A 41,710-nucleotide genomic window follows, 5' to 3' on the forward strand; every position below is an offset into this window, starting at 1 on the left:
GACAACTATATTAGTATATCACCCAACCACACCTCCTGTCAATACCTTTTCTAATATTTTTTAAAAAAATTATTGTTTTTAAGTTAGTGGATGATATTACATATCTTTGAGGCTGCTAAATTGGCCTACATCCTATCTTGTTTTAAAGGCGCAAAAAAATGCCCTTTCGGACATTTTTTCTATTCTTGTTCTTGTTTATACTTTTCGAGTTCAGCTTTATTAGCCCAGACGTAGTGTCCCGGACGAATCTCTGCCATTTCTGGTTTATCAACAGAATAATCGTGCTGTTCAGGATCATAGACCTTCAACACTTTCTTGCGTTCTAAGATTGGGTCTGGAATTGGAACAGCTGAGAGCAGAGATTGTGTGTAAGGATGGACAGGATGGTTGAACAACTCCTCCGTCTCTGCCACTTCTACAATGACACCTTTGTAAATCACAGCGATACGATCAGAAATAAAACGAACTACCGAAAGGTCATGGGCAATAAAGAGATATGTCAAGCCCAGCTCTTTTTGGAATTTTTTCAAAAGATTCAGAACCTGAGCCCGGACAGATACATCCAAGGCGGAGATAGGCTCATCAGCAATTACGAAATCTGGTTTCATGACCAAAGCGCGAGCAATCCCAATCCGCTGACGCTGTCCACCAGAGAATTCATGAGGATAGCGAGTTAAATGCTCAGCCAACAAGCCGACTTCATTGATGATATCTTTGACTTTTCTTTGACGATCTTCTTCACTATCAAACAAGTGATAATTGTAGAGACCTTCAGAAAGGATGTAGTCAACCGTTGCACGCTCATTCAGACTGGCTGCTGGATCTTGGAAAATCATCTGAATCTTGCGAATCAAGTCTGCTTCTTCTGCTTTTGATTTTTTCCCATTAATCTTTTTGCCTTCGTAGAAAATATCACCTGCACTGGTGTCATTGAGGCCGATGATAGCTCTACCAATTGTAGTCTTACCAGAACCTGATTCTCCTACAAGAGAGAAAGTTTCCCCCTTATTGATGAAGAAATTTGCATTTTTTACTGCTACAAATTTCTTACTTCCTTCACCGAAGGAAATTTCTAAATCTTTAATTTCAACTAATTTTTCAGTCATTTCCTTCCTCCTAAGCTTCTAATTGATTGAAGCCCATTTTTGAACGAATTTTTTCATGTAGGTTTTCGATAATCTCTGGTTTATCAACCTTAGGCGCATCTTCGTGCAGCAACCATGTCTTAGCCCAATGAGTATCTGATACATTGAAAGCCGGTGCTTCTTCTTCAAAGTCAATTGACATGGCATAGTCTGAACGCAAAGCAAAGGCATCCCCTTTGATTGGTGAATAAAGAGACGGTGGTGTTCCAGGAATCGAGTAGAGGGCACCATTTGCATCTGCTAGTTGAGGCAAGCTGGACAGCAAGCTCCATGTATAAGGATGTTTTGGCTCGTAGAAGATTTCTTCAACTGTACCGTATTCGATAATCTCACCAGCATACATGACTGCAACCTTATCTGCAATACTAGCTACAACTCCAAGGTCGTGCGTAATAAAGATGGTTGTGAAATGATATTCTTGCTGCAAGGATTTGAGCAAGTCAATGATCTGCGCTTGAATGGTTACATCGAGGGCAGTTGTCGGCTCATCACAGATAAGAATATCAGGACGGCAAGCCAAGGCAATAGCAATAACAATCCGCTGACGCATGCCACCTGAGTATTGGAAAGGATATTCTTCGAAACGTTTTTCCGCATCTGGAATCCCGACCTTGCTCATGTAATCAATGGCCATTTTTTTAGCTTCTTTGGCTGATTTTCCTTGGTGCTTGATAATAACTTCTGTAATCTGGCTTCCAATGGTGTTAATCGGATCCAAGCTCGTCATAGGATCTTGGAAGATAGTCGCAATTTTTGCACCACGAATTGGTTCCCAATCCTTGTTTGTGCGAAGAGTCGTCAAATCTTTGCCGCGGTAGTCAATAGTTCCCTGAGCTACACGGCCATTTTCTTCTAACATACCAGTGAAGGTCTTGGTCAACACAGATTTACCCGAACCAGATTCACCAACAATAGCCAGTACTTCGCCCTCAATCAAGTCCAATGAGACACCGCGAATGGCGGTTAAGACACGATCGCGAACATCGAATTCCACGACAATATCGCGAGCAGTCAATATTACATTTTCATTCTTTGTCATATTTACTCCTATCTATGTGTACGTGGATCGCTCGCGTCGGCTAAGTTTTGACCAACTACGAAGAAGGTAAGGGATACCAAAATTAGAGTTGTAAGTGGAATCCAAAAGAGGTAGGCATTGGTCGTCACGTTTTGAGAATAATCTGAAATCAAGCGTCCCAAACTTGGCACTGTTACAGGAAGACCTAATCCAAAGAAGGACAGAAAGGCTTCGTAAGAGATAAAGCTTGGCAGCATCTGTGAAGTGGTGGTCACGATAACAGATACCAACTGTGGCATAATGTTCTTCGTTACAATCTTGAGAGTAGGTGTACCAAGGGTACGAGAGGCAAGGTTGTACTCCAAATCCCGATAGCGCATAATTTGCACACGGATAGTGTAAGCAATACCGACCCAACCAGTAATCGTCATGGCAAAAATAAGATTCCAGAAACCAGCACCGATAGAGTAGGTCAAGACAATGACAATCAAGAGGGCTGGAATGTTTGAAATGATATTGTAGATTTCCATCATGACACGGTCGACTGTTTTGGAAATTCCCCAGATACCGCCGATGATAACTCCGATAGCCAGATTAATAACCGTCGCAATAATCGAAATAAGAATAGAATTACGGGCACCAAACCAAACACCATCAAAGAGAGACTTACCATTACTATCCGTTCCAAACCAGTACTGACCACTCGGCTTAATGTAACGCATGCTAAAGTCATTTACCTTACTCACGTCATTAAAGTCGAAGTTTGAAAACATAGGATAAATGAAGCTCATAAGAATAATGGCAATCAGAATCCCCAGCATGGTAATGGTTGATTTCTTTTTCAGAAATTGACGCATGACTGATTTCCAGTAAGAGTAGGCTGGAGCATCAATCGTTTCAGAGGCAAAATCGTCACGTTTGACAAATTGGAATTTGCTTTTATCAATTGTAGCCATTATTTACCTCCTTTTGATGTTAACTTAATACGTGGGTCCAGTACAGTCATCAGAATGTCACCCAGCAAGAGGGCAAAGATAGACAGACATGTGAAGATGAATACGAGCCCAACAACCATAGAGTTATTAGATGCCTTAACGGAATCAATCAACATCTTACCCATACCAGGGAAAGCAAAGACTGTTTCTGTCAAGGTTGCACCAGCAATAACTCCGACGATTGAAGCTGGAATACTAGATACCAGTGGCACCATAGCGTTTTTAAAGATGTGCTTGTTAGAAATTTCTTTTTCTGAGAGACCCTTAGCACGCGCAAAGCGGACAAAATCCTGAGACTGAAGGTCAATCATATAGCGGCGAATCCAAACAGCTGTCCAAGGAGCACTCAAAAGCCCTAGAATAACAGCTGGCAGGACATAAGAACGCCAATCTCCCGCCCCCAAGATTGGGAAGGAATCTGGAAGACCAACGGCAGACCCTGCCAAACGGACAATGTAGACCAAGGCGATGGTTGGCAGTGACATCATAAAGGTCAAGCCCGCTGTAGAAATGCTATCAAACCATGTATTCTTGAGTCGAGCCATGTAGGAACCGAGTGGAATAGCAATCAGATAAGACAGAGCCACACCAATCAAACCGATAATGGCTGAGCTGGTAATCATGGAAGGATTTTGATAGTTGCTTTGAGTCGCTGTATAGGCATCTCCCTTACCAAACTTAGCAATGTCCTGTGAATCGGCTTTGCTTGGAGTCTTGTAAGTACGAGAATAGATGTTTACAGACGATGTCTTTTTGCCTGTTGGGAATTGAACTTCAGAAGACTTAGTTTGTCCTTGTCCTTGCGTAATAACCTGCAGAACAGGGATATTAGCATAGGTCGGATAAGAATTACCTAAATTAAAGGTAATAAAGTTCTGGTGGACAAATGGGAACTGACCATTAAAGTACAGCAGATACTTGTGCTTGGTACCAGAACCCACAAGAGACCAGCCAACAGAGGGATCATTTTCAAACCGGATATAACGCTCTAGGTTCGGATTTTCCTCATCTTGGATAACATTTGGATGATCAATTTGAATCAAATTAGCATAGAACTCAAAGACACGCTCATAAACAGGCACTTCACGTACAGCATAGAATTCTCCGCTCAGTGGGAATTTCTGCAATTTCCAGCCATTGCCAAGTTTATCAATATACTTCTGATAAATCTTCTTGTTTGCTTCTGTAGCTTCTGTTGTAACAGAGGAATCTTCCTTGCTGGCCTTCTCCTGCAGTTCCTTAGTATCATAATAGTCAATGTAACCCATCCGCTCAAAGATGGTGTTTTCATAGTTAGCTTTTTTATCTTTATTAGTCGCTATTTTATTATAGTTGGGATCCTGCTTGAAAATCAACCTTCTTGGCACCATAGTATAGATAATGGCATAAGTCAGGGTCGTCACCAAGAAAATCGACACAATTGAGCGTAAGATACGCATAAAAATATATTTTTTCATTTATCGTTTCCTTTAAATTCCAAAAGAACTTTCTCCTCTATTAGAGAAAGTTCTCTTAGCAAGCTTATTTCACGTGGTCTGCTAATTCTTCTTGAGCTTTTTTATTAGATTCCGCACGTTCTTTATTCCATTTTTCCTGAGCGCTATTATAATCTTTTGTCGTTACAGGCTCATCCTGCAATTTCATGTATTTATAACTTGCTGCTTCACGCGCCTTAGCACCAGACCAAGCAAACGGTGCTGAGAAAGGCACTACCTTAGTCAAGGTTGGACGGCCGGTTCTAGAAGTTACCGGAATCAACAAAGCACTATCAGTCAGCCAAGCCTGAGCAGCCGCATATTTTTCATATCGCTTGTTCAAATCTTGCTTTTCTGCACCCGCTTCGTCAACCAGCTTGGTATATTCATCCAAACCAACTTGTTTCGCTGCGGCATTATCTGTGCCATCAAATCCTAAGAAGGTCTTGGTGTTTTCACCACCAGGTTTGATGACATCTAGATAAGTAGATGGATCTTGATAGTCCGGAGACCAGCCGACATTATCTGAAATATCCCAGTCTTCTTCAGCAGCAGAAGGAGCAAACAAGGTAATGTTAGTCACTTCATCCTTAGACAATTGGTGAACATCAATTACAACATTATCTTTTCCTAAGGTCTTTTCAATAGACTGCTTGAGGGATTGAACACGTTGTACTTTAGAAGTAGCTGTTTGATCAACTGGAATGTCCAGATGAATTGGGAATTCTACTCCATCAGCTTTCAAAGCTTCTTTTGCTTTAGCAAATTCAGCCTTTGCTTTGTTCTCGTTATAGAGACCATCTTGACCATCTGAGAAGTCCACATCTTTCCATTCGTCACCATAAGTTACTACTTTTTCCTTAACTAGGTCACCGAAGGACTTGTCACTAGCCTGCACAAATGTAGGTGGGATGTAAAGGTTACGAAGAAGTTTGTCTGCTCCGTCCTTACCATTAATCTGAGAAGCATAGGACTCACGATTGAAGGCAAAGGTCAAAGCCTGGCGGAAGTCCTTGTTAAGCAAAGCTTTCTTAGTTGAAGTCTTTTGAGCTTCTGATGTCTTAGCAGTATGGTTGTACGACTGACGATCAATGTTTGTACCTACTAAGAAAGTTGAGGCATCTTGAGGTGTATAAACGATATTATCTTTAAAGTCTTTTTCAACCTTTTCATAAGTCGCACTAGTCGGGAAGAGTCTGGCTGTTGTCAGAGCACCTTGACTGAACTGATCAGCTAGTTTCCCTTGATCTTGTCCATCATAGAAAGAGAGTTTCACTGCATCTACGTGAACATTTTCTTTGTCCCAATAATTAGGATTCTTCTCAAATTGAATTTCAGATTTTGAAGTCAATGATTTGAGCAAGAAAGGTCCGTTATAAAGCAAGCTTGTTGGATCAGTTGCTTGAGCGAACTTATCACCTTGGTTTTTCAAAAAGTCTTTGTTTACTGGGTAGAGAATTCCCATTGTAGTTTTAGAATTCCAGAAGCTTTCTGGCTCATTAAGAGTATACTCAACGGTATGATCATCGACTGCTTTGATCCCTACTTCTGAGAAATCAATCTTCCCAGAAATATAGTCCTTAAGCCCTTTGACAGAATCCTGAACCAAGTAGATTGTTTCAGATTTATTGTCTGCCGCATACTTAAGACCTGTAACAAAGTCTTCTGCTGTAACATCTGCGTACTCTTCACCTTCGGAAGTATACCACTTAGCGTCTTTGCGAAGCTTATAAGTATAGGTTTTCCCATCTGGTGATACAGTCCATTCCTCTGCCATTGAAGGAACTAAGTTTCCATATTGGTCGTTTTCTAAAAGACCGTCAATGACATTGGCAGTCAAGTCTGTTGTAGCAGCCTTGCTTGAAGTGAGATAGTTCAAGTTTTCAGGATCTGTCTCGTAGATATAATTAAAGGTGTTAGAAGAGTCTGAGCTGCCTGACTTTGTGTTTGGCTTAGAGCCTGAGCAAGCTGCAAGAAAGCCAGCCGCAAGAAGAGTAACTCCTGCTAACGCAAGGACTTTGCTTTGTTTCATATGGGTTTCTCCATCTTTTAGATTTTTAGATTTAATTAAGATTATAGCATAGATAGTACTAAAAGTAAAATAAATTTTCAGAATATTAAGTTAGCTCACTAACACCCTAAGATGTTTATGTAATCAGGCTTCCTGCATGTTTGCTATATAGGATTAGACAAGCTCAAACTCGCTTATTCTATCTCTCAAATCATCAAAAACCCCACTGTTGCTACAATGGGATTTTCTTGATTTATTTGATATGTTCTGCGAGTTCTGCTTGAGCTTTTTTATTGGATTCTTCCTTTTCTTTTGCCCATTTTTCACGCGCTTTTTCATAATCTTTAGTCGTTATTGGTTTATCTTGGATTTCAACATATTTAAAACTGTATTCGCCCTTGTTTCCAGTCCAAGCAAATGGTCCTGAGAATGGAACAACCTTACGGACACTTGGTGTTGCACCAGATGACCAAGCTGGCATCAACAGAGCACTGTCTGTCAGCCAAGCCTGAGCTGCAGCATATTTTTCGTAACGTTTGTTAATATCCTCGTTTTCTGAAGCAGCGTCTTCCAAGAGCTTATCATACTCTTCAAAGCCAGCCTCTTTAGCTGCTGCATTATCTGTTCCAGGGTCAAAACCAAAGTAGCTGTCAACATTCTCACCAGTCTTAGAGCCAGTGATTTCCAGATAAGAAGATGGATCGTTATAATCTGGACTCCAGCCAAGATTATTATTCAAGTCCCAGTCTTCTTGGGATGCAGAGGTCGCAAAGTAGGTGATATTATTCAACTCATCATCTGTCATCTGCTGAATATCAATTACTACATTGTCAGAGCCAAGATTGGCTTCAATAGACTGCTTCAATGACTGAACACTCTTAACGCCATTGGTATCTGCTGAGCTAACTGGAATATCCAGATGGATTGGGAATTCCACTCCTTCTGCCTGCAGCGCTTCCTTAGCTTTGGCAAATTCTGCCTTGGCTTTTTCTGGATTATAAAGACCATCCTGAGCGTCGTCTAATTTGACTCCCTTCCACTCATCACCGTAGCTAGCCAGATTTTCTTCTACAATGCTGCCGAACTCTTTACCATTAGCTTGAACAAAGGTTGGCGGAACAAAGGTATTACGAAGCTGCTTGTCTGCTGCTTCTTCGCCATTGGTTTGGGCAGAATAGGCAGTACGGTCAAAGGCAAAAAGCAGAGCCTGACGGAAATCTTTATTGAGCAGTGCTTTCTTAGTGGAAGATTTCTGTGCATCCGTTGTCTTGGAGGTATGCTCGTAAGACTGACGGTCAATATTAGTTGTAACAAAGAAGGTTCCTGAACCTTGAGGAGTGTAGACGATATTGTCGCCGTACTGTTTCTTCACACTGGCAAAGTTGGAGCTATTTGGGAAAAGACGGGCAATGGTGTAGTTGCCGTCAGAAAAGCCGCGTACCAGAGACTCTGTATCTTGGCCATCATAGTAAGAGAACTTGACAGTATCGATTTTCACCTTTTCCTTATCCCAATAGTTCGGATTCTTCTCTAAGCTAATTTGAGATTTCGAAGTGATGGATTTCAAGATAAACGGACCGTTATAGAGGACACTAGTTGGATCTGTCCCCTGAGCAAACTTGTCACCTTTTGATTTCAGAAATTCTTCATTAATTGGGAAAAGAATCCCCATGGTTGTCTTAGAATTCCAGAAACTTTCTGGCTGATTCAAAGTGTATTGAACAGTAGAATCATCCACCGCCTTAACACCAACTTGGGAGAAATCAGTTATTTTACCATTGACATAGTCGTCCAAGCCTTTAATGGATTTTTGAACGATATAAAGACCATCAGACTTGCTGTCAGCGGCATGCTTCAGACTGGTCACAAAGTCCTTAGCAGTCACATCTGCATACTCTTCACCATCAGAAGTATACCATTTCACTCCCTCACGAAGCTTATAAGTATAGGTCAGACCATCTTTTGAAACGGTCCAATCTTCCGCTAGAGAAGGCACTAAGTTACCATACTTATCGCTTTCTAGCAAACCATCCACTACATTAGCCATAATCTCATTGGTTGCCCGCTTATTGGACACAGTGTAATCCAGTGTATCTGGATCTGAGGTATAAACATAGCTATAGTTTTTCCCAGATGAATTGGAACCACCAAACGAACAGGCAGCCAAAATTCCTGCAGAGAGAATGACAAGCCCAGCAGCTGCAGCTAACTTAGATGTTTTCATAAACTTCCTCCAGTTTTCATTAAGATTACTTTCATTATAGCACTTCTGCGACAGGATGTAAACGCTTCAACATAATGAAACCAAACATAAAAAAGAGAGAACAAAAATGTTCTCTCCATTAAATCACTTGTTTCAACACTGTCAGCAAAGAGCCGAGCTCTTGCTGTTCTGGATTTTATTTAATGTGTTTTTCTAAGTCTTCTTGGGCTTTTTTATTGGATGCTTCCTTTTCTTTTTCCCATTTCTTAAGAGCCGCTTCATAGTCTTTAGCTGTAACAATATCATTTTGGAGCTCCATGTTCTTAAAGACATAGGCATCTCCTTTAATTCCGACATAAGAGTAAGACTTGGTAAATGGCACAACCTTCTGAACGACTGGTGAACCACCACCAGAAACACTAGGAATAACAATGGAGCTATCCGTCAACCAAGCCTGAGCTGCTGCGTACTTGGTGTAACGAGCATCTGTATCTTGTTTTTCTTGATCAGCTTCATCCAGCAAAGCCTTGTATTCATTCAAGCCAACCTTATTTGCCACATCAGCATTTTTCCCTTTTTCTATACCAATATTATCTGCAGCATCACCTGTTTCAGGGTTAAAGATATTCAGATAAGTTGATGGATCTTGGTAGTCTGCTGACCAGCCAGACATGTTGAGATCGTAGTCTTTCTGAGCTGCTGTTTCTGCAAAGTAGGCAGAATTATCAAAGTCATCTGTTGACATTTGCTGAACATCAATAACGACATTTTCTTGGCCAAGCGCTGATTCGACAGACTGTTTGAAGGAGTTCGTCCGTTGTACCAAAACCTTGTCAGACTGATCGACAGGGACGTCAATATGGATTGGGAATTCTACACCTTCAGCTTGCAAGGTTTCTTTTGCCTTGGCAAATTCCGCCTTGGCTTTATCAGCATTGTAGATACTATCCTGAGCATCCGCCAGCTTAATGCCATTCCACTCATCTCCATAAGATGAAAGTTGGCTCTCTACTACATCAGAGAAGTCCTTACCGTCCACCTGCACAAAGCTAGGAGGAACAAGCAAGCTACGGATGAGTTTAGTCGCTCCATCTTTACCATTCATCTGAGCTCCAAAAGATGTCCGGTCAAAGGCAAAGTTAATCGCCTGACGGAAGTCTTTATTTTGAATAGCAGCTGTAGTTGATGCCTTTTGAGCATCTGATGTCTTAGACGAATGATTATAAGTCTTACGATTCAGATTGAAAGCAAAATAGAAACTAGTTGAATTCTGTGGTGTGTAAATAATATTGTCTTTGTACTGCTTTTCTACAGAAGCATAGTTAGAGCTCGTAGGGTAAAGCCGTGCTTGAGAATAAGCCCCGTCTGAGAAGTTGCGGATCAAGGATTCCTGATCCGAACCATCAAAATAAGTCAGTTTTATATTTTCAACCTTGACATTGTCCTTATCCCAATAGTTCTGGTTTTTAGCATATTCAATGACAGACTTAGAAGTGAATGCTTTCAGAACATAAGGTCCGTTATAAAGAATGGAAGAAGGTTTTACGGTACCAAAATCTTTGCCTTGTGACTTCAAGAAATCCTCATTGATGGGGAACAGAATCCCCATGGTCGTCTTAGAGTTCCAGTAGCTTTCTGGCTGGTTGAGCGTGTATTCGACCGTGTGGTCATCAACTGCTTTTACTCCAACTGTTGAGAAGTCTTTAGACTCTCCTTTGACATAGGCATCCAAGCCTTTGATAGAGCTTTGGACGATAGGAAGAGCTTCAGAATTTTCATCTGCCGCGTGCTTCAAACCTGCTACAAAGTCTTGTGCTTTAACCTCTGCATATTCTTCACCATCTGATGTGTACCACTTAGCATCTTTACGAAGCTTATAGGTATAGGTCAAACCATCCTTTGAAACAGTCCAGTCTTCCGCAATAGATGGAACCAAATTGCCGTATTTATCATTTTCTAAAAGGCCGTCCACCAAGTTTGTAATAACATCGGACGTAGTAGCTCGATTTGAATTGACATAGTCCAAAGTATCAGGATCACTCAAATAGACATAAGAATAGGTATTACTGGCACTAGAGCTTCCACAAGCAGCTAAGATTAGTGTTGACACGACTGTCAGTCCAGTAATGGCCAACCATTTAGATTTTTTCATGAGCATTCTCCTTCTCAATTTATATTGTATTATTATACAATATTTTTTTATAAAAACAAATGTTTTATGTAGAAAAATAATAATTTTCTATTTTTCAGCTTGTATATCTGTATTATTTCAAATATTTTTCTATTTTGTGAGTTTTTCCGAAAGATGCTTTTATAAAAAATCTCTTTAAGGGGATTACCCTACTTTTCTCTACATTTATTTTGTAACCTTTTATTATCCTTGATTTATAAAAGAAAAGAGAATTTTATGATACAATGGTTATATCTTGTTTTAGGGGAAAGAAATGAAACGATTATTCCTATGTTTACTAGTTTTGGTCGGAATGACCGCCAACAAGGTGGCAGCAGATGATTACAACATTGCCGCTAAGAGTGCTATGGCTGTGGACGCTACTTCTGGAAAGATTCTCTACGAAAAAGATGCTAATACTCCAATCGAAGTTGGCTCCATCACTAATCTTTTGACCGTCTATCTGGTCTATGAAGCCATTGATAGAGGAGACCTAACTGCCGATACCTATGTTGATATTTCAGACTACGCCTACAATCTGACAGCTAATCCAAATATCAGTAATGTCCCTTTGGAAGCCAGACGTTACAAAGTCAAGGACTTGATTGCCGCGTCTTTGATGTCCAGCTCCAACAGTGCCACGATTGCTTTGGCTGAGAAGGTTGGGGGCAGCGAAGAAAATTTCGTCCAAATGATGAAGGCCAAGCTTAAAGAATGGGGAATCACAGATGCTACTATTGTAAACTCCACAGGGCTGAATACTCTTCTTCTAGAATACGCAACTGAAGAAACAGAGTATAGCGCCTCAGCTAGCACAGCTAAAAAAAGCAAGGACACTGAAAACAAATTCAGCGCCTACGACTTGGCTGTTATCAGCCGGCATCTGATTATGGACTTCCCTCAAGTGACAGACATCACGTCCAAGTCCACAGCCAAATTTGCAGGGACAAGTCTTGAAAATTATAACTTCATGCTGGAAAACCAGTCCAACTTCCGCTCAGGTGTAGACGGACTCAAAGCCGGCTCTTCTGAGAAGGGAGGCTCTTCCTTTGTTGCAACGACTACTGAGAATGGCATTCGCATGATTACTGTTGTGCTGGACGTTGAGCAAACTGACGGAGACCCTTACGCACGCTTTGTAGCCACAGCGTCTTTGATGAACTATGTTTCGCAAAACTTCACCCAGACGACCATTGTGGCCGAGGGTGAAGCCTACAATAAAAGCCATTCAACCGTTATTGACGGCAAACAAAAGACCGTGCCAGCCGTTGCTAGCAAGGATTTTACCATCATTGAGCGCATCGCCAATCAGGCTGAGCACAAGGTGGAATTTTCTACCAACGAAAAAGGATTCCAAGCTCCACTGAAAAAAAATACCGAACTTGGCACCCTGACCTATACCGACCCTGAGCCAATCGGCCAAGGCTATCTGGAAAACAAAGCCCCCTCTGTCACAATGGTAGCAGGCCAAGAGGTGGAAAAAAGTATTTTCTTCAAGGTCTGGTGGAATGACTTCGTCCGCTATGTCAACGAGAAACTATAAAGAACAACCGCGAATCAAATGATTCGCGGTTGTTTTGTATGGTTTGTAAATGTTGGACTACAACTAGCAAAATTCTTTGAATATTAACTCGCAGTGCGGTTATTCAAGCAGTGATTTAAAGTTTTACCCAACTGATCCTTCCATTTCATAGCTGATAAGGCGGTTAAGCTCAACAGCGTATTCCATAGGCAGTTCTTTGGTGAATGGTTCGACAAAGCCCATGACAATCATTTCGGTAGCTTCGGATTCGGACAAGCCACGGCTCATGAGATAGTAGAGCTGCTCTTCTGAAATCTTAGAAACCTTGGCTTCATGCTCCAGAGCCACTTGGGAGTTATGAATTTCATTAAAGGGAATGGTATCTGATGCCGAAATATCGTCCATGATAATCGTATCACACTCAATATGGCTGACAGATTTCTGTGAATTCTTTCCAAAGGTCACTTGACCGCGGTAGTCCACTTTACCTCCGCCCTTAGCAATAGACTTAGACACGATAGATGAGCTGGTATGCGGAGCATTATGAATCATCTTAGCACCTGTATCTTGGTGCTGATTGGTATTGGCAAAGGCAATAGAAAGCATAGTTCCACGCGCTCCAGGTCCGTCCAGATAGACAGACGGATACTTCATAGTTGTTTTTGCACCAAGGTTCCCATCAATCCACTCAACCGTCGCATCTTTCATAGCCCTCGCCCGCTTGGTCACGAGGTTGTAGACATTATCGGACCAGTTTTGAATAGTGGTGTAGCGCATATAGGCCCCATCAAGGGCAAAAATTTCAACAATCGCAGCATGCAAGCTATTGCTGGAATAAGTCGGAGCTGTACATCCCTCAACATAATGGACGCTAGCGCCCTCATCGACGATAATCAAAGTCCGCTCAAACTGACCCGAATTTTCATTGTTAATCCGGAAATAAGTCTGCAAAGGAACATCTACCTTGACACCTTTTGGAACATAGATGAAGGTACCACCAGACCAGACGGCGGAGTTGAGAGCTGCTAGCTTGTTATCTGTCGGAGGGACCAGCTTAGCAAAATACTGCTTGAAAAGCTCTGGGTATTCCTTAAGAGCTGAGTCGGTATCTGTGAAGACGATTCCTAGCTTTTGGAACTCTTCCTTCATATTGTGGTAGACCACTTCTGATTCATACTGGGCAGCCGCACCAGCCAGGTAGGCTCTCTCTGCTTCTGGAATCCCAATCCGCTCAAAGGTTTCCTTGATCTTCTCAGGCACTTCATCCCAACTTCTAGCTGGCTTATCAGAAGCCTTTTGATAATAAATCAAGTCATCAAAATTAATCTCTGACAAATCCGGCCCCCAAGTCTGCATCGGCATCTTCTTGAAAGCCTCGTAGGATTTGAGGCGAAAATCCAGCATCCACTCTGGTTCATCCTTGGCTGCAGAAAGCTCACGAATGACCGCTTCATTCAGCCCTTTCCCTGTCGAGAGAACAGGTTCAACATCGTCATGGAAACCAAACTTGTATTCACCGAGATCAATCGGTTTTGGTTCTACTCTTTCTTCTGACATAATTTCCTTTCACATTCTTACTTTTTATCTTCTTCAATTGCTCGCTTGAGGGCATTCCAACCCAAGGTCGCACACTTAATCCGCTGCGGGAATTTGGCAACACCTGCTAAAAAGGCTCCATCTCCCAATTCTTTCTGGCGACTGTCTTCCTGGCCCTGAACCATCTGCGAGAAAACTTCTGCTAATTCCAGCGCCTGCTCTTTTGTCTTGCCCAGAACCGCATCCGTCATCATGCTGGCCGAAGCCGTTGAGATGGTACAGCCAGAATTCACAAAGGCAATATTCTCAATCTGATTTTCCGCATTAAACTTGACAGACAGGCTGATAACATCGCCACAGGTCGGGTTATTGAGGACTACCTGCTCCGCATCTTCCAGTTTCCCATGATGATGGGGGTGAGCCGAATGGTCGGTCACAACCGCCTTGTAAAGACTGTCTAACTTAGAAAGCGCCATTGAAAAACTCCTTTGTCTTTTCTAAAGCATCTACCAGCTTGTCGCAATCCGCATAGGTATTGTAGATGTAAAAGCTGGCTCGAACAGTCGCTGACACCTGCAGATAGGTGAGCAGAGGCTGAGCACAATGGTGACCCGCCCGAACAGCCACTCCTTCGTAGTCCAGAGCTGTCGCGACATCATGTGGATGGAGACCGTCCAGATTAAAGGCAATCACACCTGAGCGCTGGGCCAAATCCTGAGAGCCATAAATGGTCAAGCCTTCTACTGCCTGTAGCTTAGGAAATACGTAGGCAATCAAGTCCTGCTCATGCTGAGCAATAGCATCCATACCCAAGTCTTCCAAATAATCAATGGCTGCCGCAAGACCGATTGCTCCTGCCATATTCGGCGTTCCGGCCTCAAACTTCCAAGGCAGCTCCTTCCAGGTCGCTTCCTGTTCATAGACGAAATCAATCATCTCTCCGCCAAACTCGACTGGCGACATCTGCTCTAGCAGCTCTTCCTTGCCATAGAGAACTCCGATACCAGTCGGGCCTGCCATCTTATGCCCAGAAAAGACGAAGAAGTCCACATCCAAATCCTGCACATCAATTTCCATGTGCGGAATGGATTGAGCACCATCTACCACCAAAAGCGCTCCTTGCTGATGAACCAGCTGGGCAATCTCCTTGATGGGATTGATGACACCGAGGACATTGGAAGCATGAGCCAGAGAGACAAACTTGGTTCGCTCACTGAGCTTGGCACGGAAATCATCCATATCCAGAGCACCATCTTTGAGATAGACATAAACCAACTTGGCTCCGGTCTTCCTACAAGCTTCCTGCCAGGGAATGACATTGGAATGGTGCTCCATGATAGAAATCATCACTTCATCACCAGGCTGCAACCTTTCAGCCGCAAACTGAGCCACCCAATTAAGACTCGTCGTGGTTCCTCGTGTAAAGAGAACTTCTCTGCTAGAAGCCGCATTGATAAAAGAACGGACTCTTTCTCTGGCTGCTTCATAGGCTGCAGTTGCCCGCTCCGCTAGCGTATGCACACCGCGATGGACGTTGGCATTGTCTCTAAGATAGTATTCCTCAATGGCATCTAGCACTTGCTTGGGTTTCTGGGTTGTCGCCGCATTGTCCAAATAAACCAAAGGCTCATCATTGACAATTTGGTCCAAAATGGGAAAATCTTGCTTGATTGCTTCTGCATTAAATCCAGACATGAAGACTCCTATCTACTTACACGGGACAAGGCCCAGCTTTTTATCTTTTTGCGAGAATAATATCGATATTTTCAATCATTTCATCGCGAACTTCCTTAACAGGGATTTCTACTATCACTGACCCTAAGAAGCCGCGCACGACCAAGCGTTCAGCCGTCGCCTTATCAAGACCCCGACTCATGAGGTAATACATATCCTCCGGATCAACCTGACCGATAGAAGCCGCGTGACCAGCTGTCACATCGTTCTCATCAATCAAAAGGATGGGATTAGCATCTGAGCGCGCTTGATCAGACAGCATGAGAACCCGGCTTTCCTGCTGGGCATCTGCTCCCTTAGCCCCTTTGATAATATGACCGATACCATTGAAGGTCAGGGTCCCTTTTTCCAGGATAACCCCGTGCTGCAGGATATTTCCAATAGAGTTGCAGCCATAGTTAGTTACGCGGGTATCGATTCCCTGAACTTGCTTACCGCTGGAAAGAGCCACCACTTTCATATCCGCATGGCTGCCCTTACCATAAAGGTCGCTATCAAAGTCAGCCACGACATTGCCTTCGTTCATAACGCCGATAGCCCAGTCAATCATAGCATCGTTGTCCAGCTTACCGCGACGACTGATATAAGCCGTTACATTTTCGCCCAAGCGGTCAATAGCTGAAAACTTAATCTGAGCGCCAGCCTGAGCAATAACTTCGACAGTGATATTGGCAGTTACTGGAACAGACCCTTCACCGTAAGTTTCCAAGCGTTCCAAGTAGTTAACTTTAGAATGCTTGCCCGCAATAATCAAAATATGCTTATTAAATGGAACATCGCTTTCGCTGTCTTGATAAAAAATTCCTTCAATCGGCTGGTCAATCTCAACATTGTCTGGCACATAAAGAACCGCACCGCTGTTGAAATAGGCAGTGTGATAAGCCGCCAATTTGTCCTCGTCATACTTGACAGCAGACATAAAATGCTTCTCTACCAACTCTGGAATTTCTTCCAAAGCTGTGTGAAAATCTGTGAAAACCACGCCTTGGGCTGCCAAATCAGCCGGCAATTGCTCCAGGACAGTCTGAGTTCCCAACTGAACAAGCTTGAGATTGTCATCTAGGGCTGTAAAATCTGGAACACTTGTCAATGGGTCACTCTCTGAAATACGGCCGTCACCCAGATTCCAGCGATGAAACTTAACCCGCTCAATACGCGGCAATTCTAACTGGTCAATCTTATCAAAGGCCTGCTGGCGCAGTTGAAAGAGCCAATCCGGCTCCGCATGTAGCTGTGAAAATTCTTGAATCAATTCTTTAGTCATGTCATTCTCCTATCTTTTATCAAAGTCAAAAGAATGTTTGACTAGGCTTCTTCGGTATAGGTGAAGCCCAACTCTTCAGCCAATTTAGCATATCCTTCTTTCTCCAAGCGGACTGCCAATTCTGGACCGCCAGAAAGAACGACTTTACCATCCATCATGACATGAACCACATCTGGAGTGATATAGTTGAGCAGGCGTTGGTAGTGGGTGATAATCATAGCACCAAAGCCTTCACCGCGCATAGCATTAACCCCTTTGGACACAACCTTAAGAGCATCGATATCTAGACCTGAGTCAATCTCATCCAAGAGTGCAAAAGTTGGCTCAAGCATGAGCAACTGCAGAATTTCATTGCGCTTCTTTTCACCACCGGAGAAACCTTCATTAAGATAACGCTCAGCCATTTCTTCTTTCATGTTGAGCAGTTCCATCTTTTCATCCAGCTTCATGATAAAGTCGCGGACAGAGATTTTTTCCTCGTCTTCCTTACCAGCATTCATAGCTGCACGGAGAAACTCTGCATTAGTAATACCAGGAATTTCACTAGGGTACTGCATAGCCAAGAAGAGTCCCATGCGAGCACGCTCATCAACTTCCAATTCTAAGATATTGACTCCATCAAAAAGCACTTCTCCTTGAGTCACTTCGTAGTTAGGATTGCCCATGATGGCTGCAGACAAGGTGGACTTCCCTGTTCCATTCGGGCCCATAATAGCTGCAACCTCTCCCGTTTTCAGAGTGAGATTCACCCCTTTGAGAATTTTTTTCCCTTCGATTTCAACATGAAGATCTTTGATTTCTAAGACAGACATTTCTTTTTCCTTTCTTTGCTTAGCTGATTTACATACTTTAGTATACCAAAAAAAAGCCCAAAAGGCTTTTATTTTGTTTAGAGCTATTCTTATTTATTCCGCTTTTGACGCCATTTCCGCCGAACTTCCTCTCGGTAGGAGGAGTTGCCAATAAAGCGGAGAATATTGAGTAAAGGAGTACGATTAGGCCCCAAAACTCCGACCAGCTCAGCAAAGAGCTCAACACCCAGAAGTAAGCCAATCATCAAGAGAACACCACCAATTCGACTGGAAACATTCAACAAGAGAGAAATCATGGCAAAGACCAGCGAAATCCCATAGATAACCAGCACTGTCCCTCGGTGAGTCAGTCCCAAGGACAAGAGTCTATGATGGAGATGGTGCTTGTCAGGCGTGTAGAATTTCTGACCAGACAGAGTACGGCGGATAATCGCCAGAAAAGTATCCGTAATCGGCACTCCTAGGATAATCATAGGAGTAACCACCGCAACAGCCGTCGCATTTTTCAGCCCTTGCAAGGACAAGACGGCAATCATAAAGCCAATGAAGAGAGCCCCCGTATCACCAAGATAGATGATAGCTGGATGGTAATTGTAAGGGAAAAAACCCGCAATTGACAAGACCAAGACGAAAATAGTCAAGGTCAGAAAGAGATTGTGCTGGGGCAAAAAGAAGTAAGAAACAATCCCCATCGTAACCAAGGAGATGATGGACACCCCACTCACCAGACCATCCAAACCGTCAATCAAATTAACTGCATTGGTGATAGAAATAATCCACACCACTGTCAAAATATAGGACAGCCAAGGCTCAAAATGCAGGAAAGGTCCGCCAAAAGGAATCTTAAAATCATCCAATCGGAAATCTGTCAACCACCAGATTAGGCTGGCTGCTAGAACAATTCCGCCCATTTTCAGCAGGGGCGATAGTTCTTTGATATCATCGACCAGCCCTGTAAAGGCAATAATCAAACCACCTAGAACGACCGGCCAAACATAATCAAAATAGGTCTGTCCAAAAAAATCTACAGCAACAATCTGCGGCATCAAGAGCAGAGTAGAGATAGAAAAGGCCGCTACAATCGCCAGCCCGCCACTGCTAGGCATTGGCTTTTTATTGATGCGACGAGCATTGGGATAATCTACCGCACCAATCTTAAAGGCTAGGAGCCGAACAAAAGGCGTCAGAATCACCCCGATAAAAAAAGTTCCCAGCAATACCAAGATAAACTTTAAAGGAAAAGTAATCATAGGCATTCAACCTTCTGCAAGCCGGAGACGGCATCTGTCACCAAAAGCAGATGACCGTGCTCCTGCAGCACCGCCCGAGTGATATCTGAGTCATCTGCAAACTCACGCATCTTGGCCAAGAGCCAAGCTGGATAGCGCTCTGGGAAGCCCTCAACGTCTACTAAAATTGTCAAATAATAAGCTGAATCATACTTATAAAGCTCTGATAAGTCAATCTTATAGTCCACCGTCTGGGCAAAGGCCGCAGCAGCCTTAATATCTTCAAAACGCAGGATGTAGTAAATGTAACGCTCTGCATTTTCTGCTGACTGCTCATCAGCCTCCTCTTGAGAAAGCTGCTCCCTTTCCTCTGCTTCGGCTGTTTCCAAAGATTGGACTGCTTCTATGTCTTCCTTACTCTTTTCAAAAATGCTCTTTTCTAGTGTCTTGAGGAATTCATCTGGAGACATATGAGACAGCTCGTCCATGTCTGGCAGATCTGCCAAATCCTCAAAACTCAGATTCTTATCCAATTTAGATTTGGTAACAAAAACATCCACCTTATCTGGCTTAGGCGTCACTCGAAAACTCAGCATACCGCTATCCAAAAAATTATCCGGCATTTCCAACTCATCTAAGATGGTATAGAAAAACTCTTCCGTCTTTTCTTGAGGAACCAAGAAATCGGCCATTTCCATGCCGCGCTCTTCCAAATCTTCCAGCTGAATCGTGATTTTTATGGTCGAATCACTAATCTGTTTCATTTCCATATCTCTACCTCATACACTTCTAGTTCTACTATTATACTAAAAAATCCCCCGTATTTCAAAAAATAGCTAGTATCGGTCTGAAAATGGAAGTTGTTGGAAAGAAAAGATTCCTTACAAGAAAAAAACTCTCAGAAAATTCCGAGAGCTTATTATTTCACTAGATGAGATAGTCAGAGAAACATTAAAATTACCTCTTTTATCCCATCAAGGCTTTGATTGCAGCATAAACCAGAAGCACACCGCCCAGGCCAATCCGATATTTCCCAAAAGCGGTAAAGTCATGCTTTTTGACATAGTCTGTCAGGAAACGAATCACGACTAGGCTGACTCCAAAGGCCACCCCCATGGCAACTAAGAGCAAGAAAATTTGCCCAAATCCCAGACTGTTACCATTCTTGATAAACTTAAGAATTTTCCAGCCACTAGCGCCAAACATAATGGGAATCCCGAGATAGAAAGTGAACTCTGTCACGACAGAACGACTGACACCATTCAAGAGACCGCCGACAATGGTAGCACCAGAACGGCTAGTCCCAGGAAAGAGAGCTAGAACCTGAAAGAGACCAATCTGCAAGGCAGTCTTGTAAGGAAGATGAGCCAAATCTGTCACAGCAGGTTCCTCATGTTCGCGCCTTTCCAGATAGATAAAAGCCGCCCCATAAACAATCAGCATCACTGATACAGAGACCAGATTGTAGAAATGCGCTTCAAACCAATCATCCAAGAATAAGCCGATAACAGCAGCCGGCAAGGCTGCCACGACCACCTTGGCCCAAAGCTGCCAGGTCTTTTGAACCTGACGTGCTGACTTGCCTGGTTTAAAAGGGTTGAGCTTGTCAAAATAGATGACGACAACCGCCAAAATTGCTCCCAGCTGGATAACGACATTAAACATTTCCATAAAGGCTGGACTTTGATTTTTATACTGGATAAAATCTTGAATTAAAATCAGGTGCCCTGTACTAGAAATCGGCAGCCATTCTGTGATTCCTTCGATGATTCCGTAAATAATAGAGATGAAAATTTCAATGATAAACATAGAATACTCCTGAAACAAGGGTCTACTCAAGGAAAGTCACAGTTAAATTCCCAAAGAGTACTAGGTCTTATTATATCACAATTTCAAGGCTAGGAAAAGCCAGTACGATAACTTTGCTGGCTAGCAGAGAGCTTGTCTATTAGAAAGCTCCACCGCCTCCTCCTCCGCCGCCGCCGGAGAACCCACCACCTGAACTTCCACCAGATGAGACAGAGAAATTGCTGGCTGTAGTGGCTACATGCCCGTAGTTTGAGAAGCTGTGCATACTGCTATAGAAGGCATAGTGCAGGTTAGCCTGAACATAGCTGTCCATAGATGGATTTTCCAAGCGAATCTGACGCAGAGCCATGACACGGCTGACACGATCTGCATAGCCAAAGAGGGTCGCATAGACCAAGAGACGGTTCCAAAGGATAATGCCTTCGATTTCTGTCTTGTCCAGATGGGCAATATCTCGCAGCATATTTGAAAAACTTCTCCACAGATAGTAATCATGCGCGCCTTCATCATTCAGGACGCCATCTCGCCAATAAAGCTGTGCCTTGCTAGCAAAAATGCAAATCATAACAAGTCCCACAAGTGCTAAGGGAATATATATCCAGATAAGACTTTCAAAAGCGGCCATATAGACAAACAAAACTCCAAGAGAGAACAGCAAAACAGCACTAGCTAGAATGATGGCAGTAATCAGCAATCCCTTTTCCTGAACTTTAAGAGGCCGGTAGTGACCAAAGAGACCCAAACGCTTAGCTTCAGAGCGCACTTCTTTAGATAAGGAGCGCAAACTGTTAGTAAATAAGGACTTGATATTACTACCAATGTTACGGATATAGGACTCATCTGCAGAAGACTTGTGCTTATAAATATCTTCTGAAATTTGATAGGCTGAAAAGAGATCTTTCACACTTGCTTGGGATTGCTTGTTAAAAGCCATGCCCAGAAAACGTCTCTCAAAGTCCGCCAGCCCATCATAGGTCGCTATTTGCAGAACAGGATTTTCAGCATCTCCCTGCAGGAGGAGATTGCCCCTATCCAGCAAGTCTAATAAAGTCGCCTGAACCATGTTTTCAAAGTTCAGCACTGCCTTGCCGCCCCTAGTCGGATCGACATCCTCCATGTCTACCGCGTAAATATTTTCCGCCAAGACAAGAGGAGCCAAGTCCTGAGGAGCCTCATATAGACGGGCATTCTTGGGATAAGACTGCTTAGGCTTAATCTTCTGGGTAAAGACAAAATAAAGAATAGCCGCTGCAAGGATGGCACATATAAGCAGCAAGGGTATATAAATTTCTCCTAGCTGCCGGTAAAAGACCGTCTTGCGGGCAATCTTTTCTTCTTGAGCTTTAAAGGTTGGCAAGTAGTCGCTCTCATCTTCATTCTGGGACACAAGAGAGACCGCTTGTCGATCCCAATAGCCGTGGAGCTCGACATTATCGCCCGAGCCAATTCCATTGAGTTTGACCAGATAGTCAGTGCCATCCTTATCCACTAAAGGCTGGGTACCAAAGTAGCCACTATGAGCAAAGAGCTCACTCTTATCTGGATTGCTCAAGCCAGAAACTGTCAAGACGACCTCATCTATCCCCTGATCCCAGTCGCTGATAGGAGTCCAGTTGAGCTCAGCAATATCCCTGTGAAGAAAAAGGAGATTTCTCAACTGCCAGGTCACAGTGACTATGACTCGGTCACCATCGTAGCCTGAATTATAGATTTTGACCTCATAGCCATCTCCCAAGTCTCTGACTTGGGGGTTAATGTCCATATCTGGATCACCATTGGTCAGAACCGAGACCGTTGGATTCCCATCAATGGCAAAGCCATTGGGCATCTTTCCAGCTGAGCCCAGCGAAACAATCTGACCGTTATAGTCGTCATTAAACGTGTAGGTCACTTTCTCTGTGTAGGTGGCTGTATTGTCCTCACGCAAGGCCAGATCGCCTTGATAGGATTCAATATCATAGTCAACAGCCGAGACAACCCGACCAAAACAAAGGCAGGAAAACAAAACCAACAGAAGATAAAAATATCGTTTCATACTCAACCTCTCTTTACAGATATTTTGTTCTATTATATCATTTTTATCAAGTAAGGGCTTACTAGGATTGAAAAGAACGGTAATTTTCGATAGAATAGGAAGAACTATTATTAGATAAGCAGGAGAAACCCATGAAGAAATTATTACTCACTTTATTTACAGCCCTCCTGGTCGCCTTAGGAACGGTCCAAGTTATCCAAGCCGATGACTACCTGAGGATCGGTATGGAAGCAGCCTACGCTCCCTTCAACTGGACTCAGGATGATGATTCCAACGGTGCTGTAAAAATCGAAGAAACCAACCAATATGCCAATGGATACGATGTGCAGATTGCCAAAAAAATTGCTCAAGAGATGGGCAAGGAACCTCTGGTTGTCAAAACTTCCTGGAACGGCTTAATTCCTGCTCTGACTTCTGGCAAAATTGACATGATTATTGCGGGTATGAGCCCAACTGCCGAGCGGAAAAAGGAAATCGCCTTTTCCAACAGTTACTACACCAGCGAACCAGTTCTCCTAGTTCGTAAAGATGGAAAATATGCATCCGCTAAGACTCTAGAAGACTTCAAAGACGCTAAAGTCACTTCCCAGCAAGGAGTTTATCTCTACAATCTCATTGACCAGCTGCCTGGCGCCAAAAAAGAAACAGCTATGGGCGATTTTGCTCAGATGCGTCAAGCCTTAGAATCCGGGGTTATTGATGGCTATATCTCTGAGCGGCCAGAAGCCTTGACTGCCGAGACTGCCAACTCCAACTTCAAAATGATTCAGTTTGAGAAAGGCTTTGAAGTCGGCGAAGAAGATGCTTCCATTGCTATTGGTATGCGCAAGGATGACAATCGTATCGAGCAAGCTAATGCTGCTATTGCTAAGATTTCTACTAATGATCAAGTCAAGCTGATGGATGAGATGATTCAGAAACAGCCTGTTGATACGGATAGTGAAGCAGCTAAGGAATCATTCTTCAGTCAAGTAGCTAAGATTCTAGCTGAAAACTGGCCGCAATTCCTACGCGGAGCTGGTTTAACCTTGCTCATTTCTATAACAGGGACCATCGCAGGTCTCATCATCGGACTGCTAATTGGCGTTTATCGGACGGCACCAGCTTCTAAGAATAAACTCTTAGCATCACTGCAAAAAATCTTCGGCTGGTTCTTAAATGTCTATATTGAGATTTTCCGCGGAACTCCCATGATTGTTCAGTCCATGGTTATCTACTACGGAACTGCCCAGGCTTTTGGAATTTCTATCGACCGGACTATCGCTGCCATTTTCATCGTCTCCATCAACACCGGAGCTTATATGAGCGAGATTGTCCGCGGTGGTATCTTTGCCGTTGATAAGGGGCAATTCGAGGCCGCAACAGCACTGGGTATGACTCACAGCCAGACCATGCGCAAGATTGTACTGCCTCAGGTTGTCCGCAATATTCTGCCCGCAACTGGTAATGAATTTGTCATCAACATCAAGGATACATCCGTGTTGAATGTTATCTCGGTGGTTGAGCTTTATTTCTCTGGAAATACCATCGCTACCCAAACCTACCAATACTTCCAAACCTTTACCATCATCGCTGTAATCTACTTTGTCCTGACATTCAGCGTGACACGCATCCTGCGCTATGTTGAAAAACGCTTTGACACAGATAACTACACGACAGGTGCCAATCAAATGCAGACAGGAGAAGTGAAATCATGACAGAAACTATTCTAGAAATTAAAAACCTCAAAAAGTCCTACGGTGAAAACCAAGTCCTCAAGGACATCTCCCTCACTGTTCATAAAGGAGAAGTGATTTCCATCATCGGCAGCTCTGGTAGCGGAAAGTCAACCTTCCTGCGCTCCATCAACCTTCTGGAAACACCAACTGGCGGACAGATTTTCTATCGCGGCAAGAATGTCCTGGACGAGAATTACGACTTGACCCATTACCGTGAAAAGCTGGGCATGGTCTTTCAGTCTTTCAATCTCTTTGAAAATCTTAATGTTCTGGAAAATACCATCGTCGCTCAGACAACCGTTTTGAAAAAAGAGCGGTCAGAAGCCGAAAAAATTGCCAAAGAAAACCTCAACAAGGTTGGAATGGGCGAGCAATACTGGCAGGCTAAGCCTAAGCAACTCTCAGGCGGTCAGAAGCAGCGAGTCGCTATTGCCCGCGCCCTCTCCATGAATCCTGATGCTATCCTCTTTGACGAGCCGACTTCAGCCCTCGACCCTGAAATGGTTGGTGAAGTTCTGAAAATCATGAAAGAACTGGCTCAGGAAGGGCTGACTATGATAGTCGTAACCCACGAGATGGAATTTGCCCGTGATGTCTCCAGCCGTGTCATCTTTATGGATAAAGGCGTCATTGCTGAATCTGGCAGTCCGCAGGATATCTTCACAAATCCAAAAGAAGAAAGAACCAAAGAATTCTTGCAACGCTTCCTCAGCTAAATTACTTCTATTTTCAAAAATAAAAAAGAATCTGGAACTAAATCCAGATTCCTTTTTTATTTAATGAGCAATATCAGTTGCACGATTTTGAAGTTTAGTCTTCAAATTTTTCATGGTTTTTGTCGTAGAAATCAATCAAGCCAAGAGCTGTTTCAAAAGAGATATTTTTCACTTTTGCACGTCCTTGAGCAAGAGCAATGATAGACATTTCACGTGCATTTGTTTCTTTACTAATACGGTAACCGGTGATCTTCTTATCACGTACCCAACTAACAACAGATTCTACTTTCTCGAAATTAGATTTAGCCATTTCTTACTCCTCTCTATTCTAGCTACATCAACTACTATAATTGTTTTTATACAGTTTGTCAACTTAAACAAACCAAATTCGAACAAATTAAATAATTCTGAATTTTCTTTACTTAGCTTTGAGGGCTGAAAGTATCTGAGTCCGAATACTTTCGACTCCTTCTGGATTTGCTGGAAGGAAGATGGTATTATTACCCGAACTATCTGCAAAATTATTCAGCGTATCTAGGTACTGGTTGGTCAAAAGAATAGACATAATCTGCTCTTCTGTCAACTCAATATTGGCTCCCTTCAATTCCTTGATAGAGTCTGCCAAACCATCCACAATAGCTTTCCGCTGCTCGGCAATACCAACACCATGCAGGCGGTCTTTCTCAGCTTCTGCAGAAGCAGCTGTCACAATCTTAATCTTATCCGCTTCAGCCAATTCCTGAGCAGCCACGCGCTTACGCTGCGCCGCATTGATTTCGTTCATAGACTGTTTAACTTCAGCATCCGGCTCAACCTTGGTAATCAGAGTTTTGACAATAATGTAACCATAGGTCGACATTTCTTCTGCCACCTGCTTTTGGACCTCTAGGGCAATTTCGTCCTTCTTTTCAAAGAGCTCATCCAAGGTCAGTTTTGGAACGGAGGAACGAAGGGCATCTTCAATATAGGACTTAATCTGTGCTTCTGGCCGCATAAGTTTGTAATAAGCGTCAATCACGTTGTTTTCATTTACACGATACTGGGTCGCAACATTCATAGTTACGAAAACATTATCCTGTGTCTTGGTCTCAACGATAATCTCGCTCTGCAGCAAACGCAGCTGAACGCGAGCCGCTATCTTGTCAATCCCTAAAGGAAGGCGGAAATTGATACCGCTGCTGCTGGTTTTGTGATAGCGTCCAAAACGCTCAATGATTGCCACAGATTGCTGACGAACCACATAGACTGCACTAAGCAGCAAGAATATAAAGATTACAATCAATATAATAAAGAAAAATGGAATAAAAAACATGTTCAAGCCTCCTTGATTCACTATAGTATATTCTAACATATTTAATTTGCAGTTTCAAACGAAAGCATACAAATTAGGCTAAAATATATTTATAATTAGACAAGCATATTGTAGAGTGTTTCATTCCCGTTCAGATTGATAAAGGACGGATCGAACTGCTCAATACGGTTAATCAAAGAAGCATAATCATGCTTATCTGCCAGTGAAATACCAATCAAAACTGGTCCCGTTCCCTTGCTTGCCCGCTTGATATATTCAAAACGAGTAATATCGTCATTGGGTCCTAAAATATCATTTACGAATTCACGCAAGGCACCTGGACGCTGCGGGAAGTTAACCACAAAATAGTGCTTAATACCATCATAAATAAGCGCCCGTTCTTCCATCTCTGGCATACGGTTGATGTCATTATTACCACCTGAGATAATGCAACAGATAGTTTTCCCCTTGATGTACTCGCTCAGAACTTCCAAAGCAGCAACACTTGCAGCACCAGCTGGCTCTGCGACAATCCCTTGCTTGGAGTATAGGTCAATGATGGTCTCTGAAATAAGCCCTTCATCTACACCGATAAGATTTTGAACATTCTTTTGTGTAACCTCATAGGTTGACGCACCGACCTTCTGAACTGCGATGCCGTCAGCAAATTTGTCGATTTCTTTAAGCTTGACCGGACCTCCAGCTTCAAAAGCTGCTTTCATACTGCGGGCACCGTTGGCTTCCACACCAATAACTTCGATAGCTGGTTGACTTTCTTTGATATAGGTTGAGACTCCTGATATCAGTCCACCGCCGCCAACTGGTACTAAAACTGCATCAAAATCGATTGCTTCTCTCTTGGCCTCGTCTAAAATTTCATAAGCCACTGTTCCTTGACCAGCTTGGACATCATCATTGTCAAAAGGATCGATAAAGGTGCGATTTTCAGCCTTAGTATAGTCAAGCGCTGCCTTAGCCGAAGCATCGAAGGTGTCTCCAACCAGCTTGATATCCACAAATTCACCGCCAAAGAAGCGAACCTGACCAATCTTCTGCTGAGGGGTCGTTATGGGCATAAAAATAGTTGCTGGAATTTTCATTTCCTTACAAGTATAGGCCACTCCTTGGGCGTGATTTCCCGCAGAAGCACAGACAACCCCACGCTGGCGCTCCTCTTCATTAAGTTGAGAAATGGCATAATAAGCCCCGCGGAGTTTAAAAGAGCGTACCCGCTGCATATTTTCCTTCTTCAGGTAAATCTTGGCCTGGTACTTCTCCGACAAATAATGGTCGTAGTCAAGCGGAGTATTGACAACCACATCTTTTAACACTTTATGAGCATGCGTGATATCTTTTGCTCTGAGCATGTTTCTTCCTTCCCTATTCTTCCAGTTTATTCTCTATCAAGCAAAACAAGGGGCTGGGAATTCGCATTCCAACCCCTAATGTCTTATATGCTCTTTATCTTAATTGTAAATCTTGAAAGCATCGTCGTCGTTTTTACCAACGAATGGCATTGCTTTACGCAATTCTGCACCGACCTTTTCAATCTCCAGATTAGCAGCTTGCTCACGGTAAGCAGTGAGTTTTGGACGACCAGCCTTGTAGTCATTTACAAAGTCATTTGCAAATTTACCGTTTTGGATATCAGCCAAGACCGCCTTCATGTTTTCTTTGACTTGCTCAGTAATCACGCGCGGACCAGATACATAGTCACCATATTCGGCTGTATTTGAGATAGATTGACGCATCTTCTTGAAGCCACCTTCATAGATTAAGTCCACAATCAGTTTCATTTCGTGCAGCACTTCAAAGTAAGCCAATTCTGGTGCATAGCCAGCTTCAGTCAGAACTTCAAATCCTGCTTCAATCAGGGCAGTCAAACCACCGCAGAGAACAGCTTGTTCACCAAAGAGATCTTCTTCTGTTTCTTCTTTATAAGTTGTTTCAAGCAAACCAACACGAGCTGAACCAACACCTTTACACCAGTCCATTGCGATGTCTTTTGCATTTCCAGTAGCGTCTTGGTAAACTGCATAGAGAGCTGGTACACCAAAACCTTCTTCGAAAGTACGGCGAACCAAGTGACCAGGACCTTTCGGCGCACACATGAAGACATCTACATCAGCAGGAACTTTGATAAATTCAAAATGGATGTTGAAACCATGAGCAAACCCAACAGCATTGCCAGCTTCCAAGTTTGGAGCGATTTCTGCTTCATAGAGATCTTGTTGGATTTCATCTGGAGCCAAAATCATGATAACATCAGCCAATTTAGCCGCTTCTGCTACTGTATAAGTATCAAAGCCATCTTCTTTAGCCTTGTCAAATGACTTACCAGGACGAACACCGATAATCACATCGTGGCCTGTATCACGCAAGTTTTGCGCATGGGCATGACCTTGTGAACCATAGCCGATTACGGCAATTTTCTTACCATCAAGTGCTGCTACTTTCACATCTTTTTCGTATTCCATTGTTACTGCCATAAGTTTTACTCTCTTTTCTATTTTTATTGCCTGTTAGGCGGTTTTAACAAATTAAAGGTTTGATTTAATCTCGGGTAAAGCCTGTCGCTCCAGTCCGAGCAATATTTTTGATACCATACGGGCGGATGACCCGAAGCAGAGCCTCACTCTTCTCCGCGTCACCAGTCATCTGAACGGTAATGGAGCTAGGTGCTACATCTACAACTGTTGCCCGGAATGGCTGGATAATAGATAGAATCTCTGCCCGCTTATCAGCTGGAGCCGAGACCTTAACCAGAATCACTTCACGCTCCAAGTGAGGGCGGTCTGTGATATCTCGAACCCGAATCACATCAATCTGACGATTGAGCTGCTTGATAATCTGCTCAACCTCTGCCAATGAAGCCACATCAATGATGATGGTAATGCGGGAGACCTCCGGATTTTCCGTCGTTCCAACTGAGATACTCTCAATATTAACCTGACGTCTGGAAAGGACTCCCGTGAAGCGGTTTAGAACACCCGAACGGTTTTGGAGTTTAGCTGTCAACATTCTACGCATGGAACTTCACCCCCAACATCTCATGATTGCTCTTGCCGGCCGGCACCATTGGAAGAACGTGCTCCTTGCGAGAGATATCCACCTCGATAAACATTGGTATATCTTCCTTCAGCACTTCCAAATCCTGGACAATAGTCTCCGGATCGTCAAATTTATAGGATTTAACACCATAGGCCTGAGCCATGAGCTGGAAATCTGGCAAAGTTTCAAAGACTGACTCAGAGGTACGACCATCATAGAAAGCTTCCTGCCACTGGCGCACCATGCCTAACGAATGATTGTTAAGCATGATGACCTTAATCGGAATCTTATAGATATTGAGAATAGCCATCTCTTGGTTCGTCATCTGATAGCCACCGTCTCCGACAAAGAGCACTACTTCCTTATCCGGATTGGCAATCTTAGCCCCAATCGCTGCTGGAACACCGAAGCCCATGGTTCCTAGACCACCAGACGTTACCAGTTGACGCTCGTTTTTATAAGGATAATATTGGGCGGCCCACATCTGGTGCTGACCGACGTCTGTTACGACGATGGCATCACCCTTGGTTAGCTCACCAACGCGCTCAATGACAGCCTGAGGCTGTACGACACGTTCTTTCTTATCATATGAGCGGACCCGTTCCTTATCCTGCGTTACTTTTTCAATCCACTTGCTGGTATTGTTATGCACCTGCTCTTCATTCAACAGCATCTGCAGGGCTTTCTTAGCATCCCCTACGATAGGAATGTCTACACTGATAATTTTTCCAATTTCCGCTGGATCAATATCAATATGTGCTACTTTAGCATTCTTGGCAAAAGTTTTCGGATTACCAGTCAGACGGTCATCAAAGCGGCAGCCGATACTAATCATAAAGTCGGCCTCAGTCATGGCAATATTAGCCGCAAAAGAACCGTGCATCCCACCCATACCTAAGAACAAAGGATGGTCTGTCGCAATGGTCCCCTGCCCCAACAAGGTAGTGACTACTGGAATCTGATACCGCTCCGCAAAAGCAACCAATTCCTCTGCTGCCTCGGCATAACTAATACCGCCTCCTGAAAGCAGAACCGGCTTTTTAGCCTTAGAAATATGCTTGATAATTTTCTTAATTTGCAATTCATTAGGCTCAATAGTCGGCTGATAGCTCGGCAAATGCAACTTGCTGTCATAGATAAAGTCCGTTTCCAAAGCCGAGACATCCTTAGGCAAATCAATAACGACCGGTCCAGGACGACCTGTCGTCGCAATGTGAATAGCTTCTGTAATAATACGCGGAATTTCTGCCGTCTCCCGAACCTGATAATTGTACTTGGTAATAGGAGTCGTAATCCCAACAATATCCGCTTCCTGAAAGGCATCTTTACCGATTCCAGCCTTGGCCACCTGACCAGTAAAGACTAAAAGGGGGACGCTATCACTCATGGCATCGGCAATGCCGGTAATGGCATTAGTCGCTCCCGGACCGCTAGTCACAACTGCAACTCCGATTTTCCCAGTAGACTTAGCATAGCCTTCTGCTTCGTGAACACAGCCTTGCTCATGGCGGCCTAGGATGTGACGGATGCCTTCAAAACTATAAATAGCATCATAAAGCGGCAGTACAGCGCCGCCGGGATAGCCAAAAATCGTATCAACACCAAGATTTTTCAAGGTTTCCAACACAAGCTCTGAGCCTGTCTTAGGAGTTTCTAATTTGATTTTCTCCATTCTTCCCCTTTCATTTATTTACAATTTTCTAAAAATTCAAAAAGCTTTCTACTATGATAACATTTTTGAAAAAAATTGCAAGCCGCTAGTTAATTTTTTTCTTGTTTTTTTATCTAAATCCGAATGTTTTTCAAACAAAAGATAAAAAGCCAGAACTATATCTATAGTACTGACTTTTCATTAGAATTATTAGCTCTCAAATGTTCCGTTTATGGGAAAGCTACCGCTCCTCATCTTTTCTACAAAACTGAGTATGCCAGCTATAACCAGCCTTTCTCTTGCCCGATTCGGACGGCTTCTGTTCGATTTTCAGCATCTAGCTTGGTCAAAATAGCAGACATATAGTTACGAACCGTTCCATTTGACAGGTAGAGTTTTTCAGCAATTTCTTTATTGGACAGACCAGTCGCCGCAGCTTGCAGGACTAGCCTCTCCTGCTGAGAGAGAGGGTTCCTACTGGTCATTAGCACCTCCATCAATTCCGGCGAATATTCCTTTTGCCCATCTAGAACGGTATGGATGGTCTTCATCAAATCCGCAATGCTACGCTCTTTGAGCACGTAAGCATCTACATCCGCCTTAACAGCTCGCTCAAAGTAGCCCGGTCGCTTGAAGGTTGTGACGATGATGACCTTGATGTTGGGTCGATTGGCCTTGACCCATTCGAGAACGTCTAGGCCGGTTTGGTGGGGCATTTCCACGTCCAAAATAGCTACATCAACAGTTTCTGAGCTAAGACAGTCAATAGCCTTCTGCCCATCTGAGGCCTGATAGACTTCTTCGACATCTGGCTGCAGCTGCAAGAGCTGAGCTAAGGCATCTCTCAGCATACTTTGATCTTCTGCTAACAAAAGTTTCATGCTTCCTTCCCTCCGTATGGCAACTCAATCCGAATCCATGTTGGATCTTGGCTGCTAAGAATCTCAAGCCTTCCTGACAAGGCGGACAGTCGCTCTCGAATACTATGCAACTCCCGACCGGTCAGCTTCTGAAAACCACAGCCATCATCCTGAATGTCTAAAACAAGTTTTTCCTCATTCTTTACCAAAGAAAAATTGCTCTTTTTAGCCTTGGCATGCTTGATGATATTGGTCGCTGCCTCCAGCAAAATCATACTGATTGTTGACTGCTGACTTGGTGGGACACTAGCAACATTGAGTTGGTTATTTATCTCGACCTGAACGCCACTCATCTCCAGCATGGCTCGAATGGTCACTAGTTCCTCGTCCAGCGTCCGATTCTTTAGATCATTAATAATCCGCCGAACATCAGCCATTGATTTCTTACTAATTTCTTGCACTTCCTGCAGTTCTTTTGCTGCCTTGTCATAGGCTTCCATCTGCAAAAACTGCTGAGCCAGCTCCGCTTTAACACTGAGCATGGCAAAGGTGTGTCCTAGACTATCATGTAAGTCTCGGCCAATCCGATTGCGCTCATTTTCTGCTAGAAAGAGATTCAGCTGGGCATTTTGTTTGGTCTTTTCTTCCTTGATTCGCTCCGTCGTCTGAATCCGATGGAGACCAAAGGTCAAGCCATCCGAAAAGAGAAAAGTGACAATAAAGAAGAGTAGTTCTGCTGGACCAACATTACCCATCAAATAATTAGTCAGCACAATAGCAGGCTGCAAATCAATAAAGGTCCAAAAACGCCAGGATTTAAACGAGACATCATCCAGCTCATAAATCAGCAGATTAGATAGATAAAAAATATACCAGGTAAATCCTGTATTTAACCAGACAGAACTATAGTATATGTAAGCAACCAAAAAACACCAAGAAAAAAATTGAATAAGGCGATGGTTACTTAGCAAAACAGCATAGTAAGCCACAACAAAAATAGCTGTCCAGAGCAAGAGGAAAAGCGGGTATTCCCCGCTGATTACTCCCGCCACTGGAAAGATGATAAAGACCAGCGCAATATGAAACATATAGTGAACTTGTTTAAGTTTTTCCCACATGCTTTTATTTTACCTCAATTCGCTTTTTGAGCTGCAGCACAAGTATGCTAACCAAAACCGTATAAATCAGAACAATCAAAGCTGCCTTGCCATTGAACTGATGGTGTTCTAGATAAGAAGACACAACCTGCATCAGTTGATAACTTGGCGTCAGCTTACCGATTGGTTGGAGCCATTTTGGAAACATAGTCAGAGGGAACCACAGACCGCCCAGAACAGCCAGTGCCATATAGACGATATTGCCCACTACAGACATGAGCTGAGCACTTGGCAAGAGACTGACCAATACCCCCATGGCAATAAAGACCACACTTCCTACCAGAAGGATCAAGGCAATAAGAAACCAGTCCACCATTGGCAGATTAACCCCGCGAACAAAATGCCCAATCGAGAAGACTACGATGATAGAAAGCATAAAAGTCAACAGCGTACTGCAAAGCTTTGATATATAATATTTTACCATAGAAATCGGCGAGTGCTGAATCATTTTTTGCCAGTTATTATTTTTATCAGACTGCAAAGTGCTTGGAATGCTAAAGAAAGCACTAGACATGATACTAAAAAGAGTCATAGAGAAGAGGTAGCCTCGAAGCACATGTTCAGGCGTATCACTTCCAGACATCATTCCTGAGAAAATCAGGTAAAATACGCTGGGCAGACCAATAGACAAGAGATAATAAGCAGCCTGCCGCTTCATTAAAATCAACTCAATCTTCATAAGACTTGCCATATTTTTCATGATTACTCTCCTATTCTTGTGTCGTTTCAAAAATACTATCCAAGAGGGTACGGTTACGTACTTCAATCTCTTCGATTGTACAGCCGTTTTCCTGAAGAACCTGCCAGACCTGTCCAGCATCCCTAGTAGCAAAAGATAAAGCCTTTTGCTTGATTTCTAAATCAGTCACATTATCCAGTTTTTCCAGCACAGACTGATAAGTCAGCGGCAAGGTAAAGTGTTTTTCCTGCTCCTCACTGCGCATGGCATAAGGCGTTGTATCGCGAATCAACTCGCCCTTGTGCAGCACCAAAATCCGGTCTGCCGTATGCTCAACTTCTTCGATATAGTGAGAGGAGTAAACAATGGTCACTCCCTGCTGCTTGAGCTGATTAACAATTTCCCAGAAATGCTGACGAGTAGAGGTGTCCATAGCTGAAGTTGGTTCGTCCAAGAACAGAATCTTAGGACGGCCAATCAGACTCAGAACAAAAGAGAAGAGACGCTTTTGTCCACCAGACAGCTTGCTGGCCAACTGATTCTTTTGCTTGTCTGTAAATTGCAGCAAGTCATCAATTTCTTGATTGGACAAACTATTTGGATAAATAGCTTGGAAGAACGCCAAGAGTTCCTTGACCTTCAAATCCTCCACCACTGTATTTTCCTGTGGTAAAATCGCTACAGACTGCTTGAGATGATTGTCAGTTGGTTTGAGCCCCTGAATCCTTGCTTCACCAGCTGTCAGAAACTTATCGCCCAACAAACAATCCATGAGAGTCGTTTTACCTGCTCCGTTGGGGCCAATCAAGGCCACACAGTCACCTTGGGAGATTTCAAACGAAATATCCTTTAAAATCTCTTTACCATGAATGCTTTTTGAAAGCTTCTTTACTTCAATCAGTTCCATTTTACTCCTCCTTTGATTCGATAAAGCGCATGTGCATCTTTCCTTTATTTTTCCAAAGCCGGAAGAAGAATAAAGACCAAATGCTTTTTGAATTCTTACAGCAACCTTTTATCATTTTGTTAACTATATTATAAGGCAAAGAAATTTTTCCTACTAGTTGATTTTGTCACCAGCTGACATGACAAATGTCACTATTCCGCTTTTAGAGCACAAAGCCAGCAAATATTGGAATAATCTGTCTATCTCCCTTCTGCATGAAGACACAAAAAAAGCCGGCCCCCTCGTTGAGAGGAACCGACTAGTTGTATGTCTGTTGCAATTTAGATAGAAACTGGAATTAAAGCAGCCTAATCTAAAAAATTTTTCAATAAACTAGCTACTCAATCTGTAAGATGAGGCGACCAACGCTTTTAAACTTTAGCTCTGTACCTCTTCTTTGAGACCATTGAGCTTCAGACTCAGAATAAACATCTCAGGTGTAATATCCTTAATATCCTTCAGTCCAAAACCTTGGAAGAAACTGTTCTTTTCCACCTCTTCGACATTGACCTTTTGCAAATCAATTTCAATCAAGGTCTGCAATTTCTTCTCTGCTGTAACTGAATAATCAATATTGACACCTTCCAGACTCTTAGCTGCTACATAGTTTGAATCAGACTGCATTCCTTCACGAATGATAGTCGTCATCTCCTCTGGAGTCAAAGTAGCTGATGCCGCACTAGCTTCTTCTGGCAAGGAAGTGAGCAATTCCATACGAAGATTCAAGATTTTCTTGCCCTGATAGGTAATTGTATCACGATGATGGATTCCTTCAATGTCTCCAACCAAGGTTTTAGAGACAATCTCTGTACTTTCAGAAGAAGAACTGGATGACTTGCTAGAGCTGGAGCTAGAGCTGGATTTAGTCCGCCTAGAAGAAGCTGCTGATTCAGAAGAATGTCTAGGACGATGCTTGCTGAAGCTAGGAAGCACACAGCCCGTCAAGAGTACCGAAGCAGAAATAACAAGAATGAAAAATTTTTTCATAGTTCACCTTTTTTTACTTTTTATTTGTTACAGTATAACATAATACCAGTTTCTTGTCTAAGTATTTTCTACAAAATGACAAAAGGCAACCTTTCGATTGCCTTTTTATACTATTCAACACTAAAAATATATGGATAAACCGGCTGACTGCCCTGATGAATTTCTACTTCGACATCCTCGAATTGTTCCATCAAATCTTGAGCAAGACTGCTAGCCAACTCTTCGCTGCCGTCTTCACCGATATAGATAGAGACAATCTCGCTGTCTTCATTGAGCATCTTGCTGAACGTTTCTTTCAAAGCTGTCAGCATATCTGGATTAGAAACAACAATCTTGCCATCCACCATACCGAGGTTGTCATTCTCATGAATTTCCAAGCCATCAATCGTCGTATCACGAACCGCAGTCGTCACGCTGCCGCTGACTACTTCTGCCAAGGCTGCAGTCATACGCTCTTGGTTTTCCTCAATAGTCTTGCTGCCATCAAAAGCTAGGAGACTGGTCAAACCTTGAGGGATCGTGCGAGTCTCAATAACAGCTGCAGGCTGTTCAATCACTTCTGCTGCTGATTGGGCTGCCATGAAGATGTTTTTATTGTTTGGCAAGATAATAATATTACGAGCATTGACTTGCTCCACAGCTTTGATGAAGTCTTCTGTTGATGGGTTCATAGTTTGACCGCCAGAGATGATATAGTCAACTCCCTGAGCCTTAAAGATTTCAGCCAGACCATCACCAGCCACTACAGCAATAATCGCAAATTCTTTTTCTTGAGCCGGCTTAGCTGAGCGCTCTTCCTTTTCAACCTGTGCTTCGTGCTGGTTGCGCATATTGTCAACCTTGACCTTGACCAAACTACCATACTTGAGACCTTCCTGCATAACCAGTCCTGGATCTTCGGTATGGACATGGACTTTGACGATTTCATCATCGTTGACTACCAACAGGGAATCTCCCAAATCATTGAGGTAGTTGCGAAATTCATCATAATCAAAGTCTTTTACATAGGTTGGACCTGTCTTGAGAGCCACCATGATTTCTGTACAGTAGCCGTAAGTGATGTCCTCTGTTGCCACATGGCCAGCTACAGACTTATGATGCTCAGCATTGATCATCTCAGACATGGTCGCAGGTGTCGCCACAAAGTCCTCAGATGCGATATATTCGCCTGTAAGTGCAGACAAGAAGCCTTCGTAGATAAAGACCAACCCTTGACCGCCAGAGTCCACAACGCCGACTTCTTTCAGAACCGGCAGCATATCCGGTGTCTTAGCCAAAGCAGCCTTTGCTCCTTCAAGAGCTGCTTTCATAACTTCTACAGCATCATTAGTGACTTCAGCTTTCTTCTTGGCTCCGATAGCCGCACCGCGGGAAACAGTCAAAATCGTTCCCTCAACCGGCTTCATAACTGCCTTGTAAGCCACTTCTACACCAGACTGAAAGGCCAGAGCTAGATCTTCACCAGTCAGCTCTTCATGCTCTTTCACACTTTGAGAAAAACCGCGGAAAAGCTGGGAAGTGATAACTCCTGAGTTACCACGCGCGCCCATCAAAAGGCCTTTCGCAAAGATACCCGCCGCTTCGCCAACTGTTGAAGCAGACTTATCTGACACTTCCTTGGCACCATTTTCAATGGTCATGCCCATGTTGGTCCCTGTATCGCCATCTGGAACCGGGAAGACATTCAAAGAGTTTACATATTCAGCCTGTTTATTTAAGCGAGTAGATGCCGCCTGCACCATTTCTTGAAATAAACTAGTAGTAATATTTGCCACGATTATTCTCCTACGACTTTAATATTTTGGATATAAACATTCACTGCATGGGCAGTAATTCCGAGCTTGTTTTCCAAACTGAATTTAACACGCTCTTGGATGTTTTTGGAAACTTCGCTGATTTTGACTCCATAGCTTAACACAGTGTAGACATCAACTGCGATATCACCTTCATCAGTCGCTTTCACAACCACGCCCTTAGCATAGTTTTCTTTTCCTAAAAGGGCTTGAAAATTATCCTTGATTGCATTTTTGCTGGCCATGCCAACTACACCAAAAATTTCAGTCGCTGCACCGCCGACGATTGTCGCAATCACATCATCAGTCAGCTCAATTTGACCATCTTTTGTATTAATTTTCACAGTCATAATTTGTACCTCAAAAGTATTTTATAGTTTATTCTACCATATTTTATACAGGGTGTAAAAGAGGAAGGGTCTAAATCAACTGTCTAGGCGGAAATTTACAAGCAAAAAAGGACGGAAAATTTCCATCCTTTTAAATAAAAATTAAACGCGTTCAACTTTACCTGATTTAAGGGCACGAGCTGAAGCCCAAACTTTTTTAGGTTTACCGTCAATCAAAACAGTAACTTTTTGAAGATTTGGTTTAACAGCGCGTTTTGTTTGGTTCATCGCGTGAGAGCGGTTGTTTCCTGATACAGTCTTACGACCAGTAAAGTAACATACTTTAGCCATTATCGTGTTTCCTCCTATTAGATCTAATATTACGGATGTGCTAGCACCACATACCTTCCTATATTACCAAAAAACTTGACGTTTGACAAGTACATTTGTCCAAAGTTTCGAAATTAATCCGTTTTCCTAAACATAGCTAATCTTCAAAGAACCGAAAGCTACGTTGCCTTTGACATAGAGAGTTTTTCTCTTTTCATTGACATTGCGGGGATTGTAGACAGAGCCAAAGGCATTATCTACATCCAGCTCTACACGCCAGTCGCTGGGCACATAAAGCATCACACTGCCAAAAGACAGATCCACTTCAAAAGTTGCTGAGTCCCCTTCGATAGTCGCATTATCAAAATAAACCGATGCACTGCCAAAAGCACAGTCTAACTTTTCATAGGTGAAGTTATCTGAGTTGATATAGCGCGTGCCGCTGCCAAAAGCAATATCATCTTTTGAGGAAGAAGAGGCAGTTGAGAAGATACGCCCCTTAAAAATGCGCCGGGGCTTGAAAATCATATTGAGACCGATGCAAGCCAGAATACCACCCAAAACCAAGGTTCCTGTTGAAATAGCTAAAAAGTGGTAAACGGCATTGGCAATAATCAGCGCAATAACTGCCATGATCAGCCCAGTGCCAAAGTCTCTTTCTAAGAAATTTTCCAAGGCGAAATAGGCAAACATTGCAACTACTAGCATGGGCCAAATATTAAAATTGAAGGCAGGAATCCCAAAATTCCCCTGCAGCAGAACCCAAGCTGCCAAGACTAAAAAGCCGATTCCAAAAATTGTTTTTTTCATGAAAATTACCTCGTTTCGTTTAACTTTTCTTTTAAAATTTGATAGTAGTGTCGGGAAACGTGCACTTGTTTATGTGTGTCATAAAATTGGATAGTACTGGTTCCCGAAAATGATTTATCCAAAGCGTAAATAGCCTTGGCATTGGCAATAGTAGACTTTGAAATGCGACAGAAATATGCCGGAAGTCTCTCTTCTAATTCGTATAGCTTCAATTTGACTTCATAAGCATCATCCCTGCTATGAGCATAAATTTTGGTAGCATCCGTTTCAAAAAATAAAATATTCTTCAAATCGACAAAATATTCACTTGTATCCTTATAGAAAGCTATCGGTTGACGGTTGGCTTGTTCAAGAGCTGCTTGAATCCGAGCCACCTCTTCACCATATTGAGCCGTTCGGATAACGACTTCAGTTTCTGCCATATCTGTATCAAGCTCAATCCTAATCTTCATAGCCACTCCTTTCCTTGCTTCTGACTTCATTATAACAATTTTCAAAAAAGAAACAAGGCATTTTCAGTAAGTGGTTATTTTTGATAACTAAGTGGTAGCTTACCCTTCTCAAAAAATGTTAAGCAAATTTGATTTCTCATCCTAGACTCTCCAATAGATTCGTTTAGTATAAAAGCACGACTTACACATATTGAATATCTGTCTTATTTTATGATCAAACAAATTTGAAAACTTTTTTCCTTCTGATATAATAGTACCTCAGGAGGTACTATATGTCTAAACAAAAAATTAATCGCTTTGTCGGATCTATTGGAGCTTTTATTGGGATTCTTGTCTTTATTGCATATATTCCACAAATTATCGCTAACTTGCAAGGAGAAAAAGCTCAACCATTCCAACCACTATTCGCAGCAGTTTCTTGTTTAATTTGGGTAATCTATGGTTGGACCAAAGAACCTAAAAAAGACTGGATCCTTATCATTCCCAATGCGGCAGGAGTGATATTAGGCGGTCTAACTTTTCTTACTTCTTTATAAGAATTAGATAAACAAAACCAGCAACCCATGAAAAAGTTGCTGGTTTTCTTTCTGCCGATTGCAGGGATCGAACCTGTGACCTACGCGTTACGAGTGCGTTGCTCTACCAACTGAGCTAAATCGGCGCCTTTTCCCCTTTATTTTAGCATCTTGAGTTTTTTTGTCAAGGGAAAATTTCACAACTTTTTAACCCAAATCAAACAAGGGTTGCTTTTATCCCAAAGTTCAGGAAAGATTTCTAACTTTTTAAAGCCCCGAGCCTGATAGAAAGCGTTAGTCCTGTCGTAAGTAGGATAATGACCTGGTGCTACCGTTTTTACCTGCAGATAGGATGCTTTTTGAAGAGCAGATTTTTCTAAAACTCCTAGAAGTTGACTACCAATTCCTGCTCTATGATAGAATTTCTTAACAGCTAGACAGTCAATCTCAGCACAATCTTCACTAGAGTATGATAAGCTTACAAAGCCAGCCAAATCACTCTCCTGATAGGCAGCCCAAACTTGCAAATCCTTGGCTCCTTCAATGTAAGCTCGTGTGCTTTCAGGAATCCCAAACCATTCTGGCAGATCCTTCAAAACTTTGCTAACCACTATCATCTTTTGTTTTTCTTCCTTCACTTCTTCAATTACCATCATCTTAAAACCCTTTCTTGATTTAAGCTTTAGGACCAATCATATTTTCTATCTTACGATCCAGCACTTTCATAGGCGTCCAAGCCCCTGTCCCATAGTTTCAAAGAAATGACAAAGAAGACAAGGGAAATTAGAATCAAACCACCGATATTAAAGAGTCCATTCTTTTCCTGCAAGAAATAGCTAGCGGGATAATAGGCCGTAAAGGCGAAAGGCACGATAAAACTAATCAACCAACGGATAAGCGAATGGTAAATCGAAATCGGATACTTGGCAAAATCATTGAACATATAGAAAATGTAGATCATAGCTCCTGATTGCTTGGTCCAAAAAGCAATACTGGCTGTCGCTATTTTTAATGAAGTATAAATCAAGGTCGCAAAAGGAATACAAACTAGGAAAAGCAGGAATTTCGGTAGAGTCCAAGCAATGCTAGTCACTGTTGTCGCTAGTAAAATTCCACCAACTAAAAGTTCGCCCAAAGCATCAATCTGAAAGGTCTCGACTAGGATGTGAAAGAGAGGATTGATAGGACGAGTCAGATATTTGTCAAACTCTCCTTTTCGCACCAAGCGTTGCCCCAGTGCCCAGAGATTGTCAAAAAAGAGATGGTCCAGTCCCTTGGGAATCAAGGAAAAACCATAGATAAAGGCAATCTCTTGAAAGGTCCAGCCTTCTAGCGAGGGAATGTGTTGAAAGAGTACATTGAGAAACAAGAGGTTCAGGCCTTGGGTCAGAAAAACTCCCAGGACACCAACTACAAAATCGACCTTGTATTCCATGATTTGCTTGATGTATTGTCTGATAAAAATCA

38 protein-coding genes and 1 tRNA gene are annotated in these 41,710 nt (G+C 42.8%); 4 read left to right on the forward strand and 35 right to left on the reverse strand.

The window, feature by feature from the left end:
* Positions 1 to 179: 179 nt before the first annotated feature.
* The 7 genes from RP262_RS09070 to RP262_RS09100 all read right to left on the reverse strand — a co-directional run bounded on the left by RP262_RS09070 (position 180) and on the right by RP262_RS09100 (position 10,999).
* The gene (locus RP262_RS09070; protein WP_311154946.1) at positions 180 to 1,106 is read right to left on the reverse strand and encodes an ATP-binding cassette domain-containing protein; all 927 of its coding nucleotides are present in this window, start codon (positions 1,104 to 1,106) and stop codon (positions 180 to 182) included.
* A 10-nt stretch (positions 1,107 to 1,116) separates the two neighbouring features.
* A complete protein-coding gene (locus RP262_RS09075; RefSeq protein WP_311154947.1) occupies positions 1,117 to 2,184 on the reverse strand; it encodes an ABC transporter ATP-binding protein in 1,068 nt (355 codons plus the stop codon).
* A gap of 8 nt (positions 2,185 to 2,192) precedes the next feature.
* A complete protein-coding gene (oppC, locus tag RP262_RS09080; RefSeq protein WP_002908085.1) occupies positions 2,193 to 3,119 on the reverse strand; it encodes an oligopeptide ABC transporter permease OppC in 927 nt (308 codons plus the stop codon).
* A complete protein-coding gene (locus RP262_RS09085) occupies positions 3,119 to 4,615 on the reverse strand; it encodes an ABC transporter permease (protein ID WP_125434311.1) in 1,497 nt (498 codons plus the stop codon). The genes oppC and RP262_RS09085 overlap by 1 nt, the downstream gene beginning before the upstream one ends.
* 64 nt (positions 4,616 to 4,679) lie before the next feature.
* The gene (locus tag RP262_RS09090) at positions 4,680 to 6,665 is read right to left on the reverse strand and encodes a peptide ABC transporter substrate-binding protein (protein WP_311154948.1); all 1,986 of its coding nucleotides are present in this window, start codon (positions 6,663 to 6,665) and stop codon (positions 4,680 to 4,682) included.
* 232 nt (positions 6,666 to 6,897) lie between these two features.
* Entirely contained in the window at positions 6,898 to 8,868 is a 1,971-nt protein-coding gene (locus RP262_RS09095; RefSeq protein WP_311154949.1) for a peptide ABC transporter substrate-binding protein, read from the reverse strand.
* A gap of 175 nt (positions 8,869 to 9,043) precedes the next feature.
* Positions 9,044 to 10,999 carry a peptide ABC transporter substrate-binding protein gene (locus RP262_RS09100; RefSeq protein ID WP_032912388.1) on the reverse strand — a complete coding sequence of 652 codons (1,956 nt, stop codon included), beginning with the start codon at positions 10,997 to 10,999 and terminating at the stop codon, positions 9,044 to 9,046.
* A 292-nt stretch (positions 11,000 to 11,291) separates the two neighbouring features.
* Here RP262_RS09100 and pbp3 point away from each other — a divergent pair, with 292 nt between their 5' ends.
* Entirely contained in the window at positions 11,292 to 12,560 is a 1,269-nt protein-coding gene (pbp3, locus tag RP262_RS09105) for a D-alanyl-D-alanine carboxypeptidase PBP3 (protein WP_311154950.1), read from the forward strand.
* Positions 12,561 to 12,683: 123 nt separating this feature from the next.
* Here pbp3 and sufB read toward each other — a convergent pair whose 3' ends face one another.
* The 9 genes from sufB to RP262_RS09150 all read right to left on the reverse strand — a co-directional run bounded on the left by sufB (position 12,684) and on the right by RP262_RS09150 (position 22,958).
* Positions 12,684 to 14,096, reverse strand: coding sequence for a Fe-S cluster assembly protein SufB (gene sufB, locus RP262_RS09110; RefSeq protein ID WP_072074541.1), 1,413 nt, complete (start codon positions 14,094 to 14,096; stop codon positions 12,684 to 12,686).
* 17 nt (positions 14,097 to 14,113) lie between these two features.
* The gene (gene sufU / locus RP262_RS09115; RefSeq protein WP_311154951.1) at positions 14,114 to 14,551 is read right to left on the reverse strand and encodes a Fe-S cluster assembly sulfur transfer protein SufU; all 438 of its coding nucleotides are present in this window, start codon (positions 14,549 to 14,551) and stop codon (positions 14,114 to 14,116) included.
* Positions 14,538 to 15,770: a cysteine desulfurase gene (locus RP262_RS09120; RefSeq protein ID WP_311154952.1), complete on the reverse strand. Its 1,233-nt coding sequence runs from the start codon at positions 15,768 to 15,770 to the stop codon at positions 14,538 to 14,540. The genes sufU and RP262_RS09120 overlap by 14 nt, the downstream gene beginning before the upstream one ends.
* A gap of 40 nt (positions 15,771 to 15,810) precedes the next feature.
* Entirely contained in the window at positions 15,811 to 17,073 is a 1,263-nt protein-coding gene (sufD, locus tag RP262_RS09125; RefSeq protein WP_311154953.1) for a Fe-S cluster assembly protein SufD, read from the reverse strand.
* A gap of 41 nt (positions 17,074 to 17,114) precedes the next feature.
* Complete coding sequence (sufC, locus tag RP262_RS09130) at positions 17,115 to 17,885, reverse strand: Fe-S cluster assembly ATPase SufC (RefSeq protein ID WP_002893635.1); 771 nt, start codon at positions 17,883 to 17,885, stop codon at positions 17,115 to 17,117.
* A gap of 89 nt (positions 17,886 to 17,974) precedes the next feature.
* A complete protein-coding gene (locus RP262_RS09135; RefSeq protein ID WP_311154954.1) occupies positions 17,975 to 19,141 on the reverse strand; it encodes an MraY family glycosyltransferase in 1,167 nt (388 codons plus the stop codon).
* Positions 19,132 to 19,884 (reverse strand): adaptor protein MecA, encoded by a 753-nt coding sequence (gene mecA / locus RP262_RS09140; RefSeq protein WP_125445632.1) that lies wholly within the window; start codon positions 19,882 to 19,884, stop codon positions 19,132 to 19,134. The genes RP262_RS09135 and mecA overlap by 10 nt, the downstream gene beginning before the upstream one ends.
* Before the next feature lie 196 nt (positions 19,885 to 20,080).
* Complete coding sequence (locus tag RP262_RS09145) at positions 20,081 to 20,923, reverse strand: undecaprenyl-diphosphate phosphatase (protein WP_311154955.1); 843 nt, start codon at positions 20,921 to 20,923, stop codon at positions 20,081 to 20,083.
* Between the two features lie 139 nt (positions 20,924 to 21,062).
* The gene (locus RP262_RS09150) at positions 21,063 to 22,958 is read right to left on the reverse strand and encodes a DUF2207 domain-containing protein (RefSeq protein WP_311154956.1); all 1,896 of its coding nucleotides are present in this window, start codon (positions 22,956 to 22,958) and stop codon (positions 21,063 to 21,065) included.
* Between the two features lie 131 nt (positions 22,959 to 23,089).
* On the opposite strand from RP262_RS09150, the gene RP262_RS09155 reads away from it, so the two are divergent.
* Both RP262_RS09155 and RP262_RS09160 read left to right on the forward strand, forming a co-directional pair.
* Positions 23,090 to 24,655 carry an ABC transporter substrate-binding protein/permease gene (locus RP262_RS09155; protein ID WP_311154957.1) on the forward strand — a complete coding sequence of 522 codons (1,566 nt, stop codon included), beginning with the start codon at positions 23,090 to 23,092 and terminating at the stop codon, positions 24,653 to 24,655.
* Entirely contained in the window at positions 24,652 to 25,392 is a 741-nt protein-coding gene (locus RP262_RS09160; RefSeq protein WP_004185455.1) for an amino acid ABC transporter ATP-binding protein, read from the forward strand. Before RP262_RS09155 ends, RP262_RS09160 begins: the two co-directional genes overlap by 4 nt.
* A gap of 94 nt (positions 25,393 to 25,486) precedes the next feature.
* Here RP262_RS09160 and RP262_RS09165 read toward each other — a convergent pair whose 3' ends face one another.
* The 16 genes from RP262_RS09165 to RP262_RS09240 all read right to left on the reverse strand — a co-directional run bounded on the left by RP262_RS09165 (position 25,487) and on the right by RP262_RS09240 (position 39,728).
* Positions 25,487 to 25,702 (reverse strand): hypothetical protein, encoded by a 216-nt coding sequence (locus RP262_RS09165; RefSeq protein ID WP_002893653.1) that lies wholly within the window; start codon positions 25,700 to 25,702, stop codon positions 25,487 to 25,489.
* A gap of 108 nt (positions 25,703 to 25,810) precedes the next feature.
* Positions 25,811 to 26,743: an SPFH domain-containing protein gene (locus tag RP262_RS09170; RefSeq protein ID WP_295505658.1), complete on the reverse strand. Its 933-nt coding sequence runs from the start codon at positions 26,741 to 26,743 to the stop codon at positions 25,811 to 25,813.
* A gap of 56 nt (positions 26,744 to 26,799) precedes the next feature.
* On the reverse strand, positions 26,800 to 28,050 hold the full coding sequence (ilvA, locus tag RP262_RS09175; RefSeq protein WP_125401862.1) for a threonine ammonia-lyase IlvA: 1,251 nt from the start codon (positions 28,048 to 28,050) through the stop codon (positions 26,800 to 26,802).
* A gap of 99 nt (positions 28,051 to 28,149) precedes the next feature.
* Positions 28,150 to 29,172, reverse strand: a complete 1,023-nt coding sequence (gene ilvC, locus RP262_RS09180) for a ketol-acid reductoisomerase (RefSeq protein ID WP_049547612.1) — start codon at positions 29,170 to 29,172, stop codon at positions 28,150 to 28,152.
* Between the two features lie 64 nt (positions 29,173 to 29,236).
* Positions 29,237 to 29,713: an acetolactate synthase small subunit gene (gene ilvN, locus RP262_RS09185; RefSeq protein WP_002898887.1), complete on the reverse strand. Its 477-nt coding sequence runs from the start codon at positions 29,711 to 29,713 to the stop codon at positions 29,237 to 29,239.
* A complete protein-coding gene (locus tag RP262_RS09190; protein WP_311154958.1) occupies positions 29,706 to 31,406 on the reverse strand; it encodes an acetolactate synthase large subunit in 1,701 nt (566 codons plus the stop codon). Before RP262_RS09190 ends, ilvN begins: the two co-directional genes overlap by 8 nt.
* 260 nt (positions 31,407 to 31,666) lie before the next feature.
* Complete coding sequence (locus RP262_RS09195) at positions 31,667 to 32,266, reverse strand: response regulator transcription factor (RefSeq protein WP_311154959.1); 600 nt, start codon at positions 32,264 to 32,266, stop codon at positions 31,667 to 31,669.
* The gene (locus RP262_RS09200) at positions 32,263 to 33,363 is read right to left on the reverse strand and encodes a sensor histidine kinase (protein ID WP_311154960.1); all 1,101 of its coding nucleotides are present in this window, start codon (positions 33,361 to 33,363) and stop codon (positions 32,263 to 32,265) included. The genes RP262_RS09195 and RP262_RS09200 overlap by 4 nt, the downstream gene beginning before the upstream one ends.
* A 4-nt stretch (positions 33,364 to 33,367) precedes the next feature.
* The gene (locus tag RP262_RS09205) at positions 33,368 to 34,102 is read right to left on the reverse strand and encodes an ABC transporter permease (protein ID WP_004192169.1); all 735 of its coding nucleotides are present in this window, start codon (positions 34,100 to 34,102) and stop codon (positions 33,368 to 33,370) included.
* Positions 34,103 to 34,112: 10 nt separating this feature from the next.
* A complete protein-coding gene (locus RP262_RS09210; RefSeq protein ID WP_004192172.1) occupies positions 34,113 to 34,988 on the reverse strand; it encodes an ABC transporter ATP-binding protein in 876 nt (291 codons plus the stop codon).
* Between the two features lie 417 nt (positions 34,989 to 35,405).
* A complete protein-coding gene (locus RP262_RS09215; RefSeq protein ID WP_002911751.1) occupies positions 35,406 to 36,014 on the reverse strand; it encodes an SP0191 family lipoprotein in 609 nt (202 codons plus the stop codon).
* 110 nt (positions 36,015 to 36,124) lie between these two features.
* Positions 36,125 to 37,789, reverse strand: coding sequence for a DAK2 domain-containing protein (locus RP262_RS09220; RefSeq protein ID WP_002917709.1), 1,665 nt, complete (start codon positions 37,787 to 37,789; stop codon positions 36,125 to 36,127).
* A gap of 2 nt (positions 37,790 to 37,791) precedes the next feature.
* Positions 37,792 to 38,157 carry an Asp23/Gls24 family envelope stress response protein gene (locus RP262_RS09225; protein ID WP_002893676.1) on the reverse strand — a complete coding sequence of 122 codons (366 nt, stop codon included), beginning with the start codon at positions 38,155 to 38,157 and terminating at the stop codon, positions 37,792 to 37,794.
* Between the two features lie 141 nt (positions 38,158 to 38,298).
* Complete coding sequence (gene rpmB / locus RP262_RS09230) at positions 38,299 to 38,487, reverse strand: 50S ribosomal protein L28 (RefSeq protein ID WP_001140948.1); 189 nt, start codon at positions 38,485 to 38,487, stop codon at positions 38,299 to 38,301.
* 126 nt (positions 38,488 to 38,613) lie between these two features.
* Positions 38,614 to 39,276 (reverse strand): LiaF transmembrane domain-containing protein, encoded by a 663-nt coding sequence (locus tag RP262_RS09235; protein WP_002905297.1) that lies wholly within the window; start codon positions 39,274 to 39,276, stop codon positions 38,614 to 38,616.
* A gap of 5 nt (positions 39,277 to 39,281) precedes the next feature.
* A complete protein-coding gene (locus RP262_RS09240) occupies positions 39,282 to 39,728 on the reverse strand; it encodes a LytTR family DNA-binding domain-containing protein (protein WP_023917202.1) in 447 nt (148 codons plus the stop codon).
* 272 nt (positions 39,729 to 40,000) lie between these two features.
* Between RP262_RS09240 and RP262_RS09245 the strand changes: the two genes are divergently transcribed.
* Complete coding sequence (locus tag RP262_RS09245; protein ID WP_002902394.1) at positions 40,001 to 40,264, forward strand: SemiSWEET family transporter; 264 nt, start codon at positions 40,001 to 40,003, stop codon at positions 40,262 to 40,264.
* Between the two features lie 52 nt (positions 40,265 to 40,316).
* On the opposite strand, the gene RP262_RS09250 is transcribed toward RP262_RS09245, so the two are convergent.
* The 3 genes from RP262_RS09250 to RP262_RS09260 all read right to left on the reverse strand — a co-directional run bounded on the left by RP262_RS09250 (position 40,317) and on the right by RP262_RS09260 (position 41,708).
* Positions 40,317 to 40,389 (reverse strand) — tRNA-Thr (locus RP262_RS09250).
* A gap of 51 nt (positions 40,390 to 40,440) precedes the next feature.
* Positions 40,441 to 40,899, reverse strand: coding sequence for a GNAT family N-acetyltransferase (locus tag RP262_RS09255; RefSeq protein ID WP_311154961.1), 459 nt, complete (start codon positions 40,897 to 40,899; stop codon positions 40,441 to 40,443).
* A gap of 50 nt (positions 40,900 to 40,949) precedes the next feature.
* Positions 40,950 to 41,708, reverse strand: coding sequence for an ABC transporter permease (locus RP262_RS09260; RefSeq protein WP_311154962.1), 759 nt, complete (start codon positions 41,706 to 41,708; stop codon positions 40,950 to 40,952).
* Between the last annotated feature and the right edge of the window lie 2 nt (positions 41,709 to 41,710).

The organism is uncultured Streptococcus sp. (genome assembly GCF_963456385.1).
Taxonomy (GTDB): Bacteria; Bacillota; Bacilli; order Lactobacillales; family Streptococcaceae; genus Streptococcus.

Excerpts from the sequence above, each read along its gene's own strand:
- RP262_RS09070 (WP_311154946.1), bottom strand. The coding sequence starts at position 1,106 with ATGACTGAAAAATTAGTTGAAATTAAAGATTTAGAAATTTCCTTCGGT.
- RP262_RS09075 (WP_311154947.1), bottom strand. The coding sequence starts at position 2,184 with ATGACAAAGAATGAAAATGTAATATTGACTGCTCGCGATATTGTCGTG.
- oppC (WP_002908085.1), bottom strand. The coding sequence starts at position 3,119 with ATGGCTACAATTGATAAAAGCAAATTCCAATTTGTCAAACGTGACGAT.
- RP262_RS09085 (WP_125434311.1), bottom strand. The coding sequence starts at position 4,615 with ATGAAAAAATATATTTTTATGCGTATCTTACGCTCAATTGTGTCGATT.
- RP262_RS09090 (WP_311154948.1), bottom strand. The coding sequence starts at position 6,665 with ATGAAACAAAGCAAAGTCCTTGCGTTAGCAGGAGTTACTCTTCTTGCG.
- RP262_RS09095 (WP_311154949.1), bottom strand. The coding sequence starts at position 8,868 with ATGAAAACATCTAAGTTAGCTGCAGCTGCTGGGCTTGTCATTCTCTCT.
- RP262_RS09100 (WP_032912388.1), bottom strand. The coding sequence starts at position 10,999 with ATGAAAAAATCTAAATGGTTGGCCATTACTGGACTGACAGTCGTGTCA.
- pbp3 (WP_311154950.1), top strand. The coding sequence starts at position 11,292 with ATGAAACGATTATTCCTATGTTTACTAGTTTTGGTCGGAATGACCGCC.
- sufB (WP_072074541.1), bottom strand. The coding sequence starts at position 14,096 with ATGTCAGAAGAAAGAGTAGAACCAAAACCGATTGATCTCGGTGAATAC.
- sufU (WP_311154951.1), bottom strand. The coding sequence starts at position 14,551 with ATGGCGCTTTCTAAGTTAGACAGTCTTTACAAGGCGGTTGTGACCGAC.
- RP262_RS09120 (WP_311154952.1), bottom strand. The coding sequence starts at position 15,770 with ATGTCTGGATTTAATGCAGAAGCAATCAAGCAAGATTTTCCCATTTTG.
- sufD (WP_311154953.1), bottom strand. The coding sequence starts at position 17,073 with ATGACTAAAGAATTGATTCAAGAATTTTCACAGCTACATGCGGAGCCG.
- sufC (WP_002893635.1), bottom strand. The coding sequence starts at position 17,885 with ATGTCTGTCTTAGAAATCAAAGATCTTCATGTTGAAATCGAAGGGAAA.
- RP262_RS09135 (WP_311154954.1), bottom strand. The coding sequence starts at position 19,141 with ATGCCTATGATTACTTTTCCTTTAAAGTTTATCTTGGTATTGCTGGGA.
- mecA (WP_125445632.1), bottom strand. The coding sequence starts at position 19,884 with ATGGAAATGAAACAGATTAGTGATTCGACCATAAAAATCACGATTCAG.
- RP262_RS09145 (WP_311154955.1), bottom strand. The coding sequence starts at position 20,923 with ATGTTTATCATTGAAATTTTCATCTCTATTATTTACGGAATCATCGAA.
- RP262_RS09150 (WP_311154956.1), bottom strand. The coding sequence starts at position 22,958 with ATGAAACGATATTTTTATCTTCTGTTGGTTTTGTTTTCCTGCCTTTGT.
- RP262_RS09155 (WP_311154957.1), top strand. The coding sequence starts at position 23,090 with ATGAAGAAATTATTACTCACTTTATTTACAGCCCTCCTGGTCGCCTTA.
- RP262_RS09160 (WP_004185455.1), top strand. The coding sequence starts at position 24,652 with ATGACAGAAACTATTCTAGAAATTAAAAACCTCAAAAAGTCCTACGGT.
- RP262_RS09165 (WP_002893653.1), bottom strand. The coding sequence starts at position 25,702 with ATGGCTAAATCTAATTTCGAGAAAGTAGAATCTGTTGTTAGTTGGGTA.
- RP262_RS09170 (WP_295505658.1), bottom strand. The coding sequence starts at position 26,743 with ATGTTAGAATATACTATAGTGAATCAAGGAGGCTTGAACATGTTTTTT.
- ilvA (WP_125401862.1), bottom strand. The coding sequence starts at position 28,050 with ATGCTCAGAGCAAAAGATATCACGCATGCTCATAAAGTGTTAAAAGAT.
- ilvC (WP_049547612.1), bottom strand. The coding sequence starts at position 29,172 with ATGGCAGTAACAATGGAATACGAAAAAGATGTGAAAGTAGCAGCACTT.
- ilvN (WP_002898887.1), bottom strand. The coding sequence starts at position 29,713 with ATGCGTAGAATGTTGACAGCTAAACTCCAAAACCGTTCGGGTGTTCTA.
- RP262_RS09190 (WP_311154958.1), bottom strand. The coding sequence starts at position 31,406 with ATGGAGAAAATCAAATTAGAAACTCCTAAGACAGGCTCAGAGCTTGTG.
- RP262_RS09195 (WP_311154959.1), bottom strand. The coding sequence starts at position 32,266 with ATGAAACTTTTGTTAGCAGAAGATCAAAGTATGCTGAGAGATGCCTTA.
- RP262_RS09200 (WP_311154960.1), bottom strand. The coding sequence starts at position 33,363 with ATGTGGGAAAAACTTAAACAAGTTCACTATATGTTTCATATTGCGCTG.
- RP262_RS09205 (WP_004192169.1), bottom strand. The coding sequence starts at position 34,102 with ATGAAAAATATGGCAAGTCTTATGAAGATTGAGTTGATTTTAATGAAG.
- RP262_RS09210 (WP_004192172.1), bottom strand. The coding sequence starts at position 34,988 with ATGGAACTGATTGAAGTAAAGAAGCTTTCAAAAAGCATTCATGGTAAA.
- RP262_RS09215 (WP_002911751.1), bottom strand. The coding sequence starts at position 36,014 with ATGAAAAAATTTTTCATTCTTGTTATTTCTGCTTCGGTACTCTTGACG.
- RP262_RS09225 (WP_002893676.1), bottom strand. The coding sequence starts at position 38,157 with ATGACTGTGAAAATTAATACAAAAGATGGTCAAATTGAGCTGACTGAT.
- rpmB (WP_001140948.1), bottom strand. The coding sequence starts at position 38,487 with ATGGCTAAAGTATGTTACTTTACTGGTCGTAAGACTGTATCAGGAAAC.
- RP262_RS09235 (WP_002905297.1), bottom strand. The coding sequence starts at position 39,276 with ATGAAAAAAACAATTTTTGGAATCGGCTTTTTAGTCTTGGCAGCTTGG.
- RP262_RS09240 (WP_023917202.1), bottom strand. The coding sequence starts at position 39,728 with ATGAAGATTAGGATTGAGCTTGATACAGATATGGCAGAAACTGAAGTC.
- RP262_RS09245 (WP_002902394.1), top strand. The coding sequence starts at position 40,001 with ATGTCTAAACAAAAAATTAATCGCTTTGTCGGATCTATTGGAGCTTTT.
- RP262_RS09255 (WP_311154961.1), bottom strand. The coding sequence starts at position 40,899 with ATGATGGTAATTGAAGAAGTGAAGGAAGAAAAACAAAAGATGATAGTG.